Annotated in this window: 47 protein-coding genes and 1 pseudogene (1 of these 48 running past the window's edge); 21 read left to right on the top strand and 27 right to left on the bottom strand. The window is 68.2% G+C overall.

The annotated features are described in order from the left end of the window. The 4 genes from C664_RS13935 to C664_RS13920 form a co-directional block, all read left to right on the top strand. Positions 1-853 carry the 3' portion of a YeeE/YedE family protein gene (locus C664_RS13935; protein ID WP_004261928.1) on the top strand. It extends 242 nt beyond the left edge of the window, so the window shows 853 of its 1095 coding nt (coding positions 243-1095); its start codon lies off the left edge, out of view; it ends in the stop codon at positions 851-853. Between the two features lie 72 nt (positions 854-925). Next, positions 926-1750: a class II glutamine amidotransferase gene (locus C664_RS13930; protein ID WP_004261924.1), complete on the top strand. Its 825-nt coding sequence runs from the start codon at positions 926-928 to the stop codon at positions 1748-1750. A gap of 76 nt (positions 1751-1826) precedes the next feature. Then, positions 1827-2240 (top strand): HIT family protein, encoded by a 414-nt coding sequence (locus C664_RS13925; protein WP_004261919.1) that lies wholly within the window; start codon positions 1827-1829, stop codon positions 2238-2240. Between the two features lie 31 nt (positions 2241-2271). Next, positions 2272-3879, top strand: coding sequence for a hypothetical protein (locus tag C664_RS13920; RefSeq protein ID WP_004261914.1), 1608 nt, complete (start codon positions 2272-2274; stop codon positions 3877-3879). Here the strand turns inward: C664_RS13920 and phoR are convergent. Beyond that, complete coding sequence (gene phoR / locus C664_RS13915; protein ID WP_051019150.1) at positions 3866-5182, bottom strand: phosphate regulon sensor histidine kinase PhoR; 1317 nt, start codon at positions 5180-5182, stop codon at positions 3866-3868. The genes C664_RS13920 and phoR overlap by 14 nt on opposite strands. A gap of 28 nt (positions 5183-5210) precedes the next feature. Then, a complete protein-coding gene (gene phoB / locus C664_RS13910; RefSeq protein ID WP_004261905.1) occupies positions 5211-5921 on the bottom strand; it encodes a phosphate regulon transcriptional regulator PhoB in 711 nt (236 codons plus the stop codon). 155 nt (positions 5922-6076) lie between these two features. Between phoB and C664_RS13905 the strand changes: the two genes are divergently transcribed. The 4 genes from C664_RS13905 to C664_RS13890 all read left to right on the top strand — a co-directional run bounded on the left by C664_RS13905 (position 6077) and on the right by C664_RS13890 (position 8798). Next, positions 6077-6499, top strand: coding sequence for a gamma-butyrobetaine hydroxylase-like domain-containing protein (locus C664_RS13905; protein ID WP_004261901.1), 423 nt, complete (start codon positions 6077-6079; stop codon positions 6497-6499). A 7-nt stretch (positions 6500-6506) separates the two neighbouring features. Next, positions 6507-7244 (top strand): bifunctional demethylmenaquinone methyltransferase/2-methoxy-6-polyprenyl-1,4-benzoquinol methylase UbiE, encoded by a 738-nt coding sequence (gene ubiE, locus C664_RS13900; protein WP_004261896.1) that lies wholly within the window; start codon positions 6507-6509, stop codon positions 7242-7244. 19 nt (positions 7245-7263) lie between these two features. After that, complete coding sequence (locus C664_RS13895) at positions 7264-8130, top strand: Tim44 domain-containing protein (RefSeq protein WP_004261890.1); 867 nt, start codon at positions 7264-7266, stop codon at positions 8128-8130. Positions 8131-8216: 86 nt separating this feature from the next. Next, positions 8217-8798 carry a ubiquinone biosynthesis accessory factor UbiJ gene (locus C664_RS13890; protein WP_004261887.1) on the top strand — a complete coding sequence of 194 codons (582 nt, stop codon included), beginning with the start codon at positions 8217-8219 and terminating at the stop codon, positions 8796-8798. Positions 8799-8906: 108 nt separating this feature from the next. On the opposite strand, the gene C664_RS13885 is transcribed toward C664_RS13890, so the two are convergent. The 9 genes from C664_RS13885 to C664_RS13845 form a co-directional block, all read right to left on the bottom strand. Then, on the bottom strand, positions 8907-9332 hold the full coding sequence (locus C664_RS13885) for a F0F1 ATP synthase subunit epsilon (RefSeq protein ID WP_004261883.1): 426 nt from the start codon (positions 9330-9332) through the stop codon (positions 8907-8909). A 53-nt stretch (positions 9333-9385) separates the two neighbouring features. After that, the gene (gene atpD / locus C664_RS13880) at positions 9386-10786 is read right to left on the bottom strand and encodes a F0F1 ATP synthase subunit beta (protein ID WP_004261872.1); all 1401 of its coding nucleotides are present in this window, start codon (positions 10784-10786) and stop codon (positions 9386-9388) included. 26 nt (positions 10787-10812) lie between these two features. Beyond that, complete coding sequence (atpG, locus tag C664_RS13875) at positions 10813-11682, bottom strand: F0F1 ATP synthase subunit gamma (protein ID WP_004261869.1); 870 nt, start codon at positions 11680-11682, stop codon at positions 10813-10815. Between the two features lie 21 nt (positions 11683-11703). Then, positions 11704-13242 (bottom strand): F0F1 ATP synthase subunit alpha, encoded by a 1539-nt coding sequence (gene atpA / locus C664_RS13870; protein WP_004261865.1) that lies wholly within the window; start codon positions 13240-13242, stop codon positions 11704-11706. Between the two features lie 13 nt (positions 13243-13255). Continuing rightward, positions 13256-13789 (bottom strand): F0F1 ATP synthase subunit delta, encoded by a 534-nt coding sequence (locus C664_RS13865; protein WP_004261862.1) that lies wholly within the window; start codon positions 13787-13789, stop codon positions 13256-13258. 3 nt (positions 13790-13792) lie between these two features. Beyond that, positions 13793-14266 (bottom strand): F0F1 ATP synthase subunit B, encoded by a 474-nt coding sequence (locus tag C664_RS13860; protein ID WP_038011884.1) that lies wholly within the window; start codon positions 14264-14266, stop codon positions 13793-13795. A 47-nt stretch (positions 14267-14313) separates the two neighbouring features. Then, on the bottom strand, positions 14314-14559 hold the full coding sequence (gene atpE, locus C664_RS13855; RefSeq protein ID WP_002925444.1) for a F0F1 ATP synthase subunit C: 246 nt from the start codon (positions 14557-14559) through the stop codon (positions 14314-14316). Positions 14560-14624: 65 nt separating this feature from the next. After that, a complete protein-coding gene (gene atpB / locus C664_RS13850; RefSeq protein WP_004261859.1) occupies positions 14625-15470 on the bottom strand; it encodes a F0F1 ATP synthase subunit A in 846 nt (281 codons plus the stop codon). 2 nt (positions 15471-15472) lie between these two features. Beyond that, positions 15473-15814 carry an ATP synthase subunit I gene (locus C664_RS13845; protein ID WP_004261858.1) on the bottom strand — a complete coding sequence of 114 codons (342 nt, stop codon included), beginning with the start codon at positions 15812-15814 and terminating at the stop codon, positions 15473-15475. A gap of 223 nt (positions 15815-16037) precedes the next feature. Between C664_RS13845 and C664_RS13840 the strand changes: the two genes are divergently transcribed. Next, complete coding sequence (locus C664_RS13840) at positions 16038-17372, top strand: MFS transporter (protein ID WP_004261857.1); 1335 nt, start codon at positions 16038-16040, stop codon at positions 17370-17372. Here the strand turns inward: C664_RS13840 and C664_RS13835 are convergent. The 9 genes from C664_RS13835 to C664_RS13795 form a co-directional block, all read right to left on the bottom strand. Beyond that, the gene (locus C664_RS13835; RefSeq protein WP_004261856.1) at positions 17369-18220 is read right to left on the bottom strand and encodes a ParB/RepB/Spo0J family partition protein; all 852 of its coding nucleotides are present in this window, start codon (positions 18218-18220) and stop codon (positions 17369-17371) included. The genes C664_RS13840 and C664_RS13835 overlap by 4 nt on opposite strands. A gap of 14 nt (positions 18221-18234) precedes the next feature. Then, complete coding sequence (locus tag C664_RS13830) at positions 18235-19005, bottom strand: ParA family protein (RefSeq protein WP_004261854.1); 771 nt, start codon at positions 19003-19005, stop codon at positions 18235-18237. 116 nt (positions 19006-19121) lie between these two features. Then, positions 19122-19775 carry a 16S rRNA (guanine(527)-N(7))-methyltransferase RsmG gene (gene rsmG / locus C664_RS13825; protein WP_004261852.1) on the bottom strand — a complete coding sequence of 218 codons (654 nt, stop codon included), beginning with the start codon at positions 19773-19775 and terminating at the stop codon, positions 19122-19124. Then, positions 19772-21703 carry a tRNA uridine-5-carboxymethylaminomethyl(34) synthesis enzyme MnmG gene (gene mnmG, locus C664_RS13820; RefSeq protein WP_004261848.1) on the bottom strand — a complete coding sequence of 644 codons (1932 nt, stop codon included), beginning with the start codon at positions 21701-21703 and terminating at the stop codon, positions 19772-19774. The genes rsmG and mnmG overlap by 4 nt, the downstream gene beginning before the upstream one ends. 164 nt (positions 21704-21867) lie before the next feature. Next, a complete protein-coding gene (locus tag C664_RS13815; RefSeq protein WP_004261846.1) occupies positions 21868-22671 on the bottom strand; it encodes an enoyl-CoA hydratase-related protein in 804 nt (267 codons plus the stop codon). A gap of 11 nt (positions 22672-22682) precedes the next feature. After that, on the bottom strand, positions 22683-24866 hold the full coding sequence (locus C664_RS13810; RefSeq protein ID WP_004261843.1) for an acetate--CoA ligase family protein: 2184 nt from the start codon (positions 24864-24866) through the stop codon (positions 22683-22685). A 1-nt stretch (position 24867) separates the two neighbouring features. Beyond that, positions 24868-25650 carry an enoyl-CoA hydratase/isomerase family protein gene (locus tag C664_RS13805; RefSeq protein WP_004261841.1) on the bottom strand — a complete coding sequence of 261 codons (783 nt, stop codon included), beginning with the start codon at positions 25648-25650 and terminating at the stop codon, positions 24868-24870. A gap of 190 nt (positions 25651-25840) precedes the next feature. Then, complete coding sequence (locus tag C664_RS13800; RefSeq protein ID WP_004261839.1) at positions 25841-26812, bottom strand: TAXI family TRAP transporter solute-binding subunit; 972 nt, start codon at positions 26810-26812, stop codon at positions 25841-25843. A 77-nt stretch (positions 26813-26889) separates the two neighbouring features. Further along, complete coding sequence (locus C664_RS13795) at positions 26890-27984, bottom strand: substrate-binding domain-containing protein (protein WP_004261837.1); 1095 nt, start codon at positions 27982-27984, stop codon at positions 26890-26892. A gap of 108 nt (positions 27985-28092) precedes the next feature. Between C664_RS13795 and C664_RS13790 the strand changes: the two genes are divergently transcribed. Beyond that, entirely contained in the window at positions 28093-28920 is an 828-nt protein-coding gene (locus C664_RS13790) for an extracellular solute-binding protein (protein ID WP_004261835.1), read from the top strand. A gap of 71 nt (positions 28921-28991) precedes the next feature. Here the strand turns inward: C664_RS13790 and C664_RS13785 are convergent, their stop codons facing one another. Further along, complete coding sequence (locus tag C664_RS13785; protein ID WP_004261833.1) at positions 28992-29459, bottom strand: Lrp/AsnC family transcriptional regulator; 468 nt, start codon at positions 29457-29459, stop codon at positions 28992-28994. Between the two features lie 170 nt (positions 29460-29629). On the opposite strand from C664_RS13785, the gene leuA reads away from it, so the two are divergent. From leuA to C664_RS13765, 4 genes are all read left to right on the top strand, one after another. Next, positions 29630-31342: a 2-isopropylmalate synthase gene (gene leuA, locus C664_RS13780; protein ID WP_004261831.1), complete on the top strand. Its 1713-nt coding sequence runs from the start codon at positions 29630-29632 to the stop codon at positions 31340-31342. Between the two features lie 100 nt (positions 31343-31442). Beyond that, positions 31443-32273, top strand: coding sequence for a DUF3025 domain-containing protein (locus C664_RS13775; RefSeq protein ID WP_004261829.1), 831 nt, complete (start codon positions 31443-31445; stop codon positions 32271-32273). 19 nt (positions 32274-32292) lie between these two features. Continuing rightward, a complete protein-coding gene (locus tag C664_RS13770; RefSeq protein ID WP_004261827.1) occupies positions 32293-34077 on the top strand; it encodes a diguanylate cyclase domain-containing protein in 1785 nt (594 codons plus the stop codon). Positions 34078-34160: 83 nt separating this feature from the next. After that, positions 34161-35375, top strand: a complete 1215-nt coding sequence (locus C664_RS13765; RefSeq protein ID WP_004261825.1) for an MFS transporter — start codon at positions 34161-34163, stop codon at positions 35373-35375. Between the two features lie 35 nt (positions 35376-35410). On the opposite strand, the gene C664_RS13760 is transcribed toward C664_RS13765, so the two are convergent. Together C664_RS13760 and C664_RS13755 are read right to left on the bottom strand one after the other, a co-directional pair. Further along, a complete protein-coding gene (locus C664_RS13760; RefSeq protein WP_004261824.1) occupies positions 35411-37861 on the bottom strand; it encodes an EAL domain-containing protein in 2451 nt (816 codons plus the stop codon). A gap of 310 nt (positions 37862-38171) precedes the next feature. Then, on the bottom strand, positions 38172-39968 hold the full coding sequence (locus C664_RS13755) for an ABC transporter transmembrane domain-containing protein (protein ID WP_038011881.1): 1797 nt from the start codon (positions 39966-39968) through the stop codon (positions 38172-38174). A gap of 83 nt (positions 39969-40051) precedes the next feature. On the opposite strand from C664_RS13755, the gene C664_RS13750 reads away from it, so the two are divergent. The 6 genes from C664_RS13750 (at position 40052) to C664_RS13725 (ending at position 48284) form a co-directional block, all read left to right on the top strand. After that, positions 40052-40651: a DUF924 family protein gene (locus tag C664_RS13750; protein ID WP_004261820.1), complete on the top strand. Its 600-nt coding sequence runs from the start codon at positions 40052-40054 to the stop codon at positions 40649-40651. 146 nt (positions 40652-40797) lie between these two features. Next, positions 40798-41304 carry an LEA type 2 family protein gene (locus C664_RS13745; RefSeq protein ID WP_004261819.1) on the top strand — a complete coding sequence of 169 codons (507 nt, stop codon included), beginning with the start codon at positions 40798-40800 and terminating at the stop codon, positions 41302-41304. Between the two features lie 80 nt (positions 41305-41384). Then, on the top strand, positions 41385-42893 hold the full coding sequence (locus C664_RS13740; protein WP_004261803.1) for an AMP nucleosidase: 1509 nt from the start codon (positions 41385-41387) through the stop codon (positions 42891-42893). Between the two features lie 42 nt (positions 42894-42935). Next, positions 42936-44867, top strand: coding sequence for a B12-binding domain-containing radical SAM protein (locus C664_RS13735; RefSeq protein ID WP_004261799.1), 1932 nt, complete (start codon positions 42936-42938; stop codon positions 44865-44867). A gap of 66 nt (positions 44868-44933) precedes the next feature. Beyond that, a complete protein-coding gene (locus C664_RS13730; protein WP_004261797.1) occupies positions 44934-46583 on the top strand; it encodes a DUF342 domain-containing protein in 1650 nt (549 codons plus the stop codon). Positions 46584-46958: 375 nt separating this feature from the next. Beyond that, complete coding sequence (locus tag C664_RS13725) at positions 46959-48284, top strand: hemolysin family protein (protein ID WP_004261793.1); 1326 nt, start codon at positions 46959-46961, stop codon at positions 48282-48284. A 125-nt stretch (positions 48285-48409) separates the two neighbouring features. On the opposite strand, the gene tpx is transcribed toward C664_RS13725, so the two are convergent. Together tpx and C664_RS13715 are read right to left on the bottom strand one after the other, a co-directional pair. Continuing rightward, complete coding sequence (gene tpx / locus C664_RS13720) at positions 48410-48910, bottom strand: thiol peroxidase (protein ID WP_004261789.1); 501 nt, start codon at positions 48908-48910, stop codon at positions 48410-48412. A 115-nt stretch (positions 48911-49025) separates the two neighbouring features. Then, on the bottom strand, positions 49026-49334 hold the full coding sequence (locus C664_RS13715; RefSeq protein ID WP_004261785.1) for a hypothetical protein: 309 nt from the start codon (positions 49332-49334) through the stop codon (positions 49026-49028). Positions 49335-49539: 205 nt separating this feature from the next. Between C664_RS13715 and C664_RS13710 the strand changes: the two genes are divergently transcribed. Beyond that, the gene (locus tag C664_RS13710; RefSeq protein WP_004261781.1) at positions 49540-50769 is read left to right on the top strand and encodes a polysaccharide pyruvyl transferase family protein; all 1230 of its coding nucleotides are present in this window, start codon (positions 49540-49542) and stop codon (positions 50767-50769) included. A gap of 12 nt (positions 50770-50781) precedes the next feature. Here C664_RS13710 and C664_RS21015 read toward each other — a convergent pair whose 3' ends face one another. Both C664_RS21015 and C664_RS13700 read right to left on the bottom strand, forming a co-directional pair. Continuing rightward, positions 50782-56775, bottom strand: a complete 5994-nt coding sequence (locus C664_RS21015) for a CHAT domain-containing protein (RefSeq protein WP_004261777.1) — start codon at positions 56773-56775, stop codon at positions 50782-50784. 142 nt (positions 56776-56917) lie between these two features. Next, a pseudogene (locus C664_RS13700) lies at positions 56918-57671 on the bottom strand (glycoside hydrolase family 19 protein); the annotation flags it as partial.

Genomic DNA, 57671 nt, shown 5'->3' with positions numbered 1-57671 from the left:
CAACGTGCGCCAGCTGTCGAGCCAGGGCAGCCTGTCGGGCTCGCTGATCGGCGGCCTGCTGTTCGGCATCGGCATGGTACTGGCGCGCGGCTGCTCCAGCCGCCTGCTGGTGCTGGCCGCCAACGGCAATCTGCGCGCACTGCTGTCGGGCCTCATCTTCGCCGTCACCGCGCAGGCATCGATGAACGGCACCCTGTCGCCGTGGCGCGAAGCCCTGGCCCAGTTGTGGACCATCGAGGGCGGCAACGCGCGCGACCTGCTGGCCTGGGCGGGCATCGGCAACGGCGGCGGGCTGCTGTTCGGGCTGCTCTGGCTGGCGGCCGGCGCCTGGTTCGCGCGTCGTCAGCGGATCGACGGCTGGGGCTGGGTCGGCGGCATCGCCGCGGGCCTGATGGTGGGTTGCGCCTGGTGGTTCACCTACCGCATGGCCGGCCTGCTGTTCGATCCGACACCGGTGCAGAGCATGTCCTTCACCGGCCCTTCGGCCGACGTGCTGATGCGGGTGCTGTCGCCCCCGGGCCAGCCACTCAACTTCGACCTCGGCATGGTGCCGGGCGTGTTCCTCGGTTCGTTCATCGCCGGCCTGTTCGCCCGCGAACTGAAGCTCGAGGGCTTCCAGGGCGGACATGCGATGCGGCGCTACATCGCCGGCGCGGTGCTGATGGGATTCGGCGGCATGCTGGCGGGCGGCTGTGCGGTGGGGGCCGGCGTGTCGGGCGCCGCGGTGTTCGCGGTGACGGCGTGGGTGACGCTGGCCGCGATGTGGGTCGGCGCGACGCTCACCGACTGGCTCGTGGATCGCCCGGTGGCCGCTGCGGCTGCCGGCACGGCACCGGCGCCGAGCCAGCCCTGAGACGCAATGCCGGGGCAGGCCGCATCGCTTCGCTATACTTCGGATTTCCCCACCGACCGCGCGGAGTCTCCGATGTGCCAGCTGCTCGGCATGAACTGCAATGTGCCGACCGATATCTGCTTCTCCTTCGCGGGTTTTCGCGCCCGCGGCGGCCTGACCGACCATCACCGCGACGGCTGGGGCATCGCCTTCTTCGAGGGTGCGGGCGCACGGGTCTTCCTCGACCCCAGCCCGAGCGCGGATTCGCCGGTGGCCGAGCTGGTCAAGCACTACCCGATCCGCTCCCTCAACGTCATCGCCCACATCCGCAAGGCCACGCAGGGCGAGGTGAGGCTGGAGAACACCCACCCCTTCCAGCGCGAACTGTGGGGACGCTACTGGATCTTCGCCCACAACGGCAACCTGAAGAACTTCGCGCCGACGCTGACGGGCCGCTTCCAGCCGGTCGGCACGACCGACTCCGAACTCGCCTTCTGCTACCTGCTCGATCGCCTCGCGCAGCGCTTTCCGCAAGGCACCCGCGACATCGCCGAACTGCATGCCGAGCTGCGCGTGCTCGCCATCGAGATCGGCAGCCACGGCGAGTTCAACTTCCTGCTGTCGGACGGCGACCAGCTGTTCGCGCACTGCTCTTCGCGGCTGTGCTACATCGTGCGCAAGGCGCCTTTCCCGGTGGCCCATCTGGCCGATGAAGACCTCACCGTCGACTTCAACGAGGTCACGACGCCGCTCGACCGCGTTGCGGTGATCGCCACGACGCCACTGACCGACAACGAACGCTGGACGCAGATCGCGCCGGGCAACCTGCTGGCCTTCCGCGACGGTGAACCGGTCGCGCTGCGCGACACGGCAACCGTTGCGCAGGACTATCCGCGTGGCACAGTGACAAATGCGTAGCAGTTCCTCCCCCCGCGGCAGCAAGACCGGTTAGAGTTCATATTCGCCCGGGGTTTCGAGTCGTCGAGGTTTGATCATGGACTGTCCGTTGTGCACGCCCTCCGCCGAGCAGGTCGTCTGGGAGGACGATCGCTGCCGTGTGATTCGCGTTGACGACCCTGTCCATCCCGGTTTCTGCCGGGTGATCTGGCGCGAGCACGTGGCAGAGATGACGGACCTGCTCACGGCTGACCGGCGCCACCTGTTCGCGGTGGTCATGGCGACCGAACGCGCGCTGCGCGACCTGCTGCATCCGGACAAGATCAACCTCGCCAGCTTCGGCAACATGGTGCCGCACGTGCACTGGCACGTGATCCCGCGCTACCGTGACGACAGCCACTTCCCGGAGTCGGTGTGGGGCACGCCCCAGCGCCCCGGCGTCGCGCATGCTGCAGCCGACCCTGTCGCCCTGGCGCGTGCGATCGACAGCGCACTTTCCGCCGGTCAATGACCCTGCCGCTTCCGACCGAGGCCCTCCGACGATGGACTTCTCCAGCCCCGCTGCCTGCCTTGACCAGCTGCAACGCCTGCATCCGATCGACATTCCGGCGACCCAGGCGACACTGACGCGCATCATCGAAGGCCTGCTCGGCGCGAAGCCGGCGCCCAACCAGCATCTCGAAGTCCTGGAGGCCGCGCGCGAAGTCATCGCCTACGCCCAGCACGAAACGGCACGCCGCTATGCGGCCCAGCCGCTGCCGCCCGACAGCGAGGAAAACCGCACCCTGCTGGGCGTCGTGAACCTGTGGCGCAAGCTGTCGGCCTCCTATGCCCAGATCGCCCGCGCCGACGCTGCAGGCGGCACGCTTTTCGACCAGCGCGCCTTGCTGGCCCAGCGCCGCACGCACTACGCCGGTCTCGCCTTGTTCGAGTACTTCCGCGCCCATCGCGCCGTACCGGCCGGATTCTGGACCGAGATCCATACCAGCTACCGCGACGCCATCGAGGCCGGCGTGCATCGCACGCGCGTGGCCGATCCGCTCAACGAGGTCTGGCGGGCCCAGAGCCCGCTCGAAGCCTACGTCTCGATCCTGTTGCTGGATCTGGCCAACCCCTACGGTCGCAGCGAGCGCGAGCTGAACTGGGTCATGCGTTGGGCGCAGCGCTTCGCGCCCTATTGCAGCCTGTCGCAGGATACGCAGCAGTTCAAGCCCACCGAATACGGCGTGGAACTCAGTGGCGACATCGGCCTGCGACCGCTCGGGGTGCAGGCAACCACCGACACGCTGCAGCGCTTCGACGGCAGTACCCTCGCGAGCCAGATCCAGGCGGTGCTCGAGCAGTTCAAGCGCGGCGTCAAGCCGGCCTCGCTCGGGCTGGGCGAAGACTGCCCCACCGACGCCAGCGCGCGGCTGCTGCTGTCGCTCTACCGCCCGTGGGGACGGGGCACGGCCGGCCGTCGCTTTCCGCGCCGTCACAAGCAGGGCAGTGCCGAGTTGAGCGGCGACTGGCTCACGATCGGCTTTGCGGTCGAAGGCGAGATCTTCCGCCAGCCCAGGCTCGAGAGCCCGCTGCACCTGCTGCGCGACGACATCTCGCTGTTCACCTTTGGCGAGCGCGCAATGGCGGTCACCGACAGCCAGCAGGCGCGGGAACGCAACCTGCGCGACGCCGAACGGCTCGGCCTCGACTACGAGCAGTGGGACCTCATGGACCACTCGGTTGGCGGCTTCCGGCTGCGACGCGGCATAAGCGGCGAACGTCTCGCCCACCACCAGCTGGTCGGCGTACGGCCGCTCGATGCCGACCGCTTCGTCCTGGGCGATCTCAGCTGGCTGATGTATCGCGAAGACGGCGTGCTGGAAGCGGGTGTCGAAGTGCTGCCCGGCGTACCGAACATGGTCGCCGTGCGCCAGACCGGTCCCAAGGATGGCCGCAAACCCTACCAGCAAGGCTTCCTGCTGCCGGAGTCGCCCTCGATGAAGTCGCCCGCCGCATTGGTGCTGCCCGTGCTCTGGTTCCAGGCCGGTCAGCTCATCGAGATCCGCCATCGCGACCAGCGCCGCCAGGTCCGCCTCAGCAGGGTGCTGAGGCGTGGCGCGAACTTCGACCTGTGCACCTACGAGGCCGTCGAACCTAGTCCTGCCTGATGCGGGCCGCCGGGAAGCGCATCGCGAAACGGCTGCCCTTGCCCGGCTCGCTGCTGACGGCGAGTTCGCCCTGGTGGCGGGTGAGGATGTGCTTGACGATGGCCAGGCCCAGGCCGGTGCCGCCGGTCTCGCGCGAACGTCCGCGGTCGACGCGGTAGAAGCGCTCGGTCAGACGCGGAATGTGCTCCGGGTCGACGCCGATGCCGTCGTCCTTGACCCAGTACTCGCCGCCTTCGCGGTCGACCCGCCAGCCCAGTTCGATGTGGCCGCCTGCGGGCGTGTAGCGCACCGCGTTGCTGGCGAGATTGGAGAACGCGCTGTGCAGTTCCTTGCGGCTGCCCAGCAAGGCACCGCCGCCTTGCAGCGCCAGCTTCACGCTGTGCCGGCCAGCCGACAGGAGCTCGGTCTCGCGCGCGACTTCTCGCATCAGTTCGGGCACGTCCACCGCCTCCTCCAGCGCGGCCGGCGCCCCGGTCTCGAGGGCCGACAGGGCCAGCAGATCCTCGATGAGGCGCTGCATGCGGTTGGACTGTTCGCTGGCGAGCTTCAGGAAGTGCAGCACCTCCTCGCGGCTGAAGTCGTCGAGGCCGTCGATCAGCGTCTCGAGAAAGCCGCCGACCACGGTCAAGGGCGTACGCATCTCGTGCGACACGTTGGCGACGAAGTCCCGGCGCATGTTCTCGAGCCGCTCGAGCTGCGAGATGTCGCGTGACACCACCATGCGCCGACTGCCTGCAAAGCGGATGATCTGCACCTGCAGCGTGCGCTCGCGACGGCGCAGCGAATGAATGACCAGGGGTTCGGCATACTGCCCCGCCTGCAGGTAGGCGACGAACTCGGGCTGGCGTACGAGGTTGGTGATCGGGGCACGCAGGTCTCGACGGCGATCGAGATCGAAGTGCTGCTCGGCCATCACGTTGAGCCACTCGATGCTGTCGTCGTCGGCGAGGTAGACGAGACCCTCGGGCATCGCCTGCGCCGCCTGCTGGAACCGGCCCAGTTCGGCCGACAGCTTGTCACGCACGATCAGTTCGCGCTGGAAACGGTCTCCCAACTCGGCGAACACGCTGCCCCACAGGCCTTCGACCTGCGGCGGCATGCTGCCCGCGGCCTGGCGGGTCCATTCGACCAACTGGCGCATGTGGCGTGCAAGCAGGATGGCTGCGGCCAGGAAACCCAGGATCACGAGCGCAAGCGCTGCGTCGGTGCCGCGGTAATGCCCGGCCAGCAGGGCGAGGGCCAGCACGGCCGCCACGGGCAATCCAACGCCTGTGGCGATATAGCGAAGGGGACGATGGATCACGCGCGCTCCGTTGATCGGCAAGTACCGATTATCGCGCGGCGGAAAGCTGCGGTGCCTGGGTCGAGAATCGGTAGCCACTGCCACGCACCGTCTGGATCAGGGCGTCATGCCCGGTGGGTTCGAGCGCACAGCGCAGGCGGCGGATGTGCACATCGACCGTTCGCTCCTCCACGAAGACGTGGTCGCCCCACACCTGGTCGAGAAGTTGCGCCCGCGAATGCACGCGCTCGGGGTGGGTCATCAGGAAGTGCAGCAGGCGGAACTCTGTCGGTCCGAGCGCCAGCGCCTCGTCTCCCGCGGTGACGCGGTGGGTGGTCGGGTCGAGGCGCAGGCCACCGAGTTCGACCGCGTCTTCCGTCGCCTGCGGCGCCCGGCGACGCAGCACCGCCTTGATGCGGGCCACCAGTTCGCGCGGACTGAAAGGCTTGGTGATGTAATCGTCTGCCCCGGTCTCCAGCCCCATCACCTTGTCCTGCTCCTCGCCACGGGCGGTGAGCATGATGATCGGAATCGCACGGGTACGCTCGTCAGCGCGCAGGCGGCGGGCAAACTCGATGCCGGATGCGCCCGGCAGCATCCAGTCGAGCAGGATCAGGTCGGGCAGCGCCTCGCGCACGATGCGCTGGGCCGACTCGGCATCCGATGCACGCACCACGTGGTGGCCGGCACGATTGAGGTTGGCGGCGATCAGCTCCTGGATCGCCGGTTCGTCTTCCACGAGCAAAATGTTTGCTGGCATGCTGTTGACTCCGGTTGGCTCGCGCAGTGTATTTCAGGTATTTGACGTTTTGATGACGCGTCATGCACCTGAAACACGAACGCGGCTTTGCCGTGCCAGGGCTGGGGAGGGGTGATTCGGGTATGATTGTGGCCCCCGAATGCGAGGCTATCGCCATGGCCGGACTGGATCAGAACACCCCGCTCCCCACCGAGATCACGCTGCACAGCCAGTCGAGGCGGCTCGAGATCGCCTTCGACGATGGCAGCCGCTTCACGCTGCCCTTCGAGTTCCTGCGCGTGCATTCTCCGTCGGCCGAGGTGCGTGGCCACGGCCCCGGCCAGGAGACGCTGCAGCAGGGCAAGCGCGACGTCGACGTGGTCGACCTGCAGCCGGTGGGCAACTATGCGATCCGCCCGGTGTTCTCGGACGGCCACGACAGCGGGCTGTATTCCTGGGACTACCTCTACATGCTCGGCCAGCAGCAGGACGCGCTGTGGCAGGACTATCTCGACCGCCTGGAGCAGGCGGGCGGCACCCGCGACCCCGCCAAGGTGCCGCCGCCGGCACCCAAGGGCGGCTGCGGACACCATCACTGAGACGATCATGAGCGACAAGACCACGCACTTCGGCTTCCAGACGGTTGCCGAGGAGGCCAAGGAAAAGAAGGTGGCCGAGGTGTTTTCCTCGGTCGCGCAGAAGTACGACGTGATGAACGACCTGATGTCGTTCGGCCTGCACCGGATCTGGAAGCACTTCACGATCCAGATCTCCGGCGTACGCGAGGGTGACCGTGTGCTGGACGTCGCCGGTGGCACGGCCGACCTGTCGCTCGCCTTCGCGCGCAAGGTCGGCCCCAAGGGCCAGGTGTGGCTGACCGACATCAACCACGCGATGCTGTCGCGTGGCCGCGACCGCATGGTCGACCACGGCTTCACGATGCCGACCGCACAGTGCAACGCCGAGAAACTGCCCTTCCCTGACGACTGGTTCGACTGCGTCACCGTGGCCTTCGGCCTGCGTAACATGACGCACAAGGAGGTCGCGCTGGCCGAGATGCGCCGTGTGCTGCGCCCCGGCGGCCGACTGCTGGTGCTCGAGTTCTCGCGGGTGTGGAAACCGCTGTCGCCGCTCTACGACCTCTACTCGTTCAAGCTCCTGCCATGGATGGGCGAGAAGGTGGCAAACGATGCGGAAAGCTACCGTTACCTCGCCGAATCGATCCGCATGCACCCTGGGCAGGAAGAACTGAAGGCGATGATGGAACAAGTCGGCCTTGCGCGTGTCGATTACTTCAACCTCAGCGCGGGCGTCGTCGCCCTGCACCGTGGCTACAAGATCTGAACCTGGAGACTGACCAAAGATGAAAAACTTCTTCCTCACCCTGATCGTTGCCGTGCTGTCGTTCGGCTTCGGCGTGCCCGAAGCGGAGGCCAAGCGCCTTGGCGGCGGCAGCAGCTTCGGCATGCAGCGCCAGGCGACGCCTCAGCAGGCGCCGCGCCAGCCTGCCGCCACCCAGACGCCCGCCTCGGCCGCAACCCCGGCCGCCGCACCGAAGCGCTCGTGGATGGGTCCGGTCGCCGGCCTCGCCGCTGGCCTGGGTCTTGCCGCCCTGTTCTCGCACCTTGGCCTCGGTGAAGAAATGGCATCGTTCATGATGATCCTGCTGCTGGCCGTCGCAGCCTTCTTCATCTTCCGCCTGCTGTTCCGCCGCGGCGGCAGCACCCAGCAAAGCCAGAACCTGCAGTACGCGGGCGCAGGCGCCGCTGCGGGTGGCGCCACGCCGCTGCGTCCGGCTCCGGTCGCTGCCCCGATGTCGGGCACCAGCGCTGCCGCCTCGGGCCTGGACAAGGCGATCGCGGAGGGGTTTGACGTGCAGGGTTTCGCACGCCAGGCCAAGCTCAACTTCATCCGCCTCCAGGCTGCCAACGATGCCGGCAACCTCGAAGACCTGCGTGAATTCACCACGCCGGAAGTCTTTGCCGAGATCCGCATGCAGCTCAGCGAGCGCGGCACCGTGGAGCAGCGTACCGATGTGGTCGAGCTGAACGCCGACGTGGTCGACGTCGAAGAGGACAATGGCCGCTACGTCGTCAGCGTCCGCTTCAACGGCCTGTTGCGCGAGGATGAGGGCGCTGCCCCGGCCCCCTTTGACGAGATCTGGCACCTGACCAAGCAGGTCAGTGGCAGCGGTGGCTGGCTGATCGCCGGCATCCAGCAGATCAGCTGATCGTCGTATTATCGACGGGGAGGCCCAAGGGCCTCCCCGTTTTGTTTTCAGCACCGCCTTTTCGTACCTTTCCCGGCTCAGACACCATGCTGTCCAGCGCTTTCCTTTCCGCTACCAATCACCTGTTGTCGCAATCGGGCTGGGCGCGCACCCGCCTGCAGCCGCACGCCGGACGTACCGCGCGCCTGGCGATTGCACCGCTCGCGGAACTCGACTTTTCGGTTTCCGCGGAAGGCTATCTTGCGGCCTGGTCGGGCGAGGACGCGCCCGAAGTGCTGTTGCGGCTCGCGGCAGTCGATCTGCCCAGGCTCCTGGTCGATGGCCTCGAGACGGCAATGCGCCATGTACGCATCGAAGGCAATGCGGAGTTCGCCGACGCTCTGGGTTTCGTGTTCCGCCACCTGCGCTGGGATGCGGAAGAGGACCTGTCGCGCGTGTTCGGCGACATTGCCGCCCATCGCCTGGTCGGAGGTAGCAAGCACCTGGTCGGCGAGGGTCGGCGGTCGCTCGAACGCGCGAGCGGCAACCTGGCCGAGTACCTCACCGAAGAGTCCCCGCTGCTCGTTCCGCGCAATGCGCTTGCCGAACTGTCGCAGGACGTCATCGCACTGCGCGACGCGCTCGGCCGGCTCGACAAGCGGGTGTCCCGCCTCGAGGGGCGGCGCTGACCGGCACGCCATCCGAGTCGGACAGGCCAAACACCGAAGCAAAAAAAAGCAGCTCCGGAGAGCTGCTTTTTTCTTCCTGCTCCATCGATCGACGGAGCGGAGACGCGATCAGTGGCCGCGCTTGCGCAGGCGCTCGATCGCAGCGAGTTGTGCCACTGCTTCCATGAGCTCGGCCTGGGCCTTGGCATAGTCCAGACGCGCGGTCTGGTTCGCCATCGCCTCTTCGGCTTTCTTCTTGGCTTCCAGCGCCTTCGCTTCGTCCAGATCCTTGCCGCGGATCGCGGTGTCGGCAAGCACCGTCACCAGACCCGGCTGAACCTCGAGCAAACCACCGGCAACGAAAACAAGCTCTTCTTCCGCCTGATTCGGAACCTTGACCCGCACCGCACCCGGTTTGATCCGGGTCATCAGCGGCATGTGGCCGGGCAGAATGCCGAGTTCACCCGCCTCGCCAGGCAGCGCGACAAATTCTGCCAGCCCGGAAAAGATCTGCTCTTCCGCGCTGACGATGTCGACATGAACCGTCATAGCCATGTTGTTTCCTTTTCAAATCCGCGCGGCACCGAAGCGCCGCGCGGGCGGACGAATTACTGCAGCTTCTTCGCCTTCTCGATGGCCTCGTCGATGTTGCCGACCATGTAGAAGGCCTGTTCCGGCAGGTTGTCCAGTTCGCCGCTGACGATCATCTTGAAGCCGGCGATGGTGTCCTTCAGCGAGACGTACTTGCCGGGCGAGCCGGTGAACACTTCTGCAACGTGGAAGGGCTGCGACAGGAAGCGCTGGATCTTACGCGCACGGGCCACGGCGAGCTTGTCTTCCGGCGACAGTTCGTCCATACCCAGAATCGCGATGATGTCACGCAGTTCCTTGTACTTCTGCAGCGTCATCTGAACCTGACGCGCCACGTTGTAGTGCTCTTCGCCCACAACCAGCGGATCGAGCTGGCGCGAGGTGGAGTCGAGCGGATCGACGGCGGGGTAGATACCCAGCGCGGCGATGTCACGCGACAGCACGACGGTGGAGTCAAGGTGCAGGAAGGTGGTCGCGGGCGACGGGTCGGTCAAGTCATCCGCCGGCACATACACGGCCTGGATCGAGGTGATCGAGCCGACCTTGGTGGAGGTGATGCGCTCCTGCAGACGGCCCATTTCCTCGGCCAGCGTCGGCTGATAACCCACCGCGGAAGGCATACGACCCAGCAGCGCGGACACTTCGGTACCGGCCAGGGTGTAGCGGTAGATGTTATCGACGAAGAACAGGATGTCGCGGCCTTCGTCACGGAAGCGCTCGGCCATGGTCAGGCCGGTCAGCGCCACGCGCAGACGGTTGCCCGGGGGCTCGTTCATCTGACCGAACACCATCGCGACCTTGTCGAGAACGTTGGAGTCCTTCATCTCGTGGTAGAAGTCGTTACCCTCACGAGTACGCTCACCCACGCCAGCAAACACCGACAGACCGGAGTGCTGCTTCGCGATGTTGTTGATCAGTTCCATCATGTTCACGGTCTTGCCCACGCCGGCGCCACCGAACAGGCCCACCTTGCCGCCCTTGGCGAACGGGCAGATCAGGTCGATAACCTTGATGCCGGTTTCGAGCAGTTCCACCGACGGCGACAGCTCGTCGAACTTCGGCGCCTTCTGGTGAATGGCGCGCAGTTCGTCGGTTTCGATCGGGCCGGCGTCGTCGATCGGGCGACCCAGCACGTCCATGATGCGGCCCAGGGTACCCATGCCGACGGGAACCGAAATCTGCTTGCCGGTGTTGCTCACCTTCATGCCACGGCGCAGGCCGTCGGAAGAACCCATCGCAATGGTACGCACCACGCCGTCGCCGAGCTGCTGCTGGACCTCGAAGGTCAGGCCAGCTTCGGCGAAGGAGTCGGCAGCGTCCTCGAGCTTCAGGGCGTCATACACCTTGGGCATCGAGTCGCGCGGGAACTGAATGTCCACCACGGCGCCGATGCACTGAACGATCGTACCTTGACTCATCGTCATATCCTTAAATCAATAATCCGTTACACCGCGGCGGCGCCGCCGACGATTTCCGACAGCTCCTTCGTGATCGCGGCCTGGCGGGTCTTGTTGTAGACCAGCTGCAGTTCGCCAATCACGTTCTTGGCATTGTCGGAAGCGGCCTTCATTGCCACCATGCGCGCGCTCTGTTCGGATGCCATGTTCTCGGCCACTGCCTGGTACACCAGTGCCTCGACGTAGCGCACCAGCAACTCGTCGATGACGACCTGCGGATCAGGCTCGTAGAGGTAATCCCACGAGCTCTCGGGCGTACCGAGCTGGTCACCGGTCAGGGGCAACAACTGTTCGAGCACCGGCTCCTGCTTCATCGTATTGATGAAGCGGGTGTAAGCCACGTAAACCGCGTCGAGCTCGTCGTTCTGGAACGCATCGAGCATGACCTTGACCGGACCGATCAGCTTCTCCAGGTGCGGCGTGTCACCCAACTGCGTGACGTTCGACACCACCTTGGCGCCCATGCGCTGCATGAAGCCCAGACCCTTGTTGCCGATGGCGCAGGCACGGATCTCGGTCACGCCCGAGGACTCCCAGTCCTTCATCGCGTTGAGCGCGATACGCTGGACGTTGGTGTTGAGGCCACCGCACAAACCCTTGTCGGTGGTCACCAGGATCAGCCCCACCCGCTTGACCTGGTCCTTATGGACCAGGAACGGGTGCTTGTAGTCGGTCACATTGGCCTGGGACAGGTTCGCGGCGAGTCGGCGGATCTTCTCGGCAAAGGGGCGGGCGGCACGCATCCGGTCCTGCGCCTTGCGCATCTTGGATGCAGCCACCATCTCCATGGCCTTCGTGATCTTGCGCGTGTTTTGCACGCTCTTGATCTTGGTACGGATTTCCTTACCGCTAGCCATATTCCGTCTCCCTCGCCGGCCTTAAGCCCAGCTCTTCTTGAACTCGGCGATCGCGGCAGCCAGGGTCTTTTCGCCGTCGGCGTCCAGTTCCTTCTTGCTCAGGATCGAGGAGACCAGATCGGCCTGCTTGGTCTTGACGAATTGCAGCAGCGCGGCTTCGAACGGCAGCACGCGGGCGACGTCGACATCATCGAAGTAGCCGTTGTTCACCGCGTAAAGCACGATGGCCATATCGGCGATCGACATCGGCGAGTACTGCGCCTGCTTCATCAGTTCGGTCACGCGACGACCACGCTCGAGCTGCTTGCGGGTCGCGTCGTCCAGATCGGAAGCGAACTGGGCGAATGCGGCGAGTTCGCGATACTGCGCGAGGTCGGTACGGATACCGCCGGACAGCTTCTTGACGACCTTGGTCTGCGCAGCACCACCGACGCGGGACACCGAGATACCGGCGTTGATCGCGGGACGGATACCGGCGTTGAAGAGGTCGGTTTCCAGGAAGATCTGGCCGTCGGTAATCGAGATCACGTTGGTCGGAACGAACGCGGACACGTCGCCGGCCTGGGTCTCGATGATCGGCAGGGCGGTCAGCGAACCGGTCTTGCCCTTGACTTCACCGTTGGTGAACTTCTCGACGTAGTCGGCGTTCACGCGCGCGGCGCGCTCGAGCAGACGGGAGTGCAGGTAGAACACGTCACCCGGGTAAGCTTCACGGCCCGGCGGACGGCGCAGCAGCAGCGAAACCTGGCGGTAAGCCCAGGCCTGCTTGGTCAGATCGTCATAAACAATCAGCGCATCCATGCCACGGTCGCGGAAGTACTCGCCCATGGTGCAGCCAGCGTAGGCGGCCAGGTACTGCATGGCGGCCGATTCCGATGCGGTGGCGGCGACGACGATGGTGTACTCCATCGCGCCGTTTTCTTCCAGCTTGCGCACGACGTTGGCGACGGTCGAGGCCTTCTGGCCGATGGCCACGTACACGCAGTACATGTCCTGGCCCTTCTGGTTGATGATCGCGTCGACGGCCACGGCGGTCTTGCCGGTCTGGCGGTCGCCGATGATCAGCTCGCGCTGGCCGCGGCCGATCGGCACCATCGAGTCGACCGACTTCAGGCCGGTCTGCACCGGCTGCGAAACGGACTGACGGGCGATGACGCCCGGCGCGACCTTTTCGATCTTGTCGGTCAGCTTGGCGTTGATCGGGCCCTTGCCGTCGATCGGCTGACCCAGCGCGTTGACGACGCGACCAACCAGCTCGGGGCCGACGGGCACTTCGAGAATGCGGCCGGTGGCCTTGACGGTGTCGCCTTCGGTGATGTGCTCGTACTCGCCGAGCACCACGGCGCCGACGGAATCACGCTCGAGGTTGAGCGCCATGCCGAAGGTATTGCCGGGGAATTCCAGCATTTCGCCCTGCATCACATCGGTCAGGCCGTGAATGCGGGTGATGCCGTCGGTGACGGAAACCACCGTGCCCTCGTTACGCGACGTGGCGGCGAGCTGCAGGTTCTGGATCCGGCTCTTAATCAGATCACTGATTTCAGAGGGGTTGAGTTGCATAGTTTTTATGCTCCTAGTTCTTTAGCGCAGCGGCCATGTTCGCGAGCTTGCCGCGGACCGAGGCGTCGATGACTTCGTCGCCGACGGCGATGCGAACCCCGCCGATGAGGGCAGGGTCGATGTGGACCTGGACATTCAGTTTGGCCTTGAAGCGCGCTTCGAGGTCAGCCTTGAGCGAGGTCAGCGTTGCATCGTCGAGGGGGAAGGCAGAGGCGATTTCCGCCTCGAGGACACCTTCGTGTTCGTTCTTCAGTGCAACGAACAGGTCACGGATCTCGGGAAGCACCTGCAGGCGTTCGTTATCCACGAGGACACGGACGAAATTCTGCTGTTCTGCGGACAGGGTCCCAGCCACATCCAGCACCAGCTGCACGAGCTGGCCGGCGGTGAGCTTGGGATCGGAAATGCAGGCCCGCATGGTGGAATCGGCCGCCAGTGCGGCGAGCCGATCCAGTGCTTCCGACCAAGGCCCCAGCGCACCTGCCCCGCGAGCCAGCTCGAAGGCGGCATCCGCATAGGGGCGCGCGATGGTGACGTTCTCGGCCATGACTTATTGCAGTTCCTGTTTCAGGTTGGCAAGCAGTTCGCCGTGCACCTGGGCGTTGATTTCACGGCGCAGAATCTTCTCGGCACCAGCAACAGCCAGATTGGCGACCTGGTCGCGCAGAGCTTCCTTGGCGCGCTGTGCGGCTACACCGGCTTCGGCCTCGGCGGCTTCACGGGCGGCCGCGATGATGCGGCTGGCTTCGGCGCGGGCTTCGTCGATCAGCTGGCTCGCCTGCTTTTCAGCAGAGGACCGCACATCACCCGCGGATTCGCGGGCCTTGCGCAGTTCCTCGACGACCTTCTTCTCGGCGAGTGCCAGATCAGCCTTGGCCTTGTCCGCAGCTGCCAGCCCGTCGGCGATTTTCTTCGCACGCTCGTCCAGTGCCTTCACGATGGGCGGCCACACGAATTTCATCGTGAACCACGCCAGAATGAAGAACACAACGAGCTGGGCTATCAGAGTTGCGTTCAAATTCACGGTTCTTGGCCCTCAGGTTGGTTCAAAAAAGGATGAACTCGAACCGATCAGAGCTGGAACGGGTTGGCGAAGGCGAACATCATGGCGATACCGACACCGATCAGGAACGCGGCGTCGATCAGGCCGGCCAGCAGGAACATCTTGGTCTGCAGGGCGTTCATCAGCTCAGGCTGACGAGCGGACGCTTCGAGGTACTTGGAACCCATGATGCCGATACCGATACAAGCACCGATGGCGCCCAGACCGATGATCAGACCAGCAGCCAGAGCAACAAAACCCAGAACGTTTTCCATGACAACTCCTTAGTGGGGAAGGTGAGTTTAAAAAACCAGTACTGCTTTGAAGATGAAACTGAAACTTAGTGGCTTTCGTGCGCCTGACCGACGTACACCAGGGTCAGCATCATGAAAATGAAGGCCTGCAGCGTGATGATCAGGATGTGGAAGATCGCCCAGATGGTGCCGGCGACCACATGACCGACGAAGCCGAACACGGTGGCGGTACCGCCCAGCAGCGCGATCAGGATGAACACGAGTTCGCCAGCATACATGTTGCCGAACAGTCGCATGCCGTGCGACACGGTCTTGGCGAGGAACTCGATGATCTGCATCGCGAAGTTCACCGGGTACAGCAGCGGATGGCTGCCGAACGGCGCGGTGAAGAGTTCGTGCACCCAACCCGAAACGCCCTTGATCTTGACGTTGTAGTAAAGGCACAGCAGCAGCACGCCGATCGACAGGCCCAGCGCGGCGGAAAGGTCGGCAGTCGCCACGACGCGCATGTAGGCATGGGCGGGGTCACCACCGGCGGCGGAATAGATGCCGGTCCAGATCATCGGAATCAGATCGACCGGCAGCAAGTCCATCGCGTTCATCAGGAAGATCCAGACGAAGACCGTGAGCGCGAGCGGCGCGACGAAACGGCGCGACTCGGCGCTATGCACGATGCCCTTGGCCTGGTCGGCCACCATTTCGACGAGCAGCTCGACGATGCCCTGGAAGCGCCCGGGAACGCCCGAGGTCGCCTTGCGGGCGGCAAGCGCAAGAATGAATACGGTGAGCAGACCCAGCAGGATCGAGAAGAACATCGAGTCGATATTGATGACGCTCCAATCGACGATGCTTTCCTGGGGATGCCCAGTGTTGTTGAAGTGTCCGAGGTGGTGAATTACGTACTCGGATGCGGTGGGAGCGTTTCCAGCCATGATCAGGTCTTCACCAAAAATGCAAACAAATTCGCTTTAAGTGCCAGAATCAGGCCGATCAGCATCGCACCCCAGTGGAGCGCCGGATAAAGGACCCAAACCAGCACCAACAATCCCACGATCGAGGCGACCTTGAGGAGTTCGCCTGCGACGAAAGCGGCCACGCTCGCCGTACCGGCCTTGCGCGTGATCGCGGCAAGGCGCATGGCGAACATCCAGCTTGGCAACACGCACGCCAAGCCGCCCCCTGCGGCAGAGACCGCGCCCCGCATCCCGAAGAGAGCGGCGGAAATCACCACCGCGAGGATCGTCGCGCCCAACTGCAGTAGAACGGCTTTAAGCATCGGTTGTCGCGCCAGTTCGTCGCTGAAGCTGGCGACCGCCCAAAAATCCCGCGAATACTAGGGGTTATCCCCAGCAAAGTCAAACTTCAGTTGCATTGCAGCAATCGGCCTCCTAGCCGTCGTGTATCTTATGCAACTCACTGACTGGGCGTGCCCCGGACGAGGCCCGACGGGCCGCTCCGCACCGGCGTGCCGGCACGCCCGCAACTCTCATCGAAGAAGCATGATCAAGACGCGCAAGGCCACGCGCCGGGAAATCCTCGGCTGGAGCATGTTCGACTTCGCGAACCAGGCCTACACGCTCGTGATCGTGACGGTCGTGTTCGGCGACGTCTATACGCGGCTTGTCGTCGGCGATGCGCCGGATTACCGCCTGGGGAACCTGCTCTGGAGCGCGGCGCTGTGCCTGAGTTACGCCCTGGTGGTCGTTGCCGCGCCGCTGCTGGGGGCGGCAATGGACGGCGGGCGGGCGAAGAAACGCATGCTCTTCGCCAGCTACGTGCTCACGGTGGCGAGTACCGCGCTGCTCTACTTCGTCGGCCCGGGCCATGTCTGGCTCGGGTTCATCCTGATCGTGGTTTCGAATGCGGCCTACTCCGCCGGCGAATCCTTCATCGCCAGCTTCCTGCCATTCCTCGGCGAGGCCGATGAGCTGGGACGGATCTCGGGACTGGGCTGGGCGCTGGGCTATGCCGGCGGACTGGTTTCCGCCGGCTTCGTGCTCGTGTTCCTCGGCGAGGTGGCCGCGGACAACTTCGGGCGCATCCGCTGGGTCGGCCCGTTTGCCGCCGCCTTCTTCCTGCTCGCCGCGATCCCGACCTTCCTCTGGGTGCGCGAGCCCGCGGTCGGGGATCGCCGCCATTTCAACGGCGAGCTGGTCCGCATCGCCTACAGGCGCGTCGCCACGACGCTGCGCACCCTCCCCGATCACCCCGACCTGCGCCGCCTGTTCATGTCGATCCTGTTCGCGATGGCGGGGGTCTACGTCATCGTCGCCTTCTCGTTCATCTACGGCGCCCAGGTCATCGGCTGGAGCGAGGACACGCGCGCGCTGATGTTCGTCGTGGTGCAGATCACCGCCCTGATCGGCGCCCTGGCGTTCGGCGCGCTGCAGTCCCGCCTCGGCGGGCGACTCACCTATGCGCTGACGCTGGTGCTGTGGATCGGGGCCATCCTGGCGATCTATTTCGTCGGCGAACTGACGGCGCTGCTCAACCGGGCATTGGCCCTCTCCTTGCGCGAGGAGCAGGTGTTCCTGTTTGCCGGACTGCTGTCCGGCCTCAGCCTGGGCTCGAGCCAATCCGTGGGGCGAGCGCTGGTGGGCATGTTCTCGCCGGAGACCCGCGCAGCCGAACTGTTCGGCTACTGGGGCCTGACCAGCAAGCTGGCCGCTATCTTCGGCATCTTCGGCGTCGGGATGCTGCAGTGGGCGTTCGGGCTGCAGGGCGCGGTGCTGTTCTGCATCGTCCTGTTCGCCGCCGCGCTCCTGCCGCTCGCCGGCATCGACGAAGCCCGCGGCGTGGAGGCGGCGCGGCGCGCCTCGCGGCTGGACGACTAGCGCAGCCGGCCGAGCAGGCCGTCGAGCTGGTCCAGGCTGCCGAAGCGGATCGAGACCTCGCCAGCGCCCTTCTTGTTCGCCTTGATCTTCACCGAGGCCCCGATGGCGTCCGCGATCTCCTCCTCCAGCCGCAGCAGGTCGCGGTCGGGCTGCGGTGCGGGCTTCTTCTGCCGCGGATTCAGCAGTTGCTGCACGAGGCGCTCGGTGTCGCGCACCGACAACTGCTTGGCCGCGACCTGATTGGCAAGCTGGATCTGGCTCGCGCCATCCAGCGGCAGCAGCGCACGGGCGTGACCCATGTCGATGTCACCCGCCATCAGCAGTTCCTGCACCGGTTTGGCCAGGTTCAGCAGGCGCAGCAGGTTGGACGCGGCCGGGCGCGAACGGCCGACGGCGTCGGCCGCCTGCTGGTGGGTCATCTCGAACTCGTCGATCAGGCGCTGGATGCCGCTGGCTTCCTCGAGCGGATTCAGGTCTTCGCGCTGGATGTTCTCGATCAGCGACATCGCCAGCGCGGCTTCGTCGGGGATGTCACGCACCAGGCAGGGCACTTCGGCCAGACCGGCGATCTGCGACGCGCGCCAGCGGCGCTCGCCGGCGATGATCTCGTAGGCGTCCTCGCCCACCGGGCGCACCATGATCGGCTGCATGATGCCCTGCGCCTTGATCGAGGCGGCGAGCTCCTCCAGCGAGCCCGGGTCCATGCGCGTGCGCGGCTGGTACTTGCCGGGCTGCAGCGCGATCGTGGGCAGCATCTGCAGCTCGCCCTTCTCGGCTTCGTCTTCCTGGTTGGCGGCCAGCAGCGCATCGAGTCCGCGGCCGAGGCCCTTGAGTCTGGGTTTGTTCATGGTCTTGTCCGAATTCAGAAGGTCTTGGCGCGCTCGATCATCTCGTGGGCGAAGGCCATGTAGGCCTGCGCACCCTTGGCGGCCTTATCGAACACCACGCCCGGGATGCCGTGGCTGGGCGCCTCGGCCAGGCGCACGTTGCGCGGCACGATGGCGCGGAACACCTTGTCGCCGAAATGGCCCTCGAGTTGCGCCGAGACCTGTTGCTGCAGGGTCACGCGCGGGTCGAACATCACGCGCAGCAGGCCGATGATCTTGAGGTCGCGATTGAGGTTGGCATGCACCTTCTTGATGGTGTTCACCAGGTCGGACAGGCCCTCGAGCGCGTAGTACTCGCACTGCATCGGGATGATCACGCCGTTGGCGCAGCACAGACCGTTGAGCGTCAGCATCGACAGCGAGGGCGGGCAGTCGATGAGGACGAAGTCGTAATCGGCATCGAAGGCGGCCAGCGCGTTGCGCAGGCGCTTCTCGCGCTGGTCGAGGTTCACCAGTTCGACCTCGGCGCCGGCCAGGTCGCGGTTGGCGGGCAGTACGTCGTAGCCGCCGGTCGGCGAGGTGACGCGCACCCCGGCCAGATCGACCAGACCGACCAGCAGGTGGTAGATCGAGCTCTTCAGGCTGCGCTTGTCGATGCCGCTGCCCATCGTCGCATTGCCCTGCGGGTCGAGATCGATCAGCAAGGTGCGCTGCCCGGCCTGCTGCAGCGCGGCGGCGAGGTTGACGCAGGTGGTGGTCTTGCCCACCCCGCCCTTCTGGTTGGCAACGCAGAAAATCTTGGCCATGGTCGAATCAGGCTATTCCATTTGCAAGGATCGCGCGCATCGCGCGAAACCCGGAGTGTACTTCAATGCGGCAGTGCATCAGCCGGAGTGACGCCCATCGTCACCCCCGCGCAGTGTCACGCGCGCTGGATGACGAGCAGATGACGCTCGGCGCCCAGGTCCGGCACGGCCAGCGCATGGGTCTCCGTGACGCGCCAGCCCGCGGGCAGTCCGGCGATCTCGTCGACCGGATTGACGCCCTTCATCGCGTACAGCGCGCCGCCCTCTGCAACGAGGTGGCCGGACAGGTTCACGAAATCCGCCAGGCTGGAGAAGGCGCGCGAGATCACGCCGTCCGCCGCGCCGCCGGGCAGGGCGTCGGCCTGCACCTGCTCGACGCGCTTGTTGATCACGCCGAAGTTGCCCAGGCCGAGTTCGATCTTCGCCTGCTGCTGGAAGCTCGCCTTCTTGCCCACGGTCTCGATCGAGGTGACGATCAGCCCGGGATGCACGATGGCCAGTACCACGCCGGGCAGACCACCGCCGGAGCCGATGTCGGCCAGCCGGCTCACCGCGCCAAGATGCGGCAGCACCGCCAGCGAGTCGAGCAGGTGGTGGGTGATCACCTCCTGCGGATTGCGGATCGCGGTAAGGTTGTAGACCTTGTTCCACTTCAGCAGCAGTTCGCCGAAGGCGAGCAGGCGATCGACGGTTTCCTGCGGCAGGGCAAGACCGAGCGCGGCGATGCCCTCGGCCAGCTGGCCCGCGTAGGCTTGCAGACGTCCGCTCATGCCGCCGGCCTCCGCACCACCTCATCGCTCGCCGCGCCGCCCGCCCGGGCCGCCAGGTCGCGGCGCTTGAGCCACACCAGCAGCAGCGAGATGGCCGCCGGGGTTACGCCCTGGATGCGACCGGCCTGGCCGATGGTCTCCGGCTTGTGCAGGTTCAGCTTCTGCTGCACTTCCTTGGACAGGCCGCGCACCTGGGCGTAGTCGAGCCCGGCCGGCAGGCGGGTGGCCTCGGCCTGCGCCTGCTTGGCGACTTCCTCCTGCTGACGGTCGATGTAGCCCTGGTACTTGGCGGCGATCTCGATCTGCTCGATCACCTGCGCATCGGTCTCGCGTTCGTCCGGCGCGCCGGGCAGGCTCATCAGCGATGCATAGTTCGTCTCGGGCCGGCGCAGCAGCTCGAAGTAGCGCTGCTCGCGCTCCAGCGCCTTGCCCAGCACGCGCTGCTGATCCTCGGCAGGAATCGCCTCGGGCCGCGCCCACGCCGCCTTCAACTGCGCAGTGCCGCGCTCGATCGCCTCGCGCTTGGCGCAGAAGGCGGCCCAGCGGGCGTCGTCGACCAGGCCCAGCTCGCGGCCCTTCTCGGTCAGGCGCAGGTCCGCGTTGTCCTCGCGCAGCGACAGGCGGTACTCGGCGCGCGAGGTGAACATGCGGTAGGGCTCGGACACGCCACGGGTGATCAGGTCGTCCACCAGCACGCCGAGGTAGGCCTCGTCGCGGCGCGGACACCAGGGCGCGCGGCCCTGCACCTGCAGCGCAGCGTTGGCGCCGGCGAGCAGCCCTTGCGCGGCGGCCTCCTCGTAGCCGGTGGTGCCGTTGATCTGGCCAGCGAAGAACAGCCCGCCGATCGACTTCGTCTCCAGCGAGGACTTGAGATTGCGCGGGTCGAAGTAGTCGTACTCGATCGCGTAGCCGGGGCGCAGGATGTGAGCGTTCTCGAGGCCGCGGATGCTGCGCACGATCGCGAGCTGGACATCGAAGGGCAGCGAGGTCGAGATGCCGTTAGGGTAGATCTCGTGCGTTTCCAGCCCTTCCGGCTCGAGGAAGATGTTGTGGCTGTCCTTGTCGGCGAAGCGGTGGATCTTGTCCTCGATCGACGGGCAGTAGCGCGGCCCCACGCCCTCGATCACGCCCGAATACATCGGCGAGCGGTCGAGGTTGGCGCGGATCACGTCGTGGGTGCGCTCATTGGTGCTGGTCATCCAGCACGGCAGCTGGCGCGGATGCTGCCCGGGACGGCCGAGGAAGCTGAACACCGGCACCGGATCGTCACCCGGCTGGATGCTCATCACCGAGAAGTCGATGGTGCGCGCGTCCAGCCGCGGCGGCGTGCCGGTCTTGAGCCGGCCCTGCGGCAGCTTCAGTTCCTTCAGCCGCGCGCCGAGCGAGATCGCCGGCGGATCGCCCGCACGCCCTGCTGAATAGTGCTGCATCCCCACGTGCACCAGGCCGTTGAGGAAGGTGCCGGCGGTCAGCACCACCGCCGGCGCCTCGAAGCGCAGGCCGATCTGGGTGACCACGCCGGTGACGCGGTCACCGACCACGGTGAGGTCGTCCACCGCCTGCTGGAACAGCCACAGATTGGGCTGGTTCTCCAGCCGGCGGCGGATCGCCGCCTTGTACAGCACGCGGTCGGCCTGGGCGCGGGTGGCGCGCACCGCCGGCCCCTTGGAAGCGTTGAGGATGCGGAACTGGATGCCGCCCTCGTCGGTGGCTGCCGCCATCGCGCCGCCGAGCGCATCGACCTCCTTGACCAGATGGCCCTTGCCGATGCCGCCGATCGAGGGATTGCAGCTCATCGCACCGAGCGTCTCGATGTTGTGGGTGAGCAGCAGCGTGGCCGCGCCCATGCGCGCCGCGGCGAGCGCGGCCTCGGTCCCGGCGTGACCGCCGCCGACCACGATGACATCGAAACGGGTGGGGTAGAGCATGGCGCGCTCCGTGCTGCAATGCGTGAACAAGGGGCGGGATTCTACGCGTTCGACACCCGGACGACTAGTGCTCCGCCCCGATGTTTCACGGAATTTCACATTTCAAACAGTGGTTTATGCGTTTCATTCGATTGCCGCCGCAGCGCTGCGGCGGCAACGGCAGATCAGCGCTTCTGCGCCGCCAGCATGCGCTGCACCGCCTCGAGGTGCTCCGGCTCGTTGTGGCACATGCCCTGGAAGGCGGCGCAGAGGTCGAGGAAATCCTTCAGCTCGGTGCGCTGCGCCATCTTCATCAGGCGCTTGGTCAGGCGCAGGGCCTTGGGCGGCTGGGCGGCAAAGCGGGCGGCCATGGCCTGGGCGCGCGGCAGCAACGCGTCCGGCTCGACCACCTCGAGCACGATCCCCAGCGTCTTTGCCTCCTCGGCGCCGACGATGCGGCCCGACAGCGTCAGCTCGAAAGCCTGCTGGTAACCGATCAGGCGCTGCATGAACCAGGCACCGCCGTCGCCGGGGATGATGCCGAGGTTGAGGAAGGTCTCGCCGAACTTCGCCCTGGTCGAGGCGATGCGGATGTCGGCCATGTTGGCGAGGTCGAAGCCGGCGCCGATCGCCGGACCATTGACCGCGGCGATGACCGGCACCTCCACCGCCTGCAGCGCCAGCGGGATGCGCTGGATGCCGCGGCGGTAGCGGGTGGCGACCTCGGCCACGTCGCCGGCGAAGTCGCCGCCGCGTTCGGCCATGTCCTTGACGTTGCCGCCGGAGGAGAAGGCCGCGCCGGCGCCGGTCATCACCAGCACCGATACGTCATCGCAGCGGTTCACCCAGTCGGCCACGGTGCAGATGTCGTCGATCAGCGCCGAGCCGGTCAGCGCGTTGCGCAGGTCGTCGCGGTTGAAGGTCAGCGTGGCGACGCGCTCATCGAGCGTCAGCAGGGCGTCGGTGAGGTGAGGCAGGGAAGGGTTCATCGGGCGGTCTCCTAGACGCTCATCATGGCGCGGTTGATGATGATGCGCGCATCGACGACGGCGAGGCCGTCGGGATACGCGATCACCGGGTTCAGATCGAGTTCGGACAGCTGCGGGTAGGCGCTGACGATGCTCGACACCTTCAGCAGCAACTCGACCAGCGCGGCCTTGTCCACCGCGGCCTCGCCGCGCACGCCGGCGAGGATCTTGCGGCCCTTCAACTGATCGACCATGGCCTCGGCATCGAAGCGCGACAGCGGAATCGCGCGGAAGGCGACGTCTTCCAGGATCTCGACGAAGATGCCCCCCAGGCCGAACATCAGCACCGGACCGAAGATCGGGTCGCGCACCACGCCGACGATGACCTCGGCGCCCTTGCGCGCCATCGGCGTCACCAGCACGCCGCGGATGTCGGCATTGGCATCGTAGGCCCGGCAGCTCGTCATGATCTGATCGAAGGCCGTGCGCAGCGCCGCCTCGCCGACGAGATTGAGCTTGACCCCGCCGGCGTCAGACTTGTGCAGGATGTCCTTCGACACCACCTTCATCGCCACCGGCTGCTCGCCAAACTTCGCCGCAGCCGCCGCCAGCTCGTCCGCATTATGGGCGACGAATTCCTCGGCCACCGCCACGCCATGGGCGCGCAGCAGGCTCTTGGCCTCGAACTCGTACAGGTCGCGGCCTTCGTTCTGGGCGCGGGCGAACATCGCCAGCATGTCCTCGCGCGGCGCCACGCTCTCCTGCAGCGGCAGGCCGTGCTGGCGCTGCAGGTAGAGCCCGCGCTCGGCCAGGGCCTGCAGCACCTTCACCGCGTGCTCGATCGACGCATAGACCGGCAGCCCGGCCTCGTGCAGGCGACGCAGCGCCGGCGGCTTGACCGGCGCGTACAGGCTGTAGATGACCAGCGGCTTGCCGCAGCGGCGGGCGAGTTCGATCATTGCCTCGGCCGCGCGCATCTCGCCGCCCAGCAGGGACTCGGCGAAGCGCGTGTGGTAGCCGCCGAACATGCCGACGAGAAAGACCGCGTCGACGCTGTCGTCCTCGGCCACGATCTCCATGCAGCGTGCCAGCACCTCGGGATCGGCATCCGACGTGCCGGCGACGTCGATCGGGTTCGCCAGCGAGGCCTGCGCGAACAGGATGTCTGCCAGGCGCTTGCGGGTCGCTTCCGACAGGGTCGCCAGTTCCAGCCCGGCGTCGGACAGGCGGTCCGAGGTGATCGTGGCCTGGCCGCCGCCGTCGGCGATCACCGCCACGCGCTTGCCGCGCGCCTGCTGCATCAGCGCCAGACCTTCGGCCACCGGCAGGATCTGGTCGGAATGGCGCACCACGCTGACGCCCACCTGTTTCAGCACATCGACCGTCATCTCGTAGCTGCCGGCCAGCGCACCGGTATGCGAGCTGGCCGCCTTCTTGCCGAGCTCCGTCGCGCCCGACTTGTAGACCACCACCGGCTTCACCGGCGTGATCTCGCGTGCCGCCCGCAGGAAGCGCTGGCCGTCGCGGAAACCCTCGACGTACAGCGTGGCAACACGGGTGTGCTCATCCTCGCCGAGGTAGCGCAGGTAGTCGTTGAAGCCGATGTCGGTCTGGTTGCCGGGGCCGACGTAGGTCGAGAAGCCGACGTGGCCGTTGTGCTCGGCCTCCAGCACCAGCGCCAGCAGCATGTTGCCCGACTGCGAGATGAAGCCGATGTCGCCCGGCTTGACGTTGCGCAGGTCGAGCAGGTTCACGTTCTTGTGCAGGTTGAACATGCCCGAGGTATTGGGGCCGATGATGCGCACGCCGCCGGCACGCGCGGCATCCAGCACCTGCTGCTCGAGCCTGGCGCCCTCGGCGCCGGTCTCGCGGAAGCCGCTGGCGAGGATCACCGCGCCTTTCACGCCCTTGCGTCCGCAGTCCGCCATCAGGCCGGGCAGGGTCGCGGCCGGCGTGCAGATCAGCGCCAGATCAACCGGGCCGGGGATGTCGTCGAGCGAAGCGTAGGTGGGCACGCCGAGGATCTCGGGTACCTTGGGGTTGAGCGGATAGATCCGGCCGCGGTAGTTGCCCTTGATGAGGCCGACCATGGCCTTGTAGCCGCGCTTGGTGGGGTCGGCGGAGGCGCCGATGATCGCGATCGAGTCGGGCGCGAGGAAGTCGTGCAGCGGGCTCTTGTGGCTGGCCGGTATGGATTCGGTACTGTCTGCAGTCATGTCATTCCCCCTTGAAGACCGGCGCGCGCTTCTCGGCAAAGGCATCGACGCCTTCCTGCCAGTCGCGCGTCGTGCCGACGAACATCATGCCTTCCAGTTCGGCGGTCAGGCAGGCATCCAGCGTGCGCTCGGCCGACAGGTTGAGCTGCTTCTTCGCCAGTTCCATCGAGAACGGCGCCTTGCCCGCCAGCTTGCGCGCGAACTCGCGCGCCGCATCGAGGAAGCCCTCGTCGGCGAACACGCGGGTGGCCAGGCCGATGCGCACCGCCTCCTCGCCCTTGATGCGCTCGCCGAGGAAGACCAGCTCGCGCGCCTTGGCCAGCCCCACCAGGCGGGGCAGCAGCCAGGTCACGCCGCCACCGAGGAAGGTCCCGATCGACACCTCCGGCAGGCCGATCTGCGCGCTCTCGGCCATCAGCACGAAGTCGGAGGCGATCGCGACCTCCGCCCCGGCGCCCAGTGCGAAGCCATTCACCGCGGCGATGACCGGCTTGTTCAGGTGCAGCAGGCGATGGCAGACGTCCTGTTCGCCCTTCAGGTACTGACGGCGGTCGAAGGCGGTACGCCCGACCTTGTGTTCCTTGAGGTCTGCGCCGACGCAGAAGGCGCGGCCTTCGCCGGTGATGAGCACGACGCGCGCATCGCGCTCGGCCTCGGCGCGGGTGAGCGCGTCGTTGAGTTCGTCGTACAGCTGCTGGGTGACGGCATTGAGACGCTGCGGACGGTTCAGCCGGATCTCGGCGATGCCGTCGCGCAGCTCGTACAGGATGGTTTCGTAATTCATCACGACTCCCCGGGGAATTGTTCTTCGGGCTTCAACACGCCAAACGGTAAGGGTAGCGCGTTACGCACGCAGGCTCATCCGTACCGACCGCGAAGCGTGCCCGCCAAAGCGCGAGACGGCGGAAGCCTGTGGCCCGCCGCCGTCCCGATGCAATCCGTGCAGCCCGCTCCGCAGACCGCATCCGACGGGCTTACATCCAGCCCTTCTCCTTGTAGTACCTCACCGCGCCCTCGTGCAGCGGCGCCGACAGGCCTTCCTTGATCATCTGCTGCGGTTCGAGGTTGGCGAAGGCCGGGTGCAGCTTCCTGAACTCCTCGAAGTTGTCGAACACGGCCTTCACCAGCGTGTAGACCATGTCGTCGGCGACGCGCGCCGAAGTGACGAAGGTGGCCACGACGCCGAAGGTGGGCGTCGGCTCCGGGTTGTTGGCATACAGGCCGCCCGGCACCGTGGCGTGCGCGAAATAGGGATACTGCGCGATCAGCTGCTCGACGCCTGCGCCGGTCAGCGGCACCAGCTTCGCGCCGCAGGTCGTGGTCGGATCCTGGATGTTCGCTGCCGGATGGCCGACGGTGTAGGCGAAGCCGTCGATCTTGTTGTCGCACAGCGCGGCACCATGCTCGTCCGGCCGCAGCTCGGACGCCAGCGAGAAGTCGGCACGGCTCATTCCCAGGGCCGGCAGCAACATCTCCATCGTCGCGCGCTGGCCCGATCCCGGATTGCCGACGTTGAAGCGCTTGCCCTTGAAGTCCTCCATCTTCGTCGCACCGACTTCCTTGCGCGCGAGGATGGTGAGGGGCTCGGGGTGCAGCGCGAACACCGCGCGCAGGTCGCCGACCGGGCCCCCATCCTTGAACTGCGCCTCGCCCTTCACGGCGTTGTACTGGACGTCGGATTGCGCGACGCCGAAATCGAGCTCGCCGGCCTTGATCGTGTTGACGTTGTAGACCGAGCCCCCGGTGCTCTCCACCGAACAGCGCACGCCATGCTGGGCGCGGTCCTTGTTCACCAGGCGGCAGATCGCGCCGCCCGCCGCGTAATACACGCCGGTGACGCCTCCGGTACCGATGGTCACGAACTGCTGCTGCGCGTGGACGGGCGTGGCGCCCAGCGTGCCGATCAGGGCGAACGTTGCCGCGAACGCGGTGAGTTTCTTCTTCATGGCTCCTCCTTGGGAACGAGGCCGAATCGACCTCAGAAGGACCATAGCGCGCTACAAACGTTCGTACAAATATAAATTCACTTCGGCGCCGGCGTGCGGAAGCGCCACCACGGCAGCACTCGGCTCATCGACAGCACCTCGCCGCATCGCATCGGCACGTAGCCGGGCAGGGCGGCCAGCCGGCGCTGCCATTCCGCGGTGCGCAGCAGTGCGAGCAGCGCCTGGGTCGCGGGGTGCTCCAGGCTGCTCTTGAGACAGGCGAGGAAGTAGTTCTCGTCCACGACCGGCACGAAATCCAGCCCCCGCGCGTTCGCGCTGGCCTCGATGCCGAAACCCGCGTCCGCCGCGCCGGTCGCCACCGCGTGCGCCACCGCCGCATGCGATTGCTCGACCCAGCCGTGGCCACGGATCGCGCCGGGCGCGATGCCCGCATCGGCCAGCAGTTCGTCGAACAGCACCCGCGTGCCGGTGCCCAGCGCGCGGTTGACGAAGCGCACGTCAGGGGCTGCAAGATCGTGCAGTGAATGCAGGCCGAGCGGGTTGCCAGGCGCCACGATCAGGCCCTGCGTGCGGCGCGCGAAACCGATCAGCTTGTGCCGTCCCGGGCGCAGCAGCGGCTTGTAGCTGCGCTGCGACAGCGAACCGCGTGCGGGCTCGATGCGGGTATGGAAACCGGCCATCTCGCAACGCCCCTCGTTGAGCGCGCGAATCGCATCGACACTGCCGGTGAAGCGGATGTCCAGATGCAGACGCTGGCCGCGCGCCTGCTCGCTGAGCAGGGTCAGCGCCTCGTCGTGGCTGGCATAGAAAGTCAGCACGTGCGCCGAGTCGTCGAAAGCCACGGCGAAGGCGCGCTCCAGGTCGGCCCGCAGCGCCTCGATCTGCGGCAGCAGGCGCGCCTGCGCCTGGCGCTCGGCCCACAGCAGCTTGGCGCCGAAGTCGGTCAACCGCGCCGCCTGGCCCTTCTCCCACAGGATCAGGGGCTGGCCGAATTCGGCGTCCCAGCGCTTGAGCTCGCCCCAGACGTGACGGTAGGAGAGACCGAGCTGGCGCGCCGCGGCCGAAATCGAGCCCTGGTCGCTGACCGCCTGCAGCAGGTCGAGCAGGGGATTGCGCACCAGGGCCGGCACGACGTCGGTGCCCAGCGTGTAGTTGAGGCTGATCCTATGCATTTCTCTTCATATTGCCGATGTGGCGCCGCCTGCCTAGATTCGGCCGCATCGCATTGCGCAGTTCGCCCTTGCGACACCCTGCCCCGAAGTCCCGAGGAGACGCTCCACATGAACCATTCCATCCTGTCGCGCGCCCGTAAGCATCTGGCCGGTATCGCGGCCACGACCGCGCTGGCGCTGTTGCCGCTGGCCGCCCAGGCGCAATCCATCGTCGTCGCCTCGACCACGTCGACCGAGCAATCCGGCCTGTTCGGCCACATTCTGCCGCAGTTCAAGCAGGCCACCGGCATCGATGTGAAAGTCGTCGCGCTCGGCACCGGCCAGGCGCTGGACGTCGGCCGTCGCGGCGATGCGGACGTGGTGTTCGTGCATGACGCTGCGGCGGAGCAGAAATTCGTCGACGAAGGCCATGGCATCGAGCACCGCAAGGTCATGTACAACGACTTCGTGCTGGTCGGCCCCAAGGACGACCCGGCTGGCACCCGCGGCAAGGACATCACCGCCGCGCTGCAGAAGCTGGCGGCCAGCAATGGCAATTTCGTGTCGCGCGGCGACAAGAGCGGCACGCACGCCGCCGAGCTGCGCTACTGGAAGGCCGCCGGTGTCGACAACAAGGGCACGGGCTACAAGGAGTGCGGCTGCGGCATGGGCCCGGCACTCAACATGGCCGCCTCGTCCGGCGCCTACGTGCTCGCCGACCGCGGCACCTGGCTCAGCTTCAAGAACCGCGCCGATCTCGCGGTGCTGGTCGAGGGCGACACCCGCCTCTTCAACCAGTACGGCGTGATGGTGGTGAATCCGGAACGCCACCCGCATGTGAAGACGGCCGAGGCGCGCAAGTTCGTGGAATGGGTCGTGTCACCTGCGGGGCAGGACGCAATCGCGTCGTACAAGATCGAGGGCGAGCAGCTGTTCTTCCCGAACGCGGGCAAGTAAGCGCGACGGACAGCTGACCGACGCAACGGCCGCGGGCAATGTCCGCGGCCGTTGCGTTTCTGCGCAGCCGCTCACCCCCCGACCGGCAGCGCCGTCTTGTCGATCACCCGCCGCAGCACGAAGCTCGAATGCACCCCGGTCACGCCGGGAATGCGGGTGATGCGGTTGAGCAGCAACTCCTGGTAGCCGTCCATGTCGGCGACGATGACCTTCAGCTGGTAGTCGGCATCCTGCCCGGTGATCAGCAGGCATTCGAGCACCTGCGGGATCTTCTCGACCTCGCCTTCGAAGTGCGCAAAGCGCTCCGGCGTGTGGCGGTCCATCGAGATGTGGATCAGGGCCATCAGCGACAGGCCCAGCTTGCGCGCATCGAGCAGGGCGCGATAGCCGACGATGAGGCCGGCGTCCTCCAGCGCGCGCAGCCGGCGCAGGCAGGACGAGGGCGACAGGCTGATGCGGTCGGCGAGGTCCTGGTTGCTGATGCGGCCGTCCTGCTGCAAGAGCTCGAGGAGCTGGCGGTCGTAGCGGTCGAGTTGCATGATCGGGCGCTCTATTCTGTCCAGTCGGCAGATTCTTGCACTTCGACACTGCAATGTGAACGTTTCTGCACAAAATCGCCGCATCGCACTGCAACAACGCAATCGTCTGCCGCGACACCCGGCGTAGACTTTCGTCCATCGAATCACGCCATGCCCACGAGGACCGCGCCATGATGTTGCAGAACCCCGCCGCCAAGTACCGCCCCTTCGCCCCGATCGCACTCGCCGACCGCCAGTGGCCGAACAAGGTCATCGACCGCGCCCCGATCTGGATGAGCACCGACCTGCGCGACGGCAACCAGGCGCTGTTCGAGCCGATGAACGTCGAGCGCAAGATGCGCATGTTCCGCACCGTGTGCGACATCGGCTTCAAGGAGATCGAGATCGGCTTCCCCTCCGCCTCGCAGACCGACTTCGACTTCGTGCGCACCCTCATCGAGGGCGGCCACATCCCCGCGGACGTCACCATCCAGGTGCTCACCCAGGCGCGCGAGGATCTCATCCGCCGCACGATGGAATCCGTGCGCGGGGCGCCGCGGGCGATCGTGCACGTCTATAACGCCACCTCGCCCACCTTCCGCGAGGTCGTGTTCGGCATGGAGAAGCCGCAGGTGGTGGCCCTCGCGGTCTCCGCGGTACGCCTCATCAGGCAGATCGGCGAGCAGATGCGTGCCGAGTGCGGCACCGAGATCGCGCTCGAATACAGCCCCGAGACCTTCTCCGCCACCGAACTCGATTTCGCCAGGGAAGTCTGCGACGCGGTCACCGCCGAATGGGGCGCGACGCCGGACAACAAGGTCATCATCAACCTCCCCGCCACGGTCGAGGTCGCCACGCCCAACGTCTACGCCGACCAGGTCGAGTGGATGCACCGCAAGCTCGCCCGCCGCGACAGCATCGTGCTCTCGCTCCACCCGCACAACGACCGCGGCAGCGGCGTTGCGGCTGCCGAGTTGGGGATGATGGCCGGCGCCGACCGCGTCGAGGGCTGCCTCTTCGGCAACGGCGAGCGCACCGGCAATGTCGACATCGTCACCCTCGCGCTCAACATGTACACGCAGGGCGTTTCGCCCGGACTCGACTTCTCGGACATCAACGCCATCGCGCGCACCGTCGAGTACTGCAACCAGTTGCCCATCCACCCACGCCACCCCTATGTGGGGGATCTCGTGTTCACGGCCTTCTCCGGCTCCCACCAGGACGCCATCAAGAAGGGATTCGCGGCTCAAAAGGCTGACGCCCCGTGGAACGTGCCCTACCTCCCGATCGACCCCGCCGATGTCGGCCGCAGCTACGACTCGGTGATCCGGGTCAACAGCCAGTCCGGCAAGGGCGGCATCGCCTACCTGCTCGAAACCGAGTACGGCATCGCCATGCCGCGCCGCCTTCAGGTGGAATTCTCGCGCGAGGTGCAGCAGGTCACCGATGCCACCGGCGGCGAGATGTCGGCGGCGGCGATCTGGGACCTGTTCAGCCGCACCTACCTCGACAGCGTCGCACCGGTGCGCTACGTCGAGCACCACCTCTTCGAGCATGGCGCGGCGCAGGGCATCCGCCTCATCGTCGAGATCGGCGGCACCCGGCACCTGCTCGTCGGCGAGGGCAACGGCCCGATCGACGCCGCGGTCCACGCCTTGCGCAGCGCCGGCATCGACGTGCAGGTGCGCAGCTTCGAGGAACGCTCGATCACGGCGAGCGCGGACGGCGGCAACGCCCAGGCCTGCGCCTTCCTCGAGCTGACACCGACGGCGGGCAACGGCGGCGACCGCTACGGCGTGGGCATCGACGGCAACATCGTCACCGCCTCGATCCGCGCCATCATCAGCGGCGTGAACCGCCTGAGTCCGGCGGTCGAGCTTGCCCCGACCGCATGCGCCGCCTGACACCCCCTGTGGCGTCCCGCCCGACCGAAGAGCCGGCCTGCGTGGCCGGCTCTTCCTCGTGCGGCGCACCGTTTCCCGTCTCTCGCAAGCACGACAGGCGATGCGCACAATCGCGCCGATGAATCTGCCCGACGACGTCCCTGCGTCCTTGTCCGCACGCCCGCTGTTCGAACCGATTGCGCCCTGGCTGGCACGCTTTGCCACGCCCGGCGTGCCAAGCCCGTCCGAACTCGGCGCCCTGCTCGCGGACGTGGCGCCGGATACGCGCAGCGGCGGCGGCGCCCCCATCCGCTTCGCGCCCCCGAGCGGCGAAACCGACGGCTACGAGGCCCACATCTTCGCCACCGGCGAAGTCCCCACCCGTCCGGGCGACTGGCACGACTTCTTCAACGCGCTGGCGTGGTGCGCCTGGCCGCGCAGCAAGGCGCGCTGCAACCGCCTGCACCTGGCAGAGATCGAAACCCGTCTGGAAGCCAGCCTGCCCGGTCGCGGCCCGGTGCGCGACGCCCTGACGCAGTTCGACGAATGCGGCATCGTCGTCGTCTCCAGCGACCCCAAGATTCCTGCGCTGCTCGCCGCGCACGAATGGGAGGAAGCCTTCTGGCGACGGCGGCAGACGCTGTCGGGCAGCACGCGCTTCCTCGTCTTCGGCCACGGCACCTGGGACCAGCTGCGCGCACCATTCCTCGGTCTGTGTGCGAAAGCGCTCTATCGCGCGGTTGCGCCTGACTGGCACAATCTGGACGCAGCCACCCGCCTCGCCGACACCGATGCCTGGCTCGAACGCCATCTGACCGAGCCCCCTCACCGCATCAGCCCCCGTGCCTTCTCGCCGCTTCCCCTGCTGGGCATTCCCGGTGTCACGCCGGACAGCGAATCCCCCGGCTACTACCGCGACACGCGCCAGTTCCGCCCATTGCGGCGGTCCTGATCACAGGCACTTCTTGCCCATGTTGCGACGCGCCCTGGCCACGCTGGCCCTACTGAGCGGCCCACTGCTGGCGCTTGCCGATACGGTCGGGCCGGCCGCCACCGTGCGCCTGTGCGTCGACCCCGACTGGCCGCCCTACGAATGGCTGGACGAGACCGGGCGCCACCGCGGCATCGCCGCCGACCTCGTGCGCCTCATCGCCAAGCGCGCCGGGCTGAACCTGCAGATCGTGCACACCAGCACCTGGGACGAAAGCGTGTCGCTGGCGCGGACGGGCCAGTGCGACGCACTGTCCTTCCTCAACCAGACGCCCGAGCGCGACACCTGGTTGCGTTTCACCCAGCCCTACTTCTTCGACCGCAACGTCATCATCACGCACGCCGAGCACGCCGCCATCCCCGATCTCGCGGCGCTGCCCAAAGGCACGACCGTGGCCCTGCCGACCGCGACCTCGATCATGGAGCGCATCGGCCACGACTTCCCACACCTGCGCATCCTGCCCGTCGGCTCGGAGATCGAGGCCTTCGGCATGGTCGAGGCGCGCGAGGCCGACCTGACACTGCGCGCGCTGACGGTGGCGGCCTACACGATCAAGCACGAGGGCTGGTTCAACCTCAAGATCGCGGGCGAGTTGCCGGACTTCGGCAACCGCATGCGCATCGGCGTCAGCGGCGGCAAGACCGAGCTCGTGCGCGCACTGGACGCCGCCATCGCCACGCTCACCCTGGAAGAGGTCGACGAGATCGTCAATCGCCACGTCGCGATCGACATGCCCGCACGCACCGATTACACGCTGGTCGCCGAGGTGGTCGCCGGCTTCGCCGTCGTGCTGCTGCTGGCCTACCTGTGGATCCGCCACCTGGGGCGCCTCAACCGGCGGCTGGCCGACCTCGGCGAACGGCTGCGCCAGGACATCGCCGCGCGCGAACAGGCCGAACGCGCGCTGAAGGACAGTGAGCAACACTACCGCTCGGTGGTCGAGATGGCGCAGGAAGGCATCCTCGTCGTGCAGGACGGCCGCGTGACCTACGCCAACCCGGCGTTTTCCGAACTGCTGGGCTACAGCGGCGAGGAGCTGGCGCAGTTGGATGCATTCGACGCGCTGATCGCACCCGAGGACCTGCCACGCGCACGCACGAACCATCAGCGACGGCTGGCCGGCGAGGAGACCGAGCAACGCTACCCGCTGCGCCTGATGCACAAATCGGGCCGCATGCTGTGGGCGGAGACCAGCGGCGTCCGCATCAACTGGAACGGCAGGCCGGCGACGCTGAACATCGTCAATGACATCACCGCGCGCAAGGCGGCCGAGGACAGCATCCGCCACCTCGCGCACCACGACCCGCTCACCGGTCTGCCCAACCGCGTGCTGCTGCAGGACCGGCTCGAGCGTGCGCTGGCGAGTGCGCAGCGCAATGGCAGCTCGCTGGCCATGCTGTTCATCGACCTCGACGGCTTCAAGCCGGTCAACGACCGCTACGGCCACGACGCCGGCGACGCGCTGCTGCAAGCGGTGGCGAAGCGGCTGCGCGGCACGCTGCGCCATTCGGACACCGCGGCCCGCATCGGTGGCGACGAGTTCGTGGTGCTGCTGCCCGTCCTCGCCGAGACCCAGGACGCAGGCCTGATCGCCGCCAAGCTGCGGACTGCGATCGCAAGCCCGTTCGAGATCGACGGCCACCGCATCACGATCTCGGCCAGCATCGGTCTCGCCCTCTACCCGCGGGACGGAGACACGGCAAGCGAGCTGATGCGCACCGCCGACGGTGCGATGTACGCCGACAAGCGCCAGCACGCAGTCTAGGGGGCACCCGCCCCCCTCACGACGGGGCGGGCGTTTGCACGTATAGTCCGCCCACCGCGCACCTCCCCGTTTTCCCGATTCCCATGTTCCGCTCGCTCCGCTCCCCCGACGTCCTGATCACCACGCTGGCCGCGGCTGGCATCCTGCTGGTGACGATGGGCGCCCGCCAGTCGATGGGCCTCTTCGTCAGCCCGCTCAACACTGCCACCGGCCTCGGCATCGCCACCATCAGCCTGGCGATGGCGGTGGCGCAGTTCGCCTGGGGGGCGATCCAGCCGGTTGCCGGCGCGGTCGCCGACCGCCACGGCGCCGGCCCGGTGCTGGTCGGCGCCCTGCTGCTGCTGGCGCTGGGCAGCGCCATCACGCCCTTCATGGATTCCGGCCTCGGCCTGGTCGTGACAATCGGGCTGATGTCGGCAATGGGTTCGGGCGCGGCCAGCTTCTCGGTACTGATCGGCGCCGCCGCGCAGCGCATGCCGGCCGAGGCGCGCGGCACGGCCTCGGGCGTGATCAATGCCGGCGGCTCCTTCGGCCAGTTCCTGTTCGCGCCGATCCTGCAGAAGCTGATCCAGACCGTGGGCTGGATGGGTGCGATGTGGGGCATGGCGCTGATGACGCTGGCCGCGCTGCCGCTGATCCGCCGCCTGACGCGGCCGGTGGAGAAGCCGGTCCACCACGCCGAGACCGACCATGGCGTGATGCGCGCGATCCGCGACGCGATGAAGGACCGCAGCTACCTGCTGCTGCACCTGGGTTTCTTCACCTGCGGCTTCCACATCGCCTTTCTCGTCACCCACCTGCCGGGCGAGGTCGCGCTGTGCGGGCTGCCCCCCACGGTGGCGAGCTGGTCGCTGGCGATCATCGGCCTGGCCAACATCTTCGGCAGCCTGTACGCCGGCTCCTGCGTCGGGCGCTACCGCAGCAAGTACGTGCTGGCCGCCATGTACGGCTCGCGCGCGCTGCTGGTGGGCTGGTACCTGATGATGCCGTCGTCGGAATGGACCTTCTACCTCTTCGCCGCCGGCCTGGGCTTCACCTGGCTGGCGACGGTGCCACCCACCGCCGCCATCGTCGGCAAGCTGTTCGGCGTGCGCTACCTCGGCACGCTGTTCGGGCTGACACTTCTGTCGCACCAGATCGGCGGCTTCCTTGGCGCCTGGCTGGGCGGGCTGGCGGTAGTCGAGTTCGGCGACTTCAGCTGGATGTGGTACGCCGACATGGCGCTGGCTGCGCTGGCCGCCGTCATCAACCTGCCGATCCGCGAGGCGCCCGTCGAACGCAAGCTGGCCACGGCCTGAAGCGGGCGCGGCCAGCTTGCGGCCGCGTAGCGCGCCTACAGGGCCTTGAGGAACGTCTCCATGGCAACGAGGGTCTGGTCGCGCAAAGCGTTCAGCCGCGCCAGCCCGGCATGTGCCTCGTCCCTGCGATCGCCGCGGTGCAGGCGCAGCAACTCGATGGCCAGCGCATGGACCTTCTGGTGGAGCTGGTCGAGTTCGGTCAGTCGCTCGCTGCCCAGCTCATGAGGATTGGCCAGCACGCTGTCGAGCCAGCGACCGAAGGCACACTCGTGGGGGTCGAGCGCCGGTGGCGCGGCGCGCTCGCCCGAAAGGCATTCCTCGATGGCAAGGATCCAGCCGCGATGTTCAACCGTGGCATACAGCAGCGGCATCGCGTCCGGCCCGAGGCGGCGCTGGCGGGTCCAGCTCTCCGGGGGTCGCCAGCTCGCGGCCCAGCCCGGCAGGGACTCCGGCGGCATCGGCCGCGCAATGCCGTAACCCTGGGCGTATTCGCAACCGAGCCGCAGCAGCAGCTCGCCGTGCGCTTCGGTCTCGACGCCTTCGGCCACGGCACGGCGGCGGAAGGCGCGCGCCAGGCCGAGCACGCCATCGAGGATGGCCAGGTCGTCGGCATCGTGCTGCATGTCGCGCACGAAGCTGCGGTCGATCTTCAACTCCGCCGCCGGCAGCCGCTTCAGGTAACTGAGGGACGAATAGCCGGTGCCGAAATCATCGAGCGAGAAGCCGACGCCCATGCGCGTGCACGTGGCCATGGTCTCGGCGACGTGGTTCATGTCGGCCAGCGCGCTGCTTTCCAGGACCTCGAGCTGCAGCATGTCGGGCGTGATCCCGGGATGCAGCGACAGCAGCAGGTAGAGACGCTCGGCGAAATCCGCCCGCTGCAGGTGATTGGCGGCGATATTGACGCTGACCGGCACGCGCAAGCCCTCCGCCTGCCACGCGGCAACCTGCCCCAGTGCGGCCTCGATGACCCATTCGCCGAGCTGGATGCCGAGGGGATGATGCTCGATCACCGGCAGGAAGCAGTCGGGCGACAGCAGGCCCTGTTCCGGGTGCTGCCAGCGGATCAGCGCCTCGACCCCGATCAGCTCGCCGGAATGCATGTTGACCTTGGGCTGGTAGTACAGCACGAACTCGCCCCGCACCAGTCCGTGGCGGATGCGTTCCAGGCTTTCGTGGTGGCTGCGCAGGTCGTGGTCGTGATCGGTGTCGAAGAGGTGATAGCGGTCCTTGCCGGCGAGTTTGGCCTGATACATCGCCTGGTCGGCCTGGCGCAGCAGCTGGTCGGGCTCGACTTCCTCACGCTGCGGGTAGAGCGTGACCCCGATGCTGCCCGACACCTGGAGCGAATGGCCACCCACCTCCACCGGCTCGGCCACGGTGGCCAGCAGGCGCCGCACCAGCGGCCGGCAGCTGTCGGCATCGGGCAGATCGCCCAGCACGGCCACGAACTCGTCGCCACCCAGGCGCGCCAGTGTGTCGCAGTCACGCATCACCTTGCGCATCCGGCCTGCCAGGGTCATCAGCAGCTGGTCGCCGGCGTCATGCCCCTGGGTGTCATTGATCGTCTTGAAGCCATCGAGGTCGATATACACCACCGCGAGCCGCTGGTCGCCACGCCGGGCGCGCGCCATGGCCTGGTGCAGGCGGTCGGCGAACAGGACGCGGTTGGGCAGCGCGGTCAGCGCGTCGTAATGCGCGATGTGCTCGAGCTGGCGCTCGTGCTCCTTCTGCAGCGTGATGTCGGAGAACAGGCCGACGAAATGCCGGATCTCGCCGCGCGCGTCGCGCACCGCGCTCACGGTGAGCAGCTCGGCGAACAGCTCGCCGCCCTTGCGCCGGTTCCACACCTCGCCGTACCAGTGACCTTTCTCCAGCAGGCTCTGCCACAGCGCGGCGTGAAACTCCGGGCCGTGGCGGTCGGACTTGAGCAGGCTGGCCTCACGCCCGAGCACCTCATCGCGCGTGTAGCCGGTGATGCGCGTGAAGGCTTCGTTGACCTCGATGATGCGGCCCTGCACGTCGGTCACGATGATGCCCTCGCGCGAATGCGCGAACACCGTCGCCGCCAGACGCGCATCGGCGTCGCGGCGGTGGCGCAGTTGGGCATAGCGGATCGAGCGCCGCAGCGCCTCGCTGTCCCCGCCCTTGGGAAGATAATCGTCCGCGCCCAAGGCAATCGCGAGGCTGGTCGTTGCTGGGTCGTCGAGGCCGGCCAGCACCACGATCGGCGCCTCGGTCAACGCGCGGCAGCGCTCCACGGTCGCGGGGCCGAACGAGTCCGGCAGGTTCAGGTCCAGCAACACCACATCGGGCTGAAAGCCGCCGCCGGCCAGCAGCACCTCCGCCGCGCGCAGCGAATCGGCAACGTGGATGACGAAGTGCTCATGCAAGGCATCCAGCAGCTGCCAGCGGATCAGTTCGACATCGCCCGCCTCGTCCTCTATCAGCAGGACCTGCGCGGGTGCGGGAGAGGGCGCTTCCATCGGTGAGCTCCGTGAGCGATGCATGTGCCGCAAGGCGCCTGGTCAGCGTGCGGAAGGCCGGACCATCATGTTCCAGTATTCCCCAATGTCGCGGGCCCTGGAAATGAATTCATCCACAAGGCGCTCGCGTCCGTCCCTGCCGGCCGTCCCGAGGTTCGGCAGGCGCACAGGGCATCGGGGCGCTGCGACTCGTCATCGGGAAGGGATGGAGGCTGCATGCACCACAGGTCAAGAAGAAGAATCTATGACGCGATGATTCCGCCTGCGGTTAGCCAGGGCAAGCTGCAGTGCAGCGCACTTGTGCGCTCCGTCACGATGACATTTGCAAATCCGCGAGCCGCGAATACAGGCCGCCGCGCAGGCGCAGGTCGGCTGGCGTGCCGGTCTCGACGATGCGGCCTTCCTCCATCACCACGATCCGGTCCACCTGCTGCACCGTGGCCAGGCGGTGGGCGATGATCAGCGTGGTGCGGCCCTGCATCGCCGCGGCCAGGCCCTGCTGCACGAGGATCTCGGACTCGGCGTCGAGGGCGCTGGTCGCTTCGTCGAGCAGCAGCACATGCGCCCCCTTCAGGATGGCGCGCGCGATCGCGATGCGCTGACGCTGCCCGCCGGACAGCCGGGTGCCGCGCTCGCCGAGGAAGGTCGCATAGCCCTCCGGCAGGCGGGCGATGAACTCGTCGGCCGCCGCCGCACGCGCGGCGGCGACCACTTCGTCGTCGCGCGCGTCCGGACGGCCGTAGCGGATGTTTTCCAGCGCGCTGGCGGAGAAGATCACCGGGTCCTGCGGCACGATGGCGATGTCGCCGCGCAGTTCGTGCAACGCCAACGCGCGGATGTCCTGGCCGTTGAGACGGATGCAGCCGCCCGAGACCTCGTAGTAGCGCAGCAGCAGCTGGAACAGCGTGGTCTTGCCCGCGCCCGAGGGCCCCACCAGGGCGACACGCTCGCCCGGCGCGATTTCGAGGCAGACATCGTCCAGCGCCCGCACGGTGGGCCGCGCCGGGTAGGAAAAGACGACGTGGTCGAAGGCGATGCCCACCTGCGCCGCGCGCAGCGGCGGCTGCGGCACGGCCGGCTCGCGGATGGCGGGCTCGGCATGCAGCAGCTCCAGCAGGCGCTCGGTCGCCCCCCCGGCGCGCATCACGTCGCCCCACACCTCGGCCAGCGTGCCCGCGCCGCCGGCGACCAGCGCCGCGTACAGCACGAAGGCGCCCAGCTCGCCCACGCTCAGGCGTCCGGCCTGCACCTGCTGCGCACCGATCCACAGCACGAAGATGATCGTGCCCATCACCGCACCGATGACCAGCGCGGTCAGCAGCGCGCGGACCCGCGTGCGGCGCACGGCCGTGCGGAAGCTGGTTTCGCTGCGCTCGGCGAAACGTTGTGCCTCGTTGCGCTCCTGGGTGAAGGCCTGCACCGTCGGCATCGCGTTGAGGATCTCGCCCGCCAGCGCCGAGGCGTCGGCGATGCGGTCCTGCGATTCGCGCGACAGCCTGCGCACGCGGCGGCCGATGGCGACGATGGGCAGCGCCAGCAAGGCCATCAGCCCGAAGATGAGGCCGAACAGCTGCACGCTGGTCACCGCCAGCATCACCATGCCACCGACGAACTGGAACAGGCTGCGCAGGCCCATCGACACCGAGCTGCCGACCACGGTCTGGATCAGCGTCGTGTCGCCCGTCAGCCGCGACAGCACTTCGCCGGTCTGCAAGGTCTCGAAGAACTGCGGCGACTGGCCGAGCACGCGCGCATACACCGCGCTGCGCAGGTCGGCCGTCACCCGCTCGCCCACCCACGACACGGTGTAGTAGCGCGCCGCCACCGTCAGCGCCCACAGGGCCGCCAGCGCGAACAGGCCGAGGAACTGGCCGTCGAGGCTGGCCGTGCCGAACAGGCCGCCGCCCGCCTTCACGCCGCTGCCGAAACCGGAGTCGAGCAAGTCGCGGAAGGCCAGCGGCACCACCAGGATGGTCGCCGACGCCAGGCACAGCAGCACGAAGGCCAGTGCGATGCGCGCGCGGTAGGGGCGCAGGAAGGGCGTCAGGCCACGTAGGGCGGACAAGGGGCGGGGCGGAGGGGGGCGATCGGGGCTTTGGCGGCGCATGCCCGATTATCGTCCACCGGCGGGCCGTGCGCCCTCAGCCTGGACTATGCTTCGACAGAGTCCCCTCGACCCTGGAGCCCCGCATGGAAACACCGGACACGATCCACGCCTTCTGGTTCGGTACGCACCCCGACGACGACGCGGTGATCGCCCGCCAGTCCGCCCTGTGGTGGCGCAAGCAGGCCGACGTCGATGCGGAGATCCGGCGGCGCTTCGCGCCCTGGGTCGCGCGCGCGGCACGCGGCGAGCTGGACGGCTGGCTGGCGGACGTCCGCGGCCGGCTGGCGCTGATCCTGCTGACCGACCAGTTCCCGCGCAACATCTGGCGCGGCGAGGCGGCGGCCTTCGCCTTCGACGTACTGGCCCTGCGCTGGGCGAAGGACACCCTGCGGCTGGGCCTGGACAACGAACTGCGTGCCGTGGAGCGCGTCTTCGTCTACCTGCCGCTGGAGCATTCGGAAGATCTCGGCGACCAGCGCGAGGCCGTACGGCTCTTTGACCGCCTCGCCGCCAGCGTGCCGGCGCCAAACCGGCCCAGCTTCGACGGCTATCTCGACTACGCCCGCCGCCACCTCGCCATCATCGAGCGCTTCGGGCGCTTCCCCCACCGCAATGCCGCGCTCGGCCGCGAGGCGCGCGAGGACGAAACGGCCTTCCTGCAGCAGCCGGGCTCATCCTTCTGAACCACGGTCGCGCCTGACGCCTGAGGACACCGCCCCCGGCCGCGGGTCGCGGTCCGTGCGCATGTAACTTTCATCGGCGGGGCGGAGGGCGGCCACGCGCAGCCGTCTACAATGGCGCCAGACCTTCCCCGACCGGAGCGCGCCTCATGCACACGACCTCCCGTTCCCGCCTTTTCGCGCAATCGCGCACGCTGCTGCAGGCGGTGCTGCTGTGCGCGCTGTCGCTGGCCGGCTGCGCCAGCCTGATCCACCGCGAGCCGGTGCGCATCAACGTCGTCGGCCTCGAGCCGCTGCCCGGACAGGGCATGGAAATGCGCTTCGCAGTGAAGCTGCGGGTGCAGAACCCCAACGAGACCGCGATCGAGTTCGACGGCCTGGCGCTCGAACTCGACCTTAACGACAAGCCCTTCGCCACCGGCGTCAGCGACCAGCGCGGCAGCGTGCCGCGTTTCGGCGAGGCCCTGGTCCGCATTCCGGTGTCGGTGTCGGCGGTCGCCGTAGTGCGCCAGGCGCTCGGCGTGATGGACGGAAAGGCCGTCGACAACGTCCCCTACACCCTGCGCGGCCGGCTGGCCGGCGGCGTGCTGGGCGGCGTGCGCTTCTCGGACAAGGGCACGCTGAGCCTGCCCGACGGGCTGAAGACGCCGCGCTGAGCCGCCCGGCCCCCCCTGCACGCATTTACCCCACTCACCCGATTCGCCGCCCCCCGTCGCTCCTGCCCCGGCCAAGACCCATGCCCCCGTCCGTGAATACCGCCCCCTTCTTCGCCCCCGCCCACTTCGACGATGCCGCCGCCGCGCTCGAGCGCGTGCGCGAGATCCACGCCACCAGCGTCGACCACCTGCGCGACGCGCTGCAGCGCTACGTGGCCGGCGGCGACATCGGCCGCCATGTGCGCGCCTGCTATCCGCTGGTGCGGGTGCGCACCGACACCGTGGCGCGGGCGGACTCGCGCCTGTCCTACGGCTTCGTCGCCGGCCCAGGCGTGTTCGAGACCACGCTGACGCGGCCCGACCTGTTCGCCGACTACTACCGCGAGCAGTTCCACCTGCTGCTGCAGAACCACGGCGTGCCACTGGAAGTGGGGACCAGCACGCAGCCCATCCCGGTGCATTTCGCGCTGGCCGAGGACGACCACCTCGAAGGCCAGCTCGGCCCCGACCGCCGCCTGCTGCTGCGCGACCGCTTCGACCTGCCCGACCTCGGCGCCATGGACGACGGCATCGCCAACGGCACCTTCGAGCCCGGTCCGGGCGAGCCGCATCCGCTGGCGCTGTTCACCGCGCCGCGGGTCGATTACTCGCTGCACCGCCTGCGCCACTACACCGGCACCCGGCCCGAGCACTTCCAGAACTTCATCCTGTTCACCAACTACCAGTTCTACATCGACGAGTTCATCAAGCTCGGCCACGAGCTGATGGCCGACGGCGCCTCCGGCCACGGCTACGAGGCCTTCGTCGAGCCCGGCGACGTCCTCACCCGCCGCGCCGGCCTGCCGCCGGAGGCGCGCGACGCGCGGGGCACCGTGCCGCCACGCCTGCCGCAGATGCCGGCCTATCACCTGGTGCGCGGCGACCGCAGCGGCATCACCATGGTCAATATCGGTGTCGGCCCGGCCAACGCCAAGACCATCACCGACCACATCGCGGTGCTGCGCCCGCACGCGTGGCTGATGCTCGGCCACTGCGCCGGCCTGCGCAACAGCCAGCACCTGGGCGACTACGTGCTTGCCCACGGCTACGTGCGCGAGGACCACGTGCTCGACGAGGAGCTGCCGCTGTGGGTGCCGATCCCGGCGCTGGCCGAGGTGCAGGTGGCGCTGGAGGCCGCGGTGGAGGAGATCACGCAGCTGTCCGGCTACGAGCTGAAACGCGTGCTGCGCACCGGCACCGTCGCCAGCACCGACAACCGCAACTGGGAGCTGCTGCCCTCGCATGGCATGGCCAGCAGCCCGGAACGCCGCTTCAGCCAGAGCCGCGCGGTCGCGCTGGACATGGAATCGGCCACGATCGCCGCCAACGGCTTTCGCTTCCGCGTGCCCTACGGCACCCTGCTGTGCATCAGCGACAAGCCGCTGCACGGCGAGATCAAGCTGCCGGGCATGGCCAACCAGTTCTACCGCGAACGTGTCGACCAGCACCTGCGCATCGGCATCCGCGCCCTCGAGCGCCTGCGCGAACAGGGCATCGACCGCCTGCACAGCCGCAAGCTGCGCAGCTTCGCCGAGGTGGCGTTCCAGTAACGTCTGCGGCATCCTCGCGCCCCTTCGCCAGAAAGACCCGCCATGTCCGCCGCCCGCCCGATCCGCGTGCTCTCCGTCATCCCGCCGATGACGCAGCTCAACACGCCCTACCCGTCCACCGCCTACCTCACCGGCTTCCTGCGCTCGCGCGGTGTCGATGCGGTACAGGAGGACCTGGCGCTGAAGCTCGTGCTGCGCCTGCTGTCGCCCGCCGGGCTGGACCACATCCGCGCCCGCGCCGAGGCGCTGCCGCGCGCGCAGCGTACGCCGCTGGTGCAGGGCTTCATCGAGCACTTCGCGCGCTACCGCTTCACCATCGGCCCGACCATCGCCTTCCTGCAAGGGCGCGACCCGACCATCGCCCATCGCATCGCCAGCCGGACCTTCCTGCCCGAGGGGCCGCGCTTCGACGCGGTCGACGCCTACGTCGACCCCAGCGACCCGGACGGCGGCGACCCGCTGGGCTGGGCCTTCGGCGCCCTCGGGCTGACCGATCGCGCGCGCCACCTGGCGACGCTGTACCTCAACGAGCTCGCCGACATCCTGCGCGAGGCGGTCGATGCCCGCTTCGAGTTCGTGCGCTACGCCGAGACGCTGGCGATGAGCCAGCCGACCTTCGAACCGCTCGCCACCGCGCTCGCCGCGCCGCCCACCCTGGTCGACGACACCCTGCGCGAACTCACCCTCGAGGCCATCGCCCGTCACGCACCGCAGCTCGTGCTGGTGTCCACGCCCTTCCCCGGCTCGGTGTATGGCGCCTTCCGCATCGCGCAGGCGATCAAGGCCGCGCACCCGGACATCGTCACCGTGCTCGGTGGCGGCTTCGTCAATACCGAGCTGCGCGAGCTGGCCGAGCCGCGCGTGTTCGACTACTTCGACTACGTCACGCTGGACGACGGCGAGCGTCCGCTGCTGGCGCTGCTCGAGCACCTGCAAGGCAGGCGCGGCCGATCGCGTCTGGTGCGGACCTTCGTGCGCGACGCCGAAACGCGGGCGGTGCGCTACATCAACCTCGTCGAGCCCGACATCCCCTTCGCCGAGGTCGGCACCCCGACCTGGGACGGCCTGCCGCTGGACGGCTACCTGTCGGTGCTCGACATGCTCAACCCCATGCACCGGCTGTGGTCGGACGGACGCTGGAACAAGCTCACCGTCGCGCACGGCTGCTACTGGAAGAAGTGCAGCTTCTGCGACGTCAGCCTCGACTACATCGGCCGCTACGACGGCGCCCCGGCCGCCCTGCTGGTCGACCGCATCGAGGCCATCATCGCCGAGACCGGGCAGACCGGCTTTCACTTCGTCGACGAGGCCGCTCCGCCCAAGGCGCTGAAGGCGCTGGCCGAGGAGCTGCTGCGCCGGGGCGTGGCGATCTCGTGGTGGGGCAACATCCGCTTCGAGAAGTCCTTCACCCCCGAGGTCTGCCAGCTGCTGGCCGACAGCGGCTGCATCGCGGTGTCGGGCGGGCTGGAAGTGGCCTCCGACCGTCTGCTCAAGCTGATGAAGAAGGGCGTGTCGGTGGAGCAGGTGGCGCGCGTCACCCACGCCTTCACCGAGGCCGGGGTGCTGGTCCATGCCTACCTGATGTACGGCTTCCCGACCCAGACCGTGCACGACACCGTGGACGCGCTCGAGTACGTGCGCCAGCTCTTCGCAGCCGGCTGCATCCAGTCCGGCTTCTTCCATCGCTTCGCGTGCACCGTGCATTCACCGGTGGGCCGGCACCCGGAGGAGTACGGCGTCGAACTGCTGCCGCTGCCGCAGGTGAGCTTCGCCAAGAACGATGTCGGCTTCATCGATCCCACCGGCGTCGACCATGACCGCCTCGGGCGGGCGCTGAACAAGGCGCTGTACAACTACATGCACGGCATCGGCCTGGAAGCCGACGTGCGCGAGTGGTTCGACGAGCGCGTGCCGCGACCGCGGGTCGCCAGGCACTTCATCGCCCGCGCCCTGCATGCGGCGGTGCACGATTAACGCCACGCGTCCGGCCTCCTATACTGCAGGCCTTAGAAGCAACCGGGCCGACACGGCCCCACCCGGATGGACACCCCGCTTCCGCCTGCACCGGACCTGAGATTCGCATTCGATGCGGCAACGCAGACGCTGCGGGCGAGCCTGTCGCCCGGCAGCCTCGTGCCCAGCATCGACCCCCTGTGGCTGCACGACCGGCTCGAGGATGCAGGCTATGCGAAGTTCAGGCTGCGCACGAACGCGGTCACGACCCTGATCACCCAGTACAACGCCGGCGGCCGGGTGATCGACCTGGAGATCGCGGATGCGGTCGACGGCGCGCTGCAGATCACGACCTCGCCCGACAGCATGGAGGCGCGGCTCACGATCACCCCGGCCGAGGGCGGCCGCGCCGTCACCAAGGACGACGTGCTCGAGCAGCTCGCCGGCCGCGGCATCTACGAAGGCGTGCGGGTCGAGGAGATCAACCGCGCGATCGCCGCCGGCATTGCGCAGGAGGTGGTGATCGCGCGCGGACGCGAACCGGTCGACGGCGAGGACGGCAGGCTCGAATACCTGTTGCCGGAGACGCGCGCCCGCGTGCCCAACATCCGCCCCAGCGGTCGCACGGATTACCGCGACCTCGGCGAGATCCAGGTCGTCCGTGAAGGCGACGCGCTGATGCGGCGCCACCCGCCCACCGCCGGCACGCCCGGCCTCGACGTGACCGGCCGCCCGATCCCGCCCACCCCAGGCCGTGACCAGCGCTTCGCCAGCGGCCTGCGCGGCGTGCGTGCGCAGGCCGAGGACCCCGACCTGCTGGTCGCCGCCAGCGATGGCCAGCCGGTACGGGTGCGCGGCGGCATGATGGTCGAGCCGGTCTACACGGTCGATACCGTCGACATGACGACCGGCAACATCCGGTTCGACGGCACGGTGAAAGTGCGCGGCGACGTCAAGGCCGGCATGCGCATCGAAGCCAGCGGCGACATCGAGATCGGCGGCGTGGTCGAGCCGGCGACGCTGGATGCCGGCGGCAACATCGTGGTCAAGAGCGGTGTGCTCGGCGCCAGCAACAAGAAGGACAGCGCAAACCACCGCATCCACTGCGACGGCAGCTTCTCGGCGACCTATGCGCAGCAGGCCCGCATCGAGGCAGGCGACTCGATCTTCATCGACGACCTGGCCATGCAATGCACGTTACGTGCGAAGAACCACATCCGCATCGGCAACCGCCGCCGTGGCCATGTCATCGGCGGGGTACTGCACGCCACCTTGTCGATCCAGGCCCGCGTGATCGGGGCCCCGAACCGCATCCGTACCGAGCTCGAGATCGGCCCCGACAACACGCTGTCGGGCGCCCTGCGGGACATGGTGCAACTGCGCGACGGCAAGGAAAACCAGCTGCTCGAGATCGGCAAGGTCCTCACCCTGTCAGACCGCCAGCCCGGCCGCATCCCGGCCGAGATGCGCGATCGTGCCCAGCAGACGGCGAAGACGCTGTCGTCCGAGGTCGAATCGCTACGCGAGAACGAGGACGCGGTCCGTTACCTGCTCGACCTGGCAAGGCAGGCGCGCGTCTCCGCCGACCAGGCCATGCATGAAGGCGTGGTCGTATCGATGGGCGAAGCCCGGCTCGCGATCCAGGGCCACCGGGGGCCGAGCACGGTGCGTCTGGCCGAGCACGGACTCGGGGTTTTCGCCCTCGAGGACGAAGGCACGCCCGGCAACGAAAGGTGACAATTCCGGGCGCTTGCGGCATGATTATTTTTCCTCAAACAAATCAAGGGTCAGGCGGGGTCAAAAAATTGACTCCGCGCTATGAGTCGTTGCTCCTTGTCGAACACCACCGAGCCGGTCCGCGCCGAGGATGAATCCTCGCCCGATGCGGATGCCGACTCGCCGGGGCGATCTTGCCCGCCCCCACCGCCGGCGGCCCGCTCTGCCGGCGTGTTTCCTGTGCGTGCCTTCCGTGCGCACACCCTTTCCCTGATGCGATCCCCGCGCACGCGCCTTGCCGTGCGCGCTGAACACCTGTCGCCCACACCCATGCGCGCTGCACCTGCCGGCCCGCTGGGGCGTGCGCACGCCTGAGCCCTGCCGCAAACTGCCCCCATGGAAATATTCGTACTCATCGCCCTCATCATCCTGAATGGCCTGTTCGCCATGTCGGAAATCGCGCTCGTGACCGCACGCCGCGCACGGCTGGCCAAACTCGCCGAGGATGGCGACAACGCAGCGGCGGTGGCCGTCAAGCTCGGCGAGGAGCCCACCCGCTTCCTGTCGACGATCCAGATCGGCATCACCTCGATCGGCATCCTCAACGGTATCGTCGGCGAGGCCGCGCTGGCCGGGCCGCTCGCGCACTGGCTGCAGTCGCTCGGCGTCGAGCAGCGCGTCAGCGAAATCGGCTCGACCGTGCTGGTCGTGGTGGTCATCACCTACGTGTCGATCGTGATCGGCGAGCTGGTCCCCAAGCGCATCGGCCAGATCAACCCGGAAGGCATCGCACGCCTGGTCGCGCGACCGATGAACATGCTGTCGATCGCCTCGCGCCCCTTCGTCCATCTGCTGTCGAGCTCCACCGCGCTGCTGCTGCGGGTGATGGGCCAGCGCGAGACCGGGGGCCCGAGCGTGACCGAAGAGGAGATCCGCGCCATGCTCGACGAAGGCTCGGAGGCCGGCATCATCGAGAAGAGCGAGCACGAGATGGTGCGCAACGTGTTCCGCCTCGACGAGCGCCAGCTCGGCTCGCTGATGGTGCCGCGCTCGGACATCGTGTGGCTCGACGTGAACCGCCCGCTCGACGAGAACCTGGCGCTGATGGCGGATTCGGCCCACTCGCGCTTCCCGGTGTGTCGCGGCGGCCTCGAGGAGATCCTCGGCATCATCAGTTCCAAGCAGCTCTTCAACCAGACCCTGCGCGGTGCCGAGGTCGACCTGACCGAAGCCCTGCAGGCACCGGTCTACGTGCCCGAGTCGCTCACCGGCATGGAGCTGCTCGACCAGTTCCGCGCCTCCAGCACGCACATGGTGTTCGTCATCGACGAGTACGGCGAGGTGCTGGGCATGGTCACGCTGCACGACCTGCTCGAGTCGGTGACCGGCGAGTTCCAGACCGAAAACGCCGAGGAAGCCTGGGCGGTGCAGCGAGAGGATGGCTCCTGGCTGCTGGACGGCCTGATTCCCATCCTCGAACTGAAGGACCGCCTCGACATGAAGGCCGTGCCGGAGGAGGACAAGGGGCGCTACCACACCCTGTCCGGCATGATGATGTGGCTGCTCGGCCGCCTGCCGAGCACCGGCGACATCGCGGTGTGGGAGGACTGGCGCTTCGAGGTGGTCGACCTCGACGGCAAGCGCATCGACAAGGTGCTCGCCAGCCGGGTGCCCGAACCCAGCGGCGAGGAAACCCCGGAAGGCAGCGAGCCCGGCGCCTGAGCCGTTCGCCACGACCGGCGCAAGACGGAAAAACGCCCCGCAGTCCTGCCGGACGCGGGGCGTTCTGCTGTCGGCGCGGTCGCCAGGCCGCCGCTCGCAGCCCGGCGCCGGACGACTTCAGCGCATCACTTCAGCGCGGCGAGCGCGGCAGCGTAGTCCGGCTCGTCCTTGATCTCGGGCACGAGCTGCGAATACACGACCTTGTCGTTCGCATCGACCACCACTACCGCGCGCGCGGTGACGCCGGCCAGCGGGCCGGAGGTGATGGCGACGCCGTAGTCCTGACCGAAAGCCGGGTTGCGGAAGGTCGACAGCGTCTTCACGTTCTGCAGGCCCTCGGTCTCGCAGAAGCGCTTGGCGGCGAAGGGCAGGTCGGCGGACACGACCAGCACCACGGTATCGGCCAGGCTGCCGGCATCGGCGTTGAACTTGCGCGTCGAGGTGGCGCACACCGGGGTGTCCAGGCTAGGGACGATGTTCAGCACCTTGCGCTTGCCAGCGAAGGCCTCGAGGCCGACGTCGGCCAGGTCGGCACCGGTCAGCTTGAACACGGGCGCCTGCTCACCCGCCTGCGGGAAACGGCCGGCAACGTCGATCGGGTTGCCACCAAGGGTCACTTTGCTCATGGGTCTGTCCTCTGTCTCAGGATTGGTCGGGCCGCCGTGCTCTTTCCGGCAGCGGTCGGCGGACCGTCAGCCTACACCAAGGCATGACATCCGGCGACCGCTGCGACCGCTGCGCTCAGCGCGGCGGCCGGTCCTCGATCTCGACCTCGCGGATCACCTCGCCCTCGATGATCATGCCGCGCCCCGTCGGCGGATGTTCGCGCATCTGCTTGCGCAGCGCGCGCGTCTTCCACCACAGGTAGCCCCACGCCACCGCGCCGACGGTAACGACGACGGCGAACAGCACGACCGAGAACATCAGGGCCACGCCGAACACCGCGATGGTGACGAGCACGGTGACGATCTTCTGCAGCAGGCTGGGCGGCGTGCCGTCGCCACGACCGAACTGGTTGAAGAAACTGGAGAACTTCGGATCGCGATACATGAGGGATTCCTGGTAGGGATCGGGGCCTGCACGCCCTGCGTGCCTGGACGGGTTGCAGGTCAGAGCCCGCACCGGACAAAAGATTCCGGCCCGCGCCTGTTTCAGCATGAAACGATGCCGCCCCGGCCGTCCGACAGTCCACCAGCAATCCCGGACCGATGCAAGCTGCGCTAGTCTCGGGGGCGTTCGATGCGGAAGCCACGTCATGTCATCGCAGCAACGCCCTGCGCGCCGGAACGGGCAGCCCCGGATCCCGCTGATCCTGTTCGGCGCCTTCGATCGCCACAACTTCGGCGACCTCCTGCTTGGCCGCATCGCGGCCCGGACGACAGGACGGGCGGACGCCATCGCCGCAGGCCTCGCGGCGCGCGAGCTGCGCCGCGCGGGTGGCTTTGCGGTGGCGGCGCTCGACGACATCGTGGCGGCACAGGCGTGCCATGCCTTCGACCTGCTGCAGGTCGGTGGCGAGATCCTGGGCTGTTCGCGCTACGAAGCCGCGGTGATGCTGCTCGCGCCCGACGAGGCCGCGCGCATCGTCGCCCGCCTCGACCGCGACACGGCCGCCCGCGATCACTGGGCGGTCGGCCAGCCCGGCACCGCACACGAGCTGCCCTATGTCGCCTCGCGCGCCGCCTTGCCCGGCGTGCGCCGCATCCTGCATGCGGGCATCGGCGGCGTGGAACTCGAGACCCTGCCGGCGATGCTGCGCGACACCGCGCTGGCCCGGCTGCGCGACGCCGACCGCATCTGGGTGCGCGATGCAATGACGCGGGACGCACTGATGCGGGCCGGCCTCCACAGCCGCCTCGCGCCCGACCCGGCGGCCCACGTCGCCCGCCTGTTTTCGGCGCGGATCGCCCGCTGGTCCAATGGCGCCGGCATGGCGGCGCTGCACGCACGCTTCCCGCAGGGCTACCTGGCCCTGCAGTTCAGCGCCGATTTCGGCGACGACGAAACCTTGCGCCAGCTCGCCAACGGGGTCGAAACCTTCGCCGCCGCACGCGGCCTGGGCATCGTCGCCTTCTGCGCAGGGCGCGCGCCGTGGCACGACGACCCGGCGATCCACCGGCGCCTGCGCTACTTCCTCGCCGACCCTGCGCGTCTGGTATCGAGCCCGGCCCCCAGCCTGTGGGCGCTGTGCGCGCTGATCGCAGAGTCCTCCGCTGTGTGTGCTTCGAGCCTGCATGCGCGCATCGTCGGCGAGGCCTTCGCGCGGCCGGTGGTCACCCTGCTGCGCACGCCCCGGGCCGGGCGCAAGCAGTCGGCCTACGCACGGACCTGGGACCCGGACGAACTGAACCCGCTCGCGCGGCCGGAGATGGCGGAGGCGGCGCTGGCAGGCGCGAGCCGTGTCGATCCGGCGCGGCGCACGCGACACGCCCGGCAGCTGGCAGACCACGCCACCGAAGCCTGGCAGTGGCTGCTGGCGCCCTGATGCCGACACACTTCAGCCGGGCAAGGACACCGCGACCGCGTCCAGCACCTCCGCCTTGCCCGCGTCGCCCCGCTTCCCGCGCAGACGCAGGAATGCGGCCAGCATCGCCAGTTGCGCACGAACCGAATCGAGCTCGCGCGCCGACGCGGCGACCGTCGCCAGGGCATCACGATAAAGGTCGCCCAGCACGACTTCCGCGCTGCGCCCCTCGGGCAGCGCGCCACCTGCAAGCCAGGCCGCCACGGTCGCATCGGCCGCCATCGCGGCATCCCAGAACGCAAAGCTGCGCTCGAAGCGCCGCCGGGCCCGCTCCACGCACGCGAGCGCATCGACCCCGCCCGCACCAGCGTCACCGAGGACAGCATCGAGCTGCAGGCGGTTGATGCGCGCCTGCGGATTCCAGTCCGTGGCGCGCGCATCGCCCTCGCCGGCAGCGTAGGCGTCGCGCGCGCGCGACAGGGCTTCACGAACGGCCTGCAGCTCGGGTTCGGGGCCACGCAGCAGGACCATGGCCTTGCGCTTCCAGGCGCTGCCGAAGATACCCTGGCGTTCGGCATTGGGAATGGGTGGGGTCTCCGCGCCACGTGCCGCCGTGGCCGGATGCTCGCCGGACAGGGCCGACAGCGCGCCGGCACGCGCCAGCGCATCGTCGATCAGCGTCGCCGCGGCCTTCAGGTCCTGCCCCTCGCCCGGCCCGCTCAGGCGCTCGGCCTCGCGCGCCTCCATGTTGATGAGCTGCTCGATCGCGCTGATCGGCACCAGTCCCTGCGACGAATCCTCGGCAATCGCCCGCAGCAGCGCGACGCGTGCCGCCGCGAAGCCCGCGCCGCCGTACTCGGCATAGAGACGCCCCTGCGCCTGCAGCACATCGGTGCGCTCCGCCCAGTGCGGCGGCAGTCCGCCCAGGCGGCGGCGCACGCGCTTCTGCAGGGCGGCGAAGTCACGCGCGCTCCTGCCAGCTGCCGGCAGGCGGGTATCGAGCCGCAGTTGCTCCAGCCAGTCGAGCAGTTGCTCGGGCGCCCGCAGCGGCGTGTCGTCGCGGCTCGCCGGCTCACCCAGCCGGAGCTGGAAAGCCGGATCGCCGTAGGCCTGGTAGGCGCCCCAGGTATTGCAGTCGGGGTAGGTATCGAGGGCGGCAATACGGGCGGCGAAGAGCGCATCCGCAAAGCGTGCGCCGCGAACCGCCATGTGGGTGAAGAAAGTCTCGGCGAAGGTGAGCCCGGCATCGTCGCGGACCTCCCAGCCGGCCGCGACCACGCAGCGCACGCCCATGTCGATCAGCTCGCGCGCGAGGCTGGCCGCCAGGCGCTGGCCGGATTCGCCCTCGCCGATCCGGCCGAGGTGGCAGCAGCTCAGGAACACCAGGTCGGGCACCGTCTCCATCAGGCCGATCTCGGCGGCCGACAGCAGCAGACCGTCGGACAGCACGACGCCACTGCGATAACGCCCGTCGGCGCCGCGCCTGGCGTAGATGCCGTGCGCGGCGATGGCGAGGATGCGGCAGGGGCGGGCGAAAAGGCGGGCGAACACCTCGGGCGCGCGCGAATCCGGTGGCGCATGGCTGACCGTGTAGCCCGCCGCCTCGAGGATGCGGACCACGGCATCGCCTTCGCGCGCCGCGCCCTCGAGGCTGGGTAGGCGATCGGGACGCGGCTTGCCCTCGGCATCGAGGCGCGGCTTCCAGCCCGGACCGCCGAACTGCGCGTAATAGCCCTCGGTGCTGGGGTTGGCGATCACGCACGCGCTGATCGCGTCGGTGCGCACGATCTCGCGGCGGAAGCGCGTGGTCATGAACTGGCGCACCATGCGGGTCGTGCGCACCAGCGGTTCGCCATCGGCTTCCAGCAGCTCCCACGGCAGGTTGGCCGTGCGCTCGTCCACCACCAGGATCAGGTTGTTGGCCTTGCGCGCGGCGGCCTTGAACTCCACCGGCACCAGCAGCTGGAACAGCAGATGACCCAGCGCCTGTTCACCCTGCGCATGGCGCGTGGCGGCCGGACCGGTGAGCGCCTCGGTGGCGAGCTTCTCGACCAGGCCCGGCTGGCGCTGCTGCACCACCGCCTCGGCGCGCGCCTTCTCGCCCATGTAGGTGAAACGCAGGCGCTCGGCATGGCGCAGCACCGGCGGCGAATCCAGCCCCGGCTGCAGTGCGGCGGCATCGACCGCCTCGGCGCCGCATCCATACAGGCTCAGCCAGCGGCGCAGCATATCCGGCGGCAGCGGGTTGCGCAGGCGGGGCGTCCAGCAATCGGCCGGGCAGTCGCTGTCGTCGTGGTCGGCATCGCCCACCGCCAGGCGCGGCCAGTAGTCGGAGAAGGGCGTGACCGTCAGGCGCTGGCGCACGCCCTCGCCGTGGCGAAGTTCGGTGGCGGCCTCGAGTTCGACGCCCAGTTGCGCGAGCTCGCCCGCCAGCGCCTGCCCCAGCGTGCTCACCGCATCGGCCGCGGAGATTGCCGCATCGCGATAGAGCTCGACCAGTTCCAGCTCGACGATGCGCCCGGACGGCGCCTTGCGCCCGCCGGCGCCCTGGGCGAAATCCCGGTTGGCGAGGAGCACGCCGCGCACGATCGCCTTCACCGCATCGCCGACTTCGAGCTGGGCCGCGGAGTTGGTGCCGATCAGCAGGCTGGCCAGACGCAGCGGCAGCGTCCCCTCGCCCCCGGCAGCCTGCATGCAGTGCGCCTCGACATTGCGATCGCAGGCGTGCAGCAGATAGCGCAGCGCGCCGGCGCGCACCGCCTCGGTGACGCCTTCGGCCCCCAGCCGCCCCATCTCGCCCAGACCGACGACCACCGCGCCGCGCCCGGTTCCGCGCAGACGCTCCTCGCGGCTGCGCGGCATCAGCACCACCGCGGCGCTGCCGAGCTCGGCGGCATGGACGCCCAGGCGCTGGCGATGGCTCAGCGCGCCGCCCACCAGCCAGCGGTCGATCACGCCTTCGGCGCCGGCGATCAGGTCGCTGGCGTAATGGCCGCACAGGATCGGCACCTGGACGAAACGCAGGTCCATCGCCCGCACCGACACCGCCAGCGTGGCCCGCTTGCGCCGCGGCAAGGGCTGCAGGTGCCCGCCCAGCACACGGCTGACGATCTCGGCGTCGGTCGGGTAGGCAGGCGGCGGCCCCGCGCGATAGCTCAGCAGGGGCGCGGCCAGTTCCTCGCCGCGGCTCACCGGCAGGCGGCCGAGACGAAGCGGCGCGCCATCGGCGAGCAGGGACTCGATGTCGGCGAAGAACTTCGGCGTGCTGGTCAGGCCCATGTGGTCGGCCGGCATCATCCAGCATCGCTCGTCGGGCAGGCCGGGCAGACGGCCGGACTGCCAGGTCACCGAGCCGTCGCCAAACGGCGTGCCGCGCATCACCACGTTCCGGGGCTTGCCGTCCTCGGTGCGCACGAGAATGCCGCAGGGCGTGTTATCCGCCTGGCCGAAGACGTAGGCGATCCGCTCGGGCGCCTCGGCCACCCAGTGCGTGTCGGCCACGTCCCGCCAGAAGCCGACGGCGTCGTCGAGCAGGCCCTGCGCCGGCTTGCCGGCGAGGCGGCGACCGAACCAGAAGTCGTCGTTGATCGCCGCCAGTTCGGGCCAGGTCTCGGCACGGAAGTAATCCCGCTCCGCGGCGCCGCCGGTGTCCTCGAAGCCCGGCGCCGGCAGCAGATGCACCGCGCCGGGGAAGGCGGCGACGATGTCGAGCACCGACTGCAGGCCGTTCTTCATGTCCAGCCGCGCCAGCATGCGGACCGTCTCCGACTGGCCGAGCAGGGTTTCCACGAACAGGTGGGAGCCGTGGTTGGGCGTGCCCAGCATCAGCAGCCGGCCGCCCGGCCGGGCGACGAGGTCGCGCCACAGGGTCTTGTCGGCCGCAAAGGCGGCGCGTACCACCAGCCCGCCCATGCTGTGGGCGAGGATGCGTACCGGCTGATCGGGATGCTTGCGCAGCGCCTCGCGCAGCACGCCAGCAAGCTCGACGCCCAGCGCACGGATCGGCTGGCGCCAGTCGTAATCGTGGCGGATCACGCGGTGGCTGCCTTCGAGGTGCTCGGCCAGCCGGCCGTAGGCCAGCCCGACGAGCCCCTGCGCACGCACGGCCCGGCGTCCGCCCATCGCGATGCGCGACAGCCGGCCGCGCGCGAGATCGACGGGGTCGAGCCAGATCCGGTCGCCATCGGCCGCGAGATGACTGCCCATGATGCCGGGCAGCAGCACCAGCACCGGCAGGGTGTTGTCGGCGGGCTCCGCCTCGCCGCGACTGGCACGGCCCCCAGCGGCCTCCAGATCCGGCAGCGTGAGCGGCTGCCAGGGCGCGACCTGCTCCGGCGCGTCGTGCGTCAGCCAGCTGCCGAGCGCCCCGGGCAGCGGCACGCCCGCACTCTTCACGTCGTCGCGGAAGTAGCGGAAGTGGCTGACCTCGGGCCCCTGCACGTAAATCGCGCGGTGCGGTGCGTCCGCGTCGTCCGCGGCGCGGGCGAGCAGGCCGCCGTACATCGAGTCCGTATCAACTACAAGGTCGTTTCGCGCGCGCTCGAAGAAGGCCCAATCGACGAACATCACGCCGATTCGCTGCAACATCCCGCCGCCTTCGATATCACCGGCGATCACCGCCATCCTGACCTGGGGCGCCAGCGCGGCACGGCCGAGCAGCATGCCCATCGGCGACTCGGGCAGCATGGCCTCGATGCCGGGCACGACCTCGGGCTGCAGGCGCTTGTCGGCAATCTCCAGCACCATGCGCGACAGGAAGGCGAGACCACGGTCGGCGGCCTTCTTCGCCGCTTCGGCGGCGAGCGGCGAAGCCACTGCGCCGGCCACGACGCCGCTGCTCCAGGCGCCGAAGCGGCGCACCAGATTCAGCAGGGTGGAGAGGAAAAGGTCGAGGTTGTCCGACAGCAGGGCGGTGCCGCGCGCCGGCGCGGCCACGCGCACGTAGCGCTCGACCTTGAGGCCCTTGTCGCGCAGCAGTCCGGCCAGGCGGCGCAGCTTGGCCCGCTCGGCCGCTGCCACGGCGGCCCGCTCGCGCGCCGTGCCGACGCGCGCGGTCGGGGCCGGACGCCAAGCCTCGATCAGTTCGTCGAGTTGCGCATCGTCGGGGTCGAGGCACATCAGGTCGCCGACCAGGCCGCCGCGCGAATGCGTGACCAGGCACAGGCGGCTGCCGGCGGGCAGGGTTTCGGCCAGCGTCAGCGCATTGTCGATCGGGCTTTCGGAGAAGGTCCGGTGCTCGAAGCCGAACACCCGTTCGCCGAACGCCGCTTCCAGCACGCCCCATGCGGCACTGCCGGGAAGGTCGCCGAAACCACCGAGGGTGTGGGAACCGGTGCCGTGGATGAACACCAGCAGGCTGCCCGCGCGTGCAGCCTCGTGCAGCCGGGCGTCGTCGGCCGCGTAGCGGTCACTTTCGTGCAGCACGCCGCCCTTCCAGCGGTAGAGGCCGGGCGCGCCGGCAAGGCGGGCCTCGATGGTCTGCATCAGGGCCTGCGCGCCCTTGCGCGAGGCCCAGGCGGCCGCCCAGTCCTCGGCCTTGCCGGCGAGCAGTTGCCGCAGCCTGTCCTTCGCCTCGATGCTGATCTCGTCTTCGTCGAGGCTCAGTTCCAGCACGCGGCGCCACACCCAGCCCAGCGCACCACGCGCGGTGTCGCGGCTGTCGCGGAAGCCGGCGAAATCGATGCATCCGTCAGCGTCGAGCAACTCGGGACGGGTCCGCGCGAGTTGCTCGGCGAGCGCATCGGCACGCATGAATACCGTCGTGCCGTCAGACGCCTCCAGCGCCAGCAGGCGCGGCCCGGCGTCGAGCCGCTCGGGTGCGGGAGCGTCGGCGCTGCGGCTGACTTCGGCAAGCTCGAGCGTGCGCAAGACCTTGAGGCCCGGCACCAGGGCGATGCCGTCGCTGCCGTCGGCACGACTTCCGGCGCTGCGCAGCACGCCGGGCAGTGCCGGGACTGCGCTCGCCTCGGCCTGCACGGGCAGCTTCAGCGCAGGCGCACCGCGCCGGGTGGATTGACTGTTGGCCACGATGCTCTCCCTTTCTCGATCCGCGGAGTCCCCACCCGTCGGAGCGACGATCTTCTCATGCCCATGGAATTTTCAGCCAGCGTCGTACCCCGACTGTGCGACGGAGCTGCGGCGCAATCGACCATGCCCCGCCGCAGTCCCCTCACGGGTGGCGCCAGAAGGCGAAGGACTGAAAGCGGCGCCCCGTCCACCAGGCATTGCGCGACACCGCGGCGCGCACGCCGCGACGGCCGGCCATCGACTCGAGCGGCCGCAGCACTTCGCCATCCGCGCGGCGCAAGGCCTCGGCGCCCGGCTGCTCCGGCACGACCAGCGAGACCTGTCCGGCCTGGTCGATGTCACGATGGCGCGCCACGATCACGCAGACCTCGCCCGCATTTGCCGCCGCCTGCAGCAGCGTTGGATCGAGTTCGCGCACCCAGCCGAAGGCGGGGCCGTGGTCGTCGAGCCAGTCGTGGAGCGCATTGATGCCGATCTCGTGCACGGTCTGGCCAAGGACGGGATCGACCGCATCGCCCAGCGTCAGGCGGCGCAGCGCGGTATCGGTCCACCACACGTGCGGCAGATAGACACCGGCCAGGTCGGCGCAGTCGGCAACATAGGCCAAGGCCACACCTCTGCCATCAAGCGGCCGATAGCGGCGATGCACCGGGTTGGTGACATCGAGCCAGTCCAGGATAGCCTGCAGTTCGGCAGCACGCGCCGCAGATGCCCGCGCACGGCGCGCGGGCCGGTCGGCCTCGGCGAGCGGATGGATGCGCCCCTCCGGGCGAGCCCGGCTGGCGGCCGAGAACTCGTCGTGCAGCACCGCGGGCGGCAAGGCGGGAAGCGCCGCCCCGCCCGGCATCGCGGCACGTGCGCGGCCGCGGGCGCGCGGCTGCGGCGCGAGTGCGGCA

Source organism: Thauera sp. 63, assembly GCF_000310165.2.
Lineage (GTDB): Bacteria > Pseudomonadota > Gammaproteobacteria > Burkholderiales > Rhodocyclaceae > Thauera > Thauera humireducens.
This window is presented reverse-complemented; position numbering and strand designations above follow the sequence as displayed.

What these genes read in the sequence shown, in the direction of transcription:
- C664_RS13890 (WP_004261887.1), top strand. Translation starts at nt 8,217, where the DNA reads ATGCTGTCCAGCGCTTTCCTTTCCGCTACCAATCACCTGTTGTCGCAA.
- C664_RS13920 (WP_004261914.1), top strand. Translation starts at nt 2,272, where the DNA reads ATGGACTTCTCCAGCCCCGCTGCCTGCCTTGACCAGCTGCAACGCCTG.
- atpG (WP_004261869.1), bottom strand. Translation starts at nt 11,682, where the DNA reads ATGGCTAGCGGTAAGGAAATCCGTACCAAGATCAAGAGCGTGCAAAAC.
- C664_RS13750 (WP_004261820.1), top strand. Translation starts at nt 40,052, where the DNA reads ATGGAAACACCGGACACGATCCACGCCTTCTGGTTCGGTACGCACCCC.
- atpB (WP_004261859.1), bottom strand. Translation starts at nt 15,470, where the DNA reads ATGGCTGGAAACGCTCCCACCGCATCCGAGTACGTAATTCACCACCTC.
- C664_RS13930 (WP_004261924.1), top strand. Translation starts at nt 926, where the DNA reads ATGTGCCAGCTGCTCGGCATGAACTGCAATGTGCCGACCGATATCTGC.
- C664_RS13895 (WP_004261890.1), top strand. Translation starts at nt 7,264, where the DNA reads ATGAAAAACTTCTTCCTCACCCTGATCGTTGCCGTGCTGTCGTTCGGC.
- C664_RS13805 (WP_004261841.1), bottom strand. Translation starts at nt 25,650, where the DNA reads ATGAATTACGAAACCATCCTGTACGAGCTGCGCGACGGCATCGCCGAG.
- C664_RS13755 (WP_038011881.1), bottom strand. Translation starts at nt 39,968, where the DNA reads ATGCGCCGCCAAAGCCCCGATCGCCCCCCTCCGCCCCGCCCCTTGTCC.
- C664_RS13735 (WP_004261799.1), top strand. Translation starts at nt 42,936, where the DNA reads ATGTCCGCCGCCCGCCCGATCCGCGTGCTCTCCGTCATCCCGCCGATG.
- C664_RS13765 (WP_004261825.1), top strand. Translation starts at nt 34,161, where the DNA reads ATGTTCCGCTCGCTCCGCTCCCCCGACGTCCTGATCACCACGCTGGCC.
- C664_RS13885 (WP_004261883.1), bottom strand. Translation starts at nt 9,332, where the DNA reads ATGGCTATGACGGTTCATGTCGACATCGTCAGCGCGGAAGAGCAGATC.
- C664_RS13790 (WP_004261835.1), top strand. Translation starts at nt 28,093, where the DNA reads ATGAACCATTCCATCCTGTCGCGCGCCCGTAAGCATCTGGCCGGTATC.
- C664_RS13830 (WP_004261854.1), bottom strand. Translation starts at nt 19,005, where the DNA reads ATGGCCAAGATTTTCTGCGTTGCCAACCAGAAGGGCGGGGTGGGCAAG.
- phoB (WP_004261905.1), bottom strand. Translation starts at nt 5,921, where the DNA reads ATGCCAGCAAACATTTTGCTCGTGGAAGACGAACCGGCGATCCAGGAG.
- atpD (WP_004261872.1), bottom strand. Translation starts at nt 10,786, where the DNA reads ATGAGTCAAGGTACGATCGTTCAGTGCATCGGCGCCGTGGTGGACATT.
- C664_RS13905 (WP_004261901.1), top strand. Translation starts at nt 6,077, where the DNA reads ATGGCCGGACTGGATCAGAACACCCCGCTCCCCACCGAGATCACGCTG.
- C664_RS13740 (WP_004261803.1), top strand. Translation starts at nt 41,385, where the DNA reads ATGCCCCCGTCCGTGAATACCGCCCCCTTCTTCGCCCCCGCCCACTTC.
- C664_RS13770 (WP_004261827.1), top strand. Translation starts at nt 32,293, where the DNA reads ATGTTGCGACGCGCCCTGGCCACGCTGGCCCTACTGAGCGGCCCACTG.
- C664_RS13835 (WP_004261856.1), bottom strand. Translation starts at nt 18,220, where the DNA reads ATGAACAAACCCAGACTCAAGGGCCTCGGCCGCGGACTCGATGCGCTG.
- leuA (WP_004261831.1), top strand. Translation starts at nt 29,630, where the DNA reads ATGATGTTGCAGAACCCCGCCGCCAAGTACCGCCCCTTCGCCCCGATC.
- mnmG (WP_004261848.1), bottom strand. Translation starts at nt 21,703, where the DNA reads ATGCTCTACCCCACCCGTTTCGATGTCATCGTGGTCGGCGGCGGTCAC.
- C664_RS13795 (WP_004261837.1), bottom strand. Translation starts at nt 27,984, where the DNA reads ATGCATAGGATCAGCCTCAACTACACGCTGGGCACCGACGTCGTGCCG.
- atpE (WP_002925444.1), bottom strand. Translation starts at nt 14,559, where the DNA reads ATGGAAAACGTTCTGGGTTTTGTTGCTCTGGCTGCTGGTCTGATCATC.
- C664_RS13865 (WP_004261862.1), bottom strand. Translation starts at nt 13,789, where the DNA reads ATGGCCGAGAACGTCACCATCGCGCGCCCCTATGCGGATGCCGCCTTC.
- C664_RS13800 (WP_004261839.1), bottom strand. Translation starts at nt 26,812, where the DNA reads ATGAAGAAGAAACTCACCGCGTTCGCGGCAACGTTCGCCCTGATCGGC.
- C664_RS13845 (WP_004261858.1), bottom strand. Translation starts at nt 15,814, where the DNA reads ATGCTTAAAGCCGTTCTACTGCAGTTGGGCGCGACGATCCTCGCGGTG.
- tpx (WP_004261789.1), bottom strand. Translation starts at nt 48,910, where the DNA reads ATGAGCAAAGTGACCCTTGGTGGCAACCCGATCGACGTTGCCGGCCGT.
- C664_RS13815 (WP_004261846.1), bottom strand. Translation starts at nt 22,671, where the DNA reads ATGAACCCTTCCCTGCCTCACCTCACCGACGCCCTGCTGACGCTCGAT.
- ubiE (WP_004261896.1), top strand. Translation starts at nt 6,507, where the DNA reads ATGAGCGACAAGACCACGCACTTCGGCTTCCAGACGGTTGCCGAGGAG.
- C664_RS13775 (WP_004261829.1), top strand. Translation starts at nt 31,443, where the DNA reads ATGCGCACAATCGCGCCGATGAATCTGCCCGACGACGTCCCTGCGTCC.
- C664_RS13745 (WP_004261819.1), top strand. Translation starts at nt 40,798, where the DNA reads ATGCACACGACCTCCCGTTCCCGCCTTTTCGCGCAATCGCGCACGCTG.
- rsmG (WP_004261852.1), bottom strand. Translation starts at nt 19,775, where the DNA reads ATGAGCGGACGTCTGCAAGCCTACGCGGGCCAGCTGGCCGAGGGCATC.
- C664_RS13785 (WP_004261833.1), bottom strand. Translation starts at nt 29,459, where the DNA reads ATGCAACTCGACCGCTACGACCGCCAGCTCCTCGAGCTCTTGCAGCAG.
- atpA (WP_004261865.1), bottom strand. Translation starts at nt 13,242, where the DNA reads ATGCAACTCAACCCCTCTGAAATCAGTGATCTGATTAAGAGCCGGATC.
- C664_RS13710 (WP_004261781.1), top strand. Translation starts at nt 49,540, where the DNA reads ATGTCATCGCAGCAACGCCCTGCGCGCCGGAACGGGCAGCCCCGGATC.
- C664_RS13840 (WP_004261857.1), top strand. Translation starts at nt 16,038, where the DNA reads ATGATCAAGACGCGCAAGGCCACGCGCCGGGAAATCCTCGGCTGGAGC.
- C664_RS13760 (WP_004261824.1), bottom strand. Translation starts at nt 37,861, where the DNA reads ATGGAAGCGCCCTCTCCCGCACCCGCGCAGGTCCTGCTGATAGAGGAC.
- C664_RS13925 (WP_004261919.1), top strand. Translation starts at nt 1,827, where the DNA reads ATGGACTGTCCGTTGTGCACGCCCTCCGCCGAGCAGGTCGTCTGGGAG.
- C664_RS13730 (WP_004261797.1), top strand. Translation starts at nt 44,934, where the DNA reads ATGGACACCCCGCTTCCGCCTGCACCGGACCTGAGATTCGCATTCGAT.
- C664_RS13715 (WP_004261785.1), bottom strand. Translation starts at nt 49,334, where the DNA reads ATGTATCGCGATCCGAAGTTCTCCAGTTTCTTCAACCAGTTCGGTCGT.
- C664_RS13810 (WP_004261843.1), bottom strand. Translation starts at nt 24,866, where the DNA reads ATGACTGCAGACAGTACCGAATCCATACCGGCCAGCCACAAGAGCCCG.
- C664_RS13725 (WP_004261793.1), top strand. Translation starts at nt 46,959, where the DNA reads ATGGAAATATTCGTACTCATCGCCCTCATCATCCTGAATGGCCTGTTC.